The organism is Streptomyces bikiniensis (genome assembly GCF_000716625.1).
Taxonomy (GTDB): Bacteria; Actinomycetota; Actinomycetes; order Streptomycetales; family Streptomycetaceae; genus Streptomyces; species Streptomyces bikiniensis.
Map to the genome: position 1 here is coordinate 1 of NZ_JNXJ01000043.1, position 51159 is coordinate 51159.

Consider the following 51159-nt stretch of genomic DNA (forward strand, 5'->3'; position numbering starts at 1 on the left):
GTCCGCCAGGTCGTGGAACTCGGTCGCACCCCGTTCCGCGGCCGCTTCGACGCGCTCACCGAGCGCGACCGGCGGATCGTCGACGAGGCGCTCGAACGGACTGAGATCACCGACAAGCAGCACCGGAGCTGGCACACGCTCTCCGGCGGGGAGAAGCAGCGCACCCAGCTCGCCCGCGCCCTCGCCCAGGAGCCCCGGGAGATCCTGCTCGACGAGCCCACCAACCACCTCGACATCCGTCACCAGCTCGAACTCCTCGACCTGCTGACCTCACTGGACGTCACCTGCGTCGTCGCCCTGCACGACCTGAACCTCGCGGCGCGGTACTGCGACCACCTCGTCCTCCTCGACCACGGGAAGGTGGCCGCGGCCGGCGCCCCGGAGGACGTGCTGACCCCGGACCAGATCAAACGGGTCTACGGCGTGGAGGTGCTCGTCGACCGCGAACCGGCCACCGGCACCCTCCGCGTCACCTACCTGGCCACTGCCACGCGAACGGCCACCGTGCCGGCGCCGCGCTCCGGTTCCCGGTAGGACCTGCCGGCTGCCGTCGGCACCGACACGGGTGCGGCCACCGAATCGGTGGCCGCACCCGTGTCGTATTGGGGGGAAGCCTTGCTGAGGGGTGCCGTGGCCACGATCGCCGGCCGACGTCATAGGGCGAGGCTCATCAGGTTCTCGTCCCGGTCGTCGCCCGGTGCCACCCGGAGTGCGCTCCTGGGCGGTCTGCTGGGCCTGCCTCATGAGGACACCCCCGAGTCCGCGACCGCGGAATCGGGGGCGGCCTGTACGTGGACGGCCGGACCGACGTCGCAGGTGCTCACCGGCGGCAGCGGGAAGCCGGCGGCGATCACGGCACCGCCGGTGTTGGTCACCGTCTCCCAGCACGCGATCAGTTCCGTCGGCAGCTCGGGGGTGACCTGATCGTGGCGAGTCAGGTGGAGGAATCGGGGAGCTTCGTGCGCGTTCGTGTCCGCCGGCTTCCCAGAGGTGTCGCCGTTGAGGCCGGCGCCCGCGGCGTGACGTCCTATCGGGCGCTGCTGTAGGGGAGGAGGGCCATCTCGCGGGCGTTCTTGATGGCGGCGGCGAGCTGTCGCTGCTGCTGGGCGGTGACGCGGGTGACGCGGCGGCTGCGGATCTTGCCGCGGTCGGAGATGAACTTCCGTAGCAGGTCGGTGTCCTTGTAGTCGATGTAGGTGATCCCTGCCGCGTCGAGCGGGTTGGGGCGGGACTTCAGCGGCTTGTGGGGGTTCTGTCGGCGTGCCATGGGCGGGTGTCCTCGGGGTCGGGGCCGGTGGGTCAGGAAACGGGGTCGAGAAGGGGGTCGAACGCGGCGGGAAGGGACTTCCATGCCTCGGGGCCCGCGGCGTACTCGGCGTCGGTGAGCAGGCAGGACTCCAGGAGCTGCTCCAGGCCGTGGCGGTCGAGGCCGGGGGAGGTGAAGACGAGGTGCTGGCAGCAGTCGCCGTGCTCGGGGTGCCAGTCCAGAGCGGCGGCGGCGCGGCGCATCGGCGGGACCATCTCCCAGGCGGCGTCGGGCAGCGAGGCGAGCCAGGGGCCGGCGTTCTCCACGCACAGGGCGCCGCCCGCGGCGTCCCAGGCCAGCAGGGTGTCGGGGCGGTCGGCGAGCCAGAACCGTCCCCGGCTGCGGGCCGCCGCACAGCACAGGTCCTCCAGCGCCTCGTACAGGCGCTCGGGGTGGAAGGGGCGGCGGCGGTGCCAGACCAACGTGGTGACGCCCGCTTCGTCCGCCTCCTGCGGCAGCAGGGCGCAGGCCGGGTGCTGGGCGGCGGCCGCGGCCTCCACGTCGAAGCCGGCGAAGGCCAGCGCGGCCAGCTCGCCGGATCCGGCATCCACCCGTCGAGCGGTCGGGTGGAGCTGGGCGAGCAGGGCGCGGTCCTCGTCGTCGGCCTCCCCGCTGTCGACGAGGGCGAGTACGGGCGCGTACTCCAGCTGGCGTGCCCAGGTGTCGCCGACCGTGCGCTGGTCAGAGGCGGCCGCCGCGAGGCCGACCTCCGCCAGGTCGTCGCCGTTGACGAGGTAGGGCAGGACGAGGGCCGGGTCCACCGCGGTGATCACGCCGGTGAGGTCGAGCGCGTCGGCTCCGTGCTGGGCGATGGCCTCGGCCATCGCCTTGGGTTCGACGGAGTCCCACAGTTCGACGACGGCCAGCCGGGTCAGACTGCCGTCGGCCAGCCGCTCCAGCTCGGGCACCAGGTCCTCGCGGAGCGCGCAGCAGGCGCAGTCGTTGACGAGGGGAGCCTCACCACGGGACAGCTCACCGGTGGCATCGCGTACGACGCGCTGGACGGTGCCGTCGGCCGCAGTGGACAGGTCGTGGTGGAGGGCGACGCTGCCGGGGACGGCGTGCAGCAGTCGGTCCACGACCTCGCGGCGGGCGTCGGAGTGGAGCCCGGCGACGAGGGCGACGGGCAGGGTCACTTGCGGCCTCCGTAGCGGCGTTCGAAGCGCTCGACGCGTCCGGCGGTGTCCAGGACGCGGGCGGTGCCGGTGTAGAAGGGGTGGCTGACGCTGGAGATCTCGACGTCGACGACGGGGTAGGTGTTGCCGTCCTCCCATTCGACGGTCTTGTCGCTGGTCATGGTGGAGCTGGTGAGGAAGGCGTGGTTCGCGGCCTTGTCGCGGAAGACGACGGGGCCGTAGGCGGGGTGGATTCCGGGCTTCATGGGGTGTCCTTCGGGTGGGAGGGGCTGGGTCAGCGCTCTTCGCGGAAGTCGACGTGGCGCCGGACGAGGGGGTCGTACTTGCGCAGGACCATGCGGTCGGGGTCGTTGCGGCGGTTCTTGCGGGTGACGTAGGTGTAGCCGGTTCCGGCGGTGGAGCGGAGCTTGATGATCGGGCGTACCTCGTTGCGTGCCATGCCGCTACTATAAGGGAATGGAAATCGTTTCCAATAGCCGTCTCCGTCCAGAGAGCAGGTAGCACCTTGTCCGCCCACTGCCAGCTGACCGGCGCCAAGCCGGGCTTCGGCAACACCATCTCCCACTCGCACCGGCGGACCTCCCGCCGCTTCGACCCCAACATCCAGCGCAAGCGCTACTGGCTGCCCAGCGAGGGCCGGTACGTCCGGCTGACGCTGAGCACGAAGGCGATCAAGACGGTCGACAGCATCGGCATCGAGGCCGCGGTGGCCCGTATCCGCGCCCGGGGAGTGAAGGTCTGATGGCCAAGAAGAGCAAGATCGCGCAGAACGAGAAGCGCAAGGCGATCGTCGAGCGTTACGCGGCCCGCCGGGCCGAGCTGAAGGAGATCATCCGCAGGCCGTCCTCGTCGGAGGAGCAGCGAGCCGAGGCCCTGGCGGAGCTGCGCAGGCAGCCTCGTAACGCGAGCGCCACCCGGGTGCGCAACCGCGACAGCGTCGACGGTCGTCCCCGCGGCCACCTGCGGAAGTTCGGGCTCTCGCGCGTCCGGATGCGGGAGCAGGCGCACGCCGGATTCCTCCCCGGAGTCACCAAGTCCTCCTGGTAGCGGTCACGGCGGATCCGACTGGGCCCACACCTCCGGCGGGGTGTGGGCCCGCTCGTTCCCGTGCGGTTCCGGCCGACGCGCACGGGATTCCGGTGCGCCCGCCTCGGCAGGGGGCTCATGCGTTCCCGAGCAGGGGGTCGTGCCAGCGGCTCCAGCTCTCACGTCCGAGGGCCACCTCGGTCTCGTCGAGCAGCGCGCCGTCCAGCGCGCCGGTGATGCGGTCGGCGTCCAGACCTGTGCCCGTGAAGGCGATCTCGTTGCGCCGCTCGCCGTACCGGTCGTCCCAGAACCAGCAGGCCAGGGTGCGGCGCTGTGGAGAGGCGGCCTCCCAGGCCGGTGAGGCGTGGGCCTCCAGCCACCGGTCCGCCTCGATGATCTCCAGGTGGCCGCCTGCCGAGCGCCAGGTGACGACCGCGTCGGGCCGGCTGGCGAGCCAGAGATGGCCGCGGCTGCGCAGTACGCCGAGCATGACCTCGCCCAGCGCGTCGGCGAGGCGCCCCGGATGAAGCGGCCTGCGGGCCCGCCAGACGACCGTGGAGACGTTCGGGCCGGGTTCCGGGGCCGCGTAGGGAGAGCCCGTCGGGTCCAGCCGGGCCTCCCACTGGGCACGCATGGGCGCGTGCGCCTGTGCGCGGGCGAGGACCCGGCCGGACGCCGGCTGCCGGGCGATGACCCGGTCGAGGGTGACCATGCCGGCGCGGGGGTTGAGGTGACGGAGGAGCGTGGCGGCCTCCTGGGTCTCCGCTCCGCTCTCCGTCGGGGCGCCCGCGAGGACGACCGCGTCGGCCGCCTCCACCTGGCGGGCGGCGATCTCGGCCGGGGTGAGCGGTTCGCTGTGTCCGCCACCGCTCCAGACGCGAACCGCCCGGTGCACGCACCCGATGTCCGCCAGCAGGGTGCCCGCCGTGACGCCCGCGAGGACGAGAGCGGGGTCGTAGTGGTCCTCCAGGTTGTCGGCCCCCACGCGGGAGCGCCAGAGGTCCAGCAGGAAGGGCAGGGGGTCGAGGTGTTCGGGCAGGGCCAGGATGACGTGAACGGACTTCCGCGCCCGCCGGAGCGAGACCAGGTCCTGCCGGAGGATGATCGCCGGGTCGCCGGTCGCGCCCATGGTCGCCGTGGCGGTCGGGCGCCCGTCGGCCGTGGTCATCATGCGCTGGACCACGGGGTAGTGGCCGGAGGTGCTCTCCTGTACGGACACGGAGAGGGCGAGCGACTCCGGATGGGTCCGCTGGAGCTGGGCGACGAGCTCGCCGCGTATCCCGGGCGTATTGCCGACCACGACGCTCAACACCCCCTTGGGGCTGTCGGCCGGCATCACAGGCCCCGAGCGCGCCCGGGGCGCGTGGTGGTGTGCCGGCCCGGCCGGCATGCGGCACGCGGCATGCGACGGGCGGCCTTGTCTGTCCGTTCGCCGCGCGCGGCGCGGCTGCTGCGGGTGGAGGGGCGGGAGCGTCCGCGGCCCGCCGTGTCGTGTTCGGTATCGTGCATCGATGCCCCTAATGAAAATGGTTCCCATTTTTATACCATGGCGCCCCGGAGACGGGACCGAGAAGCGCGGGGTGTTGCCCGCGGCGCCAACCCGTGGCGCGGGATGAGTAGTTGCTTTCCGCCTTATCGGGCTCTCCGGCCTTGGCGGCACCTGGACCCGGGGCACGACTGCGGGGGAGCGGGCATCGTGAAGCCGGGGCGGCGACCGGTGGGCCAGCGGGCTTGGTGGACGCGGAGCCGCTGTACCCGCGGCCGCGGGTGGCTGCGGAACTCGCCTCGCTCCTTCGGGACGGGCCGTTCCTGCACGCGCTGGGATCGCCGCTGAACGTGCTGCTGCCGGAGGTCGTCGCGGAGAACGCCGACCGCTTCCGGTCCGTCTGCCGGCGTCACCACCTTTCCGGCCGGGTGCACTTCGCGCACAGGGCGAACCGGTCCAGCGCTCTGGTGCGGCGGCCGGCCGCCTGCGATGCCGGCGCGCCGTGGGGATCGACGTGGCCTCTCTGGAGGAGCTGCGGCATGCGTTGAGCTGCGGGTTCACGGGTGATCGGGTGATGGCGACCGGTGCGCGGTGGTGTCCAGGTCGTACGCCAGTCCGGTCGGCTCGACGGCGTCGCGGTGCCGCTCCAGCGCCTCCCGCACCTCTGGAGGAGAAGGCCAGGGCGCCGGAACGCTGTGTGCTGCAGAGGGACGAGTGCCGGGCGAGAGGTCTCAGCCGTACGCCATCGACGTCAGCGGCGGGTTCGGCCTGGGCAGCGTCGCCGATGCCGGCGCGTGGGAGCGGTGGGCGACGAGGAGGCCATCGACGGCATGGTGACGCTCATCCGGCGCTGCGGGTTGCTGTCCGGGTCGACCGGTGGCGCCGCGTACCGGGGAGCCGTCCGCCATCTGGCGTCCGCCGACGCCGAGTTGGAGGGTGGTGACCGCCGGACCCTCTTCAGTCACGGCTTCATGGTCCGTGCCGACGACCTGTGCCGGAGGGAACCGGCGGGAAGGACGGTTCGTACGCGTCGGCCTGCACGCGTGCAGCGCCGACGAGGAGATCGGCCGACTGCTGACGGTCCTCGCTTCATCGGGGTGATGCCGGCGACTCCACCGGGCATAAGGCTACTGATAACCGTTTCCATCTGTACGCTGAGCGTGATGAGTGGCAGGTGACCGGACGGGAGAGGTGGCATGACCGCATGGGCGTGAGCACGGCAGCGGCCAGAACGTGGGTGGAGCGCTGGGAGCGGCAGCAGCAGCGGTACGCGGTGGAGCGCGAGGAGCGGTTCACCGTGATCTCCGATGTCGTGGAGCACGTCTGCGCCGGCCGCAGCCGGCCGCTCCTGCTCGACCTGGGCTGCGGACCCGGCTCCCTGTCCGCCCGGCTGGCCCGCCGCCTGCCGGACGCGGAGATCGTCGCGGTCGACATGGATCCCGTGCTGCTGGAACTGGGGCGCGCCCACCACGGGGGCGCCGCCCGCTTCGTGGAGGCGGTGATCGGAGAGGAGGGCTGGACCGACTCCCTCCGGCTGCGCCGCGGTCCTGACGTCGCCGTTTCGACGACCGCCCTGCACTGTCTGCCCGCCCCCGTCCTGCTGGAGACCTACCGCAGTCTCGCGGCCCTCCTCGGTCCCGGCGGGGCGCTGGTGAACGGGGACCACTTCCCTCCGGACCTCGGGCCCTGCTCCCATCTGACCGCCCATGTGGGGCGCTGCCGGGCGGAGCGGGCGGGCGGCCACCGTGACGAGGACTGGGAGTCCTGGTGGCTGGCGGCCGCGGCCGACCCCGAACTGGCGGACTTCTTCGAACGCCGGGGGCGGGGCCGTCCCCTGGCCGGTGCCGATGCCGCCAACCATCATCTGCCGGTCCACCGGCACGCGGAACTGCTGAGCGAGGCGGGATTCCGTCATGTCGCGCCGGTGTGGCAGGTGGGGGACAGCTGCGTGCTCGTGGCCATGAAGGACTGACCGGCTCGGCCCGTCCTCAGGCGGGCCGCCAGGCACGTGCGAGGACGTCGTCGGTGAGTACGTCCCCGGGGGCTCCCCGGCCGACCAGTCGCCCCTCGGCGAGGAGGAGACAGGTATCGGCCGCGCGGGCTGCCTCCAGGTCGTGCGTGGCCTGGACGACGGTGGTGCCGTCGGCGACCAGTCCCGCCAGCAGGGTCGCGATCCGCTCGCGGGACGCGGGGTCGAGTCCTGTCGTCGGCTCGTCGAGGAGCAGGAGGCCGGACTGCTGGGCGAGGCCCTGGGCGATCAGGACGCGCTGGCGCTGACCGCCCGACAGCTCGCCGAGCTGGCGGGTGGCGAGGTCGCCCACGGCCGTGCGGTCCATGGCGGAGTCGACCACCGCCCGGTCCTGGCGACTCTGCCCGTGCCACAGACCTCGCTGGCCCCAGCGTCCCATCTCCACGGTGCCTCGCACCGTCAGCGGCAGGGAGTCCCCGACAGCGGTGCGCTGGGGTACGAACGCGGGCGGGCGCCCTTCGGAGCGCCAGACCTGTCCCGATGTGGCCGGTATCACACCGGCGAGGACGCCGAGCAGGGTGGACTTCCCGCTCCCGTTCGGTCCGACGAGCGCGGTCATGGTCAACGCCGTTATATCCAGGGTGACTTGGTGCAGCACGGGTCTGCCCGGGTAGCCGGCTTCGAGGTCGGTGAGCCGGATGCAGGGGTTCCGCTTCGCGTGAGCCTGGCCGTCGGCATGGATTTTGTTGAACATGATTGTCATTATAGTTTCTTCGTATGGAGTGGTTGACGGCGCCGTTCGAGGTGACCTTCGTGCAGCGGGCCCTGTGGGCCGGGATCCTGGTCTCGGCCATCTGCGCCCTCGCGGGGACGTGGGTGGTGCTGCGGGGAATGGCCTTCCTCGGCGACGCCATGTCCCACGGTCTCCTGCCCGGAGTCGCGGTCGCCGCGCTGCTCGGAGGCAACCTGCTGCTGGGAGCGCTGGTGAGCGCGGCTGTCATGACGGCAGGCGTCACCGCACTCGGCCGCGCTCCGCGGCTGTCCCAGGACACCGGGATCGGCCTGCTCTTCGTCGGCATGCTCTCCCTCGGCGTCATCATCGTGTCGCGGTCCCAGTCGTTCGCGGTCGATCTGACCGGGTTCCTCTTCGGTGACGTACTCGCGGTGCGCGAGGGCGACCTGGTGCTTCTGGCGGCGGCGCTGCTGCTCGCGCTGGGCATCGCGACGTTCGGCCACCGGGCCTTCCTGGCCCTGGCGTTCGACGAGCGCAAGGCCCAGACGCTCGGGCTGCGTCCCCGGCTCGCACACACCGTGCTCCTCGGACTGCTGGCCCTGGCCATCGTCGCCTCCTTCCACATCGTGGGGACCCTGCTGGTCCTCGGCCTGCTGATCGCCCCGCCGGCGGCGGCCCTGCCCTGGGCGCGCGGCGTGCGAGGCGTGATGCTCCTCGCGGCAGCCCTCGGTTCCCTCGCCACCTTCGGAGGACTGCTGATCTCCTGGCATGCGCGCACCGCCGCGGGCGCGACGGTCTCGGCCCTCGCCGTCAGCCTCTTCTTCCTGTCCCGCCTGGCATCCGCAGTCCACCGCCGACGCCGTGCGCACCGCGTGGAACTCCCCACGCCTCCTTCCGCAAGCACCACGAACGCCCCCGCGACCCGACCGAACGAAGCCTGAGGCGAACACCCATGCACGTCCGAACACACGTCACCGCCACGGCGTCGGCCCTGCTGGCCATGGCCCTGCTGACCGCGGGCTGCGCAGGCGCCGACGACTCAGGGCAGCCGGCGGGATCCCCTCCCGCCGCCGCTCCGCACGGCCATGTCGAGGGAGCCACCGAGTCGGCCGAGCAGCAGTCGCGGCTCGTCCTCGTCGACACCGGCAGTGGCGACACCGGCGTACTGGACCTGGTCACCGGCGAGTTCCAGGACCTCGCGCACCGTGCGGGTGTCACCGCACTCACCACGGACGGCCGCTTCGGGTACCTCCACGGCCCGAACGGCACCCACGTCCTCGACAGCGGCGCCTGGATGGTCGACCACGGAGACCATGTGCACTACTACCGCGCGAAGATCCGGGAACTGGGCGAACTCCCGGGCGGCACCGTGGCCGGCATCCGCAGTGACGCCGGTGTGACCGTGGTGACGGACGCGGACGGAAAGTCGGCCGTCCACCCCCGCGCCGTGTTGGAGAAGGGCGTGATCGGCGCCCCCGACGAGCTTCCCGGCACCTACGCGGGGCCGGTGGTGCCGTACGCGGAACACCTGATCGCTCTCACGCGGGACGGGGGCGGCCCGGCGAAGGTCTCCGTGCTCGACCGCTCGGGCAAGCGGGTCGCCGTACCGGCGGCCGCATGCGAGAGCCCGCGCGGCGACGCGGTCACCCGCCGCGGCGTCGTCCTCGGGTGCGCCGACGGAGCGCTGCTGGTGTACGAGGACGACGGCGCCTTCACCGCCGAGAAGATCCCGTACGGCAAGGACGTACCGAAGGCGGAGCGGGCAGCGGACTTCCGGTACCGCCCGGGCGGCACGACGCTCACCGCACCCGCGGGCAAGGACGCCGTCTGGGTCCTGGACGTCACCAAGCGCGACTGGACCCGGGTGGAGACCGGTCCCGTGGTCGCCGCCAACACCGCCGGCGAAGGCTCCCCACTGATCGTCCTGGAGACCGACGGAGCCCTGCACGGCTACGACATGGCCGACGGCGAGGAGACCACGGTCACCGATCCTCTGCTGGAGGGGGCCCCCGAACCCGCGACCGACGGGGCCACGGCACCGGTGATCGAGGTCGACAGGAGCCGGGCCTACCTCAACGACCCCGGAGGCAAGCGCGTGTACGAGATCGACTACAACGACGGCCTCCGCGTCGCCCGCACCTTCGACCTGGACATCCGGCCGTCGCTGATGGCGGAGACGGGACGATGAACGTGCGCGTACAGACGGCCCGGATCCGCGCCCTGCTGCTGACCCTGGTCAGCTTCTGCGTCGTCGGCGCGACGGCGTCCGGGTGCTCCGGCGGCGACGACCGGCCCCGGATCGTGGTGACGACCAACATCCTCGGTGACATCACCCGCGAGATCGTGGGGGAGGAGGCGGACGTCAGTGTCCTGATGAAGCCCAACGCCGACCCGCACTCCTTCGGCCTGTCGGCCGTGCAGGCCGCCGAGCTGGAGAACGCCGACCTGGTCGTCTACAACGGGCTGGGCCTGGAGGAGAACGTGCTGCGGCACGTGGAGGCCGCCCGCGGGTCCGGCGTGGCCACCTTCGCTGCCGGAGAGGCGGCGGACCCGCTCACCTTCCACACCGGAGACGAGGGCGGCTCCGCGGAGGAGGCCGGAGAGCCCGACCCGCACTTCTGGACCGACCCCGATCGCGTACGCAAGGCCGCCGGCCTGATCGCCCGCCAGGTGGTCGAGCACGTCGACGGCGTGAGCGAGAAGACGGTCCGGGCCAACGCCGAGCACTACGACGGCCAACTCGCCGACCTCACCGCCTGGATGGAGAAGTCCTTCGCCGCCGTACCCGCGGACCGGCGAGCCCTCGTGACCAACCACCACGTCTTCGGATACCTGGCGGACCGCTTCGGCTTCCGTGTGATCGGCGCGGTGATCCCCAGCGGCACCACCCTCGCCTCACCCAGCTCCGCCGACCTGCGCTCCCTGACCCGGGCCATGGAGAAGGCCGGCGTACGCACCGTGTTCGCCGACTCCTCCCAGCCCACCCGGCTCGCCGAGGTGCTCCGCGAGGAGACGGGCGGCGACGTGGACGTGGTCCCGCTGTACTCCGAGTCGCTCACCGAGAAGGGCGAGGGCGCCGGTACCTACCTGGAGATGATGCGGGCCAACACCGCGGCCATGGCCGGGAGCCTCACCCGCGACTGACCGGACGAACCACCCCCGCGGTCCCGTGTGCCGCACGCCGACCGCCCCATCACCCCAGAACCCCGCCCCGTACGGGCAGGAGAAGGAAACACACACGATGAACAAGCCCATACGCACCACAACGCTCACCGGTACGGCCCTCGTGCTGGCGGCTTCCCTGGCCCTGACCGCCTGCGGCCAGTCCAAGGCGCCGTCCGGCGGGGTCAAGCCGGAACAGGCGACGGCCAGTCAGGCGGCAGCGGTCAAGAACCCGCTGGTCGCCACCTTCGACGGAGGGCTCTACGTCCTCGACGGCGAGAGCCTGCAGCCGGCCAGGACGGTCGAACTCCCCGGCTTCAACCGGGTCAACGCGGCCGGAGACAACCGGCACGTGATCGTCTCCACGGATGCCGGCTTCCGCGTGTTCGACGCCACCCGGGGCGCCTTCACCGGCGCCGAGTACCCGGGCGCCAAGCCCGGTCACGTCGTACGGCACGCCGGCCGGACGGTCCTGTTCACCGACGGCACGGGGCAGGTGAACGTCTTCGACCCCACCGGTCTCGCCGGCGGCAAGAAGCCCCGGAGCCGCACCTACACCTCTGCCGCGCCCCACCACGGAGTCGCCATCGAGCTGGCCGGCGGACAGCTCGTCAGCACCCTGGGCACCGAGGAGAAGCGCACCGGCGCCCTCGTCCTCGACAAGGACAACAAGGAGATCAAGCGCGCCGAGAACTGCCCCGGCGTCCACGGAGAGGCCGCCGCGAAGGACGAAGTGGTGGCCTTCGGCTGCGAGGACGGCGTACTGCTCTACAAGAACGGCGACTTCGTCAAGGTCGACAGCCCCGACACGCACGGAGCGGTCGGCACCCAGGTGGGCAGCGACCTCTCGCCCGTCCTCCTCGGTGACTACAAGACCGACCCGAAGGCCGAACTGGAACGGACCACCCGCGTGTCGCTGATCGACACCGCCAAGGCGACCATGAAGGTGATCGACCTCGGCACCAGCTACTCCTTCCGTTCGCTCGCCCGCGGCCCCCACGGCGAGGCGCTCGTGCTCGGCACCGACGGCGTCCTCCACGTCATCGACCCGGAGACGGGCACGGTGGAGAAGAAGATCGAGGCCGTGGGCGACTGGCAGGAGCCGCTGGACTGGCAGCAGGCCAGGCCCACTCTCTTCGTCCGTGACCACACGGCGTACGTGTCGGAGCCGGCGAAGCGTCAACTGCACGCCTACGACCTGGAGTCGGGCAAGAAGCTCCGCAGCGTCACCCTGCCGAAGGGCACCAACGAGCTGTCCGGCGTCACCGCCGGCCACTGAGCGGCCACGTATCGCCAGGTCTCCCCGGGGCTCGCCCGTCCAGTACGGACGGGCGAGCCCCGCGCAGAAGGTTTCCACCGGGTGGAGTGTCTAACCGGCCGAGTCCCGCGCGGCCGGGCCGACGCGGCAGTCGCCGCAGACGCCCGTCAGCTCCACGGTGTGCTCCACCTCGGCGAATCCCGTGGCCTCGGCCACGTTCTCGGCCCAGCGTTCCACCGCGTCCGCCTCCACCACCTTGCTGAGGCCGCAGGCACGGCAGACGAGGTAGTGGCGGTGCCCGTCCTCGGGCCGTGGCCGGTAGAGCCGTTCCCCTGTCTTCTCGCGAATGACGTCCACCCGTCCCGTGCGGTTCAGGACGTGCAGCGCCCGGTACACCGTGGTCAGGCCGATGGCGACCCCGTCGGCTTCGAGCGCCTCGTGGAGGTCTCGCGCGGAGGTGAAGGCGCCACGCGCATGCAGGGCGCTCAGAACGGCCTGCCGCTGCCGGGTGCTGCGCGGAGGTACGGATCGTTTCGGTGTCATCGCGTCGTGCAGGACGCCCACCTCCCAGGGAACGGGGGCCGGTTGGAACGGGTTCGGCGGCCGACACGTAGTGGTCCGGCGCGAGACCCCAAGGTATCGCAAACGATAATCATTATCGTAAGGTCTCGGGCCGCGGCTCGCGAAGTCGTCCGCCCTGTGTCCGCGCGTCCGGGCGCCCGGGGCCTCGTCGCGGTCGTACCGGCCGGCGATGGATGCGGTACGAGATCGCCGACGAGCCGGCGGTCACGCCGTGGGGGCGACGTGCGCTCCGCGGTGCAGGAGGTGGGGGCGAGCCGCTCATGCGAGCCGCTCATGCGGGCAGGTCGTCGGCTGCTGTCGTTCGCGCCCCGCCCCTGGGGCGGTAACGACCCTGGGTGGTCCGGCTCCGGGGGTCGAGGTGTCCGCGCGTGGCACTGCCGGTCCCCCTCGCGGGCCCGGGGTGTGCCACACGCGGACGGTCAGACCGTAAGCGCCAATGGCATCCATTTTCAATACTGTCGACCTGGATTTCCCACCCGTCCGCTGGAGAGCCTGGGCGCATGGGGCGACAATCGAAGTGATTGCCATTTCGCTTCCCGCGACCAGGGAGGACCCATGAGTGGCGTGTCGATCAGCCCACCGCACGTACTTCTCGGAGCATCCGTGGCCCTGCTCTGCGCGTGGATGCCCGCTCCCGTGGCCGCGGCGCCCACCCCGATCCCCGTGGTCGCCTCCACGAACGTCTACGGAGACGTGGTGGAGCGGATCGGCGGCGATCGGGTCGCCGTCGTCTCGATCATCAACGATCCTGCCCAGGACCCGCACTCCTACGAGGCGAACACCCGTACCCAGCTGGATCTCTCCCGGGCCAGGGTGGTCGTCGAGAACGGCGGCGGCTACGACGACTTCGTCGGCACGATGCTGCGCGGCACGGACAACACCTCGGCGGAGGTGATCAACGCCGTGCAGGTCTCGGGCAAGTCGCCCGGCGCCGACGGAGAGCTCAACGAACACGTCTGGTACGACCTGCCCACCATGGGCCGTCTCGCCGACCGGATCGCCCAGACCCTCGCCACGATCGCGCCCGCCGACGCCGGCGTCTTCGAGAAGAACGCCGAGGACTTCAAGGACGGGCTCGCCGGACTCGAACAGCGGACCAACCGGATCGAGGCCGACCACACCGGCACTCCGGTGGCGGTCACCGAACCCGTCCCGCTCTACCTGACCGAGGCGTGCGGCCTGGTCAACAAGACCCCCGCCGCCTTCAGTGAGGCCGTGGAGGAGGGCGACGACGTGCCGCCCCGCGTGCTCGGCGAGACGCTGGCACTGTTCACCGACCGCAGCGTGCGGGCACTGGTCTACAACGAGCAGACCACCGGCGCGCAGACGGAGAGGGTGAAGGCGGCCGCCGAGGACAACGGGATACCCGTGGTACCCGTGACCGAGACGCTTCCTCCGGGCGAGGACTACCTCGGCTGGATGGGCGCCAGCATCACGGCCATCGACCGCGCCCTGGACCGCTGATGCGGCGCACCGACGTCCCCGGGCCGCAGCCCCGGCCGCTTCGGACGGAGCGGGTCGCCCACACCGCCGGCGAGGGCGACGCGCCGGCGGTGAGCCTCCGGGGCGCCGCGCTCTCCTACGGCGAGCGCGTCCTGTGGAGCGGCCTCGACGTCGATGTGCGACCGGGCGAGTTCCTCGCCGTGCTGGGCCCCAACGGCTCGGGCAAGACGAGCCTGCTGCGCGTCCTCCTCGGCAGACTGCCTCTCACCGCGGGGTCCGTCGCGGTCCTCGGCCGGCCGCCGCACCGCAGCGGCGGGCTCATCGGCTACGTCCCCCAGCAGAAGGCGCCGCTCGCCCACACCCCGCTGCGCGCACGAGACCTCGTACGGCTCGGCCTCGACGGGCACCGCTGGGGCCTTCCGCTCGCCCGGTCGGCGGTCCACCGAAGGGTGGAGGAGCTGCTCGACTCCGTCGGAGCGCTGCCTTACGCCGACGTCCCCGTCGGCCGGCTCTCCGGCGGTGAACAGCAACGGGTCCGCATCGCACAAGCGTTGGCCACGGACCCCCGGGTCCTGCTGTGCGACGAGCCGCTGCTCTCCCTCGACCTCCAGCACCAGCGCACCGTCACCGACCTCGTCGACCGGCGGCGCCGGACCGCCGGCACCGCGGTCGTCTTCGTGACCCACGAGATCAATCCGGTCCTCGGACCGGCCGACCGGGTGCTCTACCTGGCCGGCGGCGGCTTCCGCACCGGCCCACCGGAAGAGGTGCTGACCAGCGCCGTTCTGTCCCGGCTGTACGGGACCCAGGTGGACGTCCTGCGGGTCCGGGGCCGCATCGTGGTCGTGGGCGCGCCGGACGCGGCCTCCCCGCACCACGCCGCCCGGCCGAACGGGGCCGCACCGCCATGAGCGCCCCGACCGGCCCGCCGCCCACCGCCAACGGCACCGACCCGGGCGTTTGGCAGCGGATCTTCGACTTCACGGACTACGGAGAGCTGCTGGCCCTGGTGCACAACTCGCTGCTGGCCGGAGCCCTGCTCGGCCTCGTGGGCGGCCTCGTCGGCGTCTTCGTGGTCATGAGGGACCTGCCCTTCGCGGTGCACGGCATCAGCGAGCTGTCGTTCGCGGGTGCGGCGGCCGCCCTGCTGGCCGGGGTCAACATCGTCGCCGGGTCGATCGTCGGCTCGCTGCTCGCGGCCGCCGCGATCGGCCTGCTCGGGGTCCGCGCCCGCGACCGCAATTCGGTGATCGGCATCATCATGCCGTTCGGGCTGGGACTCGGCGTGCTGTTCCTCTCGCTGTACCAGGGCCGGGCTGCCAACAAGTTCGGCATCCTGACCGGGCAGATCGTGGCCGTCGACACCCCGCAGACGGCCTGGCTGGTGGGCACGTCGGTCGTCGTGCTGGCCGCCCTCGCCGTGCTCTGGCGGCCCCTGACCTTCGCCAGCGCCGACCCCGACGTGGCCGAGGCCCGAGGAGTGCCCGTCCGGGCCCTGTCGCTGGCGTTCATGCTCGTCCTCGGTCTGGCGGTGGCGCTGTGCGTGCAGATGGTGGGGGCGCTGCTGGTGCTGTCCCTGCTCGTCACCCCCGCGGCCGCCGCGGCCAGGGTCACCACCTCCCCGGTGCTGCTGCCCGTGCTGAGCGTCCTGTTCGCGCTGGTCTCCATGGAGGGCGGCATCCTGCTCTCCCTGGGCAGCTCCATCCCCATCAGTCCGTACGTGACGACCCTCGCGTTCCTGCTCTACCTGGCCTGCCGCCTCGTGGGCTCGCGCAGGGCCGCCGGCACCGCCCGAGCCGTCCCTGTCGCCGAGCGCCCGGGAGTTCCCCGCGCCTGAGAGGGCCCATTCGACTGTGACTGCCGGGGGAGCCAGACTGGAAGGGGAAGCCTGTCGCACCCCCGGGGCGCGCTGAAGGAGGCTGTCATGCATCCCCTCGCCGTCGTCGGCGCCACCGCCGGCAAGCTGGCCCACTACGCGGTGTCCGGTGTCGTGGGCGTACTGATCGTGCAGAAGCTCCCCGATGCGAAACCGGCCGCCCGCAAGGCGCTGGTGGGCGGGCTCGCGGGAGGCATCGTGGCGGGCCGGTGGCTGTCCTCGGCCGCGGAGGAGGCCCGGCTGAAGGCCGGGGACATGCTCGCGGAGGCCCGTACCTCGCTCGGTGAGGAAGCTCCGCCGCCCTCGGCCGTCCAGGTCGACCACCACGACCACGGTCACGAGCACTGATCATGTCGACGGTGCTCGTCCGCTCGGTCGCAACGGGGCGGGCGAGGCTGACCGTCCCCTGGCTCAGGGACCGTCCCGGCTGCGCCGGGCTCGTGGACGACCGGCTCACCGGACTGTCCGGGTTCCGCGCGCTGCGCGTCTTCCCCCGTACCGGCAGTGTCGTCATCTGGATGGACCCCGCCGATCTCGACGTGGACGCTCTTGCCGCCGCCCTCGAACCGGCCCCGCCGCCGTCCGCACCGGCCAAGGCCACCCGGTCCGCACCCGACTCCTCCACCGGCGAGGTCGCCCGGCTCGTGATCGGCGGAGCCGTGCTGGCCGTCGTCGCCCTGCGCAGGCTGCTCGCGCGCCCCAGGATCGGCATCGGCTCCTCCGGCGTCCTCGGCGCGATCACCGTCTTCACCGGCCTGCCGTTCTTCCGCGGGGCCCTGCGAACCCTGCGCGGCCGGAGCAGCCCCGGTACGGACACGCTCGTCACCGCCGCCACGGTCATCTCCCTGATCCTGCGGGAGAACGTCGTCGCCCTGACCGTCCTGTGGCTGCTCAACATCGGGGAGTTCCTCCAGACCCTCACCCTGCGCCGCACCCGCCGGGCCATCGAGGACCTGCTCACCATCGGCGACGAGCGCGTCTGGCTGGTCCGGGAGGAAGGCGTGGAGATCGAGGTCCCGCTGGAGCAGCTGGAACCCGGCGACACGGTCGCCGTGTACGAGCACCACCGCATCCCCGTCGACGGGCACGTGGCCGGCGGCGAGGCACTGGTCGACCAGGCCGCCGTCACCGGCGAGGCGCTGCCCGTGTACGCACGCGCCGGCGCCCACGTCTACGCCGGCACCATCGTCACCTCCGGCTCGCTCACCGTCCGCGCCGACGCCGTCGGCCGTGACACCACGGTCGGCCGGATCATCACCCGCGTCGAGGAGGCGCAGAGCGACCGGGCCCCCATCCAGACCGTCGCCGCCCGCTTCACCCAGCGCTTCGTCCCCGTCTCCTTCGCCCTGGCCGCCCTCACGTACGCCGTGACCCGTGACCCGCGCCGGGCGATGACGATGCTGCTCATCGCCTGTCCCTGCGCCGCGGGCCTGGCGACCCCCACCGCGATCAGCGCCGCCATCGGCAACGGCGCCCGGCGCGGCACCCTCATCAAGGGCGGCACCCACCTCGAAGGCGTCGGCCGGGTGACGGCCGTGGTCTTCGACAAGACCGGCACCCTGACCTTCGGCAGGCCCCTGGTCACCAGTGTGGTCACGCTCAGCGAACGGTTCGGCGCCGACGAGGTGCTGAGCCTGGCCGCATCCGGAGAGCTCCACGCCCGCCACCCTCTGGCCCAGGCCATCGTCGCCCATACCGAGGAACAGCACCTGCACGTCCCCCTCCACCAGGCGTGCGAGGTCGTCCTCGGTATGGGGATGCGTGCCGAACTCGACGGCACCCGCCTCCTGGTGGGCAGTCCCGCGCTGCTGCGCCGGCACGGCATCCACCTCACCGACGCCGCCCAGGGGTGGACCGACCGGCTGCGCCGCGGCGGGGAGACCGTCATCTGCCTGGCTCACGACGCCGACCTCATCGGCCTGCTCGGTGTCTCCGACGCCGTACGCGCGGGCGCGGACACCGTCGTACGGCAGTTGCGCGAACTCGGCGTCTCACGGCTGGTCCTGCTCACCGGCGACGCCCCGGAGACGGCCCAGGTCGTGGCGGACGCGCTCGGCATCACGGAGGTCCACGCGCACGCGCTGCCCGAGGCGAAACTCCAGCTGATCCGCGACCTCCAGGCCGAGGGCCACGTCGTCGCGATGGTCGGCGACGGCACCAACGACGCCCCGGCCCTCGCCCTCGCGGACGTCGGCATCACCATGGGCGAACACTCCTCGCACGTGGCCCTGGAGACCGCCGACATCGCCCTCGCCGGCAACGACCTGCGCCAGGTGCCCGCGGTCGTCGAACTCAGCCGCCACACCCTGCGCGTCGTACGCCAGAACTACGGCCTCGCCATCGGCGTGAACCTGCTCGGTCTCGTCGCGGGCGCCGGCGGCTCCATGAACCCGGTCCTCGCCGCGCTGCTCCACAACACCAGCAGCATCGCCGTCGTCGGCAACTCCGCCCGCCTGGTCAACCACACCCCCCACCTTCCGCACGTGAGCGAAGAGATCCTGCACGCGGCCCCCCTGGAGGAACGCCGCGTGCGCTGACTCACGGAAGGCACGGGCGCCGCGTCGCGAAAGTGAACGTGCGCACTGGAAACCGTTATCGAGTTCACGACACGTCATAAGACGATGACCTTTTGCAGGTGCGTATCCCGTATGTCACTCTGCCACGGGGGAGGGAAAGGACATTCGGCATAGTCGCCGCCATGCGGAATCCGGCGGCCCGAACCAGAGGAGTTGATCAGCGTGGCCACAGCAGTGGAACACCGGCCGCACCCCGGGCACGACCACACGCACGGCGAGGACTGCGGTCACGTGGCCGTTCCGCACGGCGACCACGTCGACTACGTGCACGACGGGCATCTGCACCGGAGCCACCAGGACCACGTGGACGAGTGCGAGACCGGCGAGCACCGGGAGCACTCTCGTCATGATCACGCGCACGGCGAAGGCTGCGGACATGTGGCCGTCCCGCACGGTGACCACGTGGACTACGTCCACGACGGCCACCGGCACGCGGCACACGACGGCCACTGGGACGACCACTAGCCAGTCGGTTCCGGGTGAGTGAACGAGTGCGCCCCGCGACGGCGGGGCGCACTCGTTCGCACGTCACCGTGACGTCGTGTGGGGGCTGTCCGGCAGGCGCAGCAGGCTGAGACGGTATTCCTCGACCTGGGGCAGACGCTGTACGGCGAGCTCGGTGAGCATGTTCCGGTAGGCGACGGGCAGCGCGTCGAACATCGGCCGCGGCAGTCCGCTCAGGGTGTGGGAGGCGAGCACCTGGGCGCCCGGCTGCCACTCCGCGAGGACGGCCGGGCCGGGGCAGGACCACCGCATGCGGGCTACGACCTTGCTCAGGGCGTCGTGGGTGTCCTGCGCGGTGATGAAGCCGGGGCCGGCGGTGTCCAGCGCGAGCAGGGAGCCGGGGAAGCGGCCGGCGATCAGGCCGATGACGTGCCGTACCTCCGCCTCGTCCAGGAACGGCAGGACGGCCTCGGCGCTGAAGAAGTAGGGACCCCCGGCCTCGGTCACCGTCCGGGTCCAGGATTCCTCGGTCACGGACGCGTCGATCATGGTGCGGCGCGGAGTGTCGGTGAAGAAGGCCCGGCGCAGCTCGATGGCGTCCGGAAGGTCCAGGTCGAACCAGTGGGCCCGGCCGTTGTCGACGCGCTCGAACCGGGTGTTGAGGCCCGTACCGATCTCCACGACCGTCCCGGTCGGGTGCGCGGTGAGGAACTCGGCCACCCAGCGGTCGAACAGGCTGGTGCGCAGCACGGTCCCGACGAGGCTGGGGAGTTCGTCGAAGGGGGAGAAGTCGTAGTCGATCGCCCGGACGAGTTCTTCGGCGCGCGGATCGCGCAGCGCCGGGTCGGGCTTCCGGTTCTCCACCGCCCGGCCGTACAGCGGGATCAGCAGTGTCTCCTGGACCGCTCCGAGGTGCACGCCGTGCTTGGCCATGGTCTCCTCCTGCGCGTCTGTCGCCGTGACGGATCCGGTGGATGGTGTGCTGCGACGAGCCCTCCGTTCCTGGGGGAGGGCGCGGGCAGGTGTACCGGGTCGGGCGGTGCCGTGGCTGCGACCACCGCCCGACCCGGAGTTCTCAGCTCTGCGCCGCGAGCAGGGGAGGGGCGTGCTCGTGTTCGCAGCTGTCGTCGCCGAATCCGTACGCGTCCCATTCGGGGAACGGGTCGGCGGCGGGCGGTGTCTCTCCCTCGGCCAGGAGGCACTCGGTGAGCGCGGTCTGCAGGGCCTCGGGGCGCAGCCCGGTGCCGATGAAGACGAGTTCCTGGCCCTGCGGCGCGCCCGGGTCCTGGGCGCCGGCGGGTTCGAACCGGGCGACGGAACCGGCCTGCGACCACAGGCCGGTCACCAGCGGTCGGGTCGCGAGCCGGAAGAAGCCCTTGGAGCGCAGTACCTGACCGTATGCGCCGCTGTCGAGTCCTTCGGTGACGAAGGTCCACAGGCGGCCCGGGTGGAAGGGGGCGGCCGAGCGGAAGACGGTGCTGGAGATCCCGTACTCCTCGGTCTCCGGCACGTGGTCGCCGTTGAGTTCCATGACCCAGCCGGGTGCCTGCTGGGCGCGTTCGAGGTCGAAGAGGCCGGTGCCCAGGATCCGCGTGGGGTCCACCCGGCCATGACGGGCCGGGACGATCCGGGCGACCGGGTTGAGGCGTGTCAGGGCGGCGCGCAGCCGCGTGCCCTGCTCCTCGTCGACGAGGTCCAGCTTGTTCAGGACGATGACGTCCGCGAACTCGATCTGGTCCATGAGCAGGTCGCTGACGGTGCGCTCGTCGTCCTCGTACTGGTCGAGCCCGCGTTCGGCGAGCCCGTCGCCGCCCTCCAGCTCGGGCAGGAAGTTGGCGGCGTCGACGACCGTGACCATGGTGTCGAGGCGGGCGAGATCGCCCAGGGTGGCGCCGTCGTCGCGGGGGAAGGCGAAGGTGGCGGCCACCGGCATGGGCTCGGAGATGCCGCTGGACTCGATCAGCAGGTAGTCGAAGCGGCCCTCGCGGGCGAGGCGGTCGACCTCCTCCAGGAGGTCGTCGCGCAGGGTGCAGCAGATGCAGCCGTTGGTCATCTCGACGAGGCGTTCCTCGGTCCGCGACAGTGCGGCGTCGCCGCCGCGGACGAGCGCGGCGTCGATGTTGATCTCGCTCATGTCGTTGACGATGACGGCGACGCGCAGCCCCTCGCGGTTGCTCAGCACGTGGTTGAGCAGGGTGGTCTTGCCCGCCCCGAGGAAGCCCGACAGGACGGTGACCGGCAGTCGTTCGGTCATGCCCTTCAGCCCTCGGGGCGCAGCAGGCCGCGCTGGTACGCCTTGGCGAGCCGCTGCGGTACGGAGTAGGTCACTCCGTCGACCGTGACCGGCACGAGCTGCGGCGTGGTGGCCTTCCACTGCGCGCGGCGGTGGCGGGTGTTGCTGCGGGACATCTTCCGCTTGGGCACGGCCATGGTGTTCTCCTGCTCACGTGGGTACGTCCCCACGCTACATGCAAATGGATCCCGTTTTCAAAGCGCCCCCGACCGCCTGCTCTCGGTGACGCAGCGCCGGCGTCCGGATGGCGAGACGAGTCGGAAGCGCCTATTGAAACTGATAATCATTTTCTATACGTTCCTCGGTGAGGCGTCCGGATGGCCGCCGGGAAAGGACTCACAGGCATGCTCAGAACGCGCAGACGCGGCCAAGCGGTCGTGCTGGCCCTCGGTGTCGCCCTCCTCGCCGGGGGGTGCGCCGGATCCGACGGCGAGCAGGACGCGAAGGCGCCGCGGACACCCGCCGTGCGCGGCGCGCAGGACATCAACGCGCAGCCGGTCGCGGCACTGCGGGACGGCGGCGACCTGAGGGTGCCGGTGGACGCCCTGCCGACGAACTACAACCCCATCCAGCTCAACGGGGCGCGCGTGGTGACCTGGCAGCTGGCGGAAGCGATCCTGCCGGGAGCGTTCAGCGACGCACCCGACGGTACGCAGAAGGTGAACAAGGCGTTCTTCGACTCGGTGGAGTTGACCTCCACCTCACCCCAGGTCCTCACGTACCGGATCGCGAAGGACGCGGTCTGGAGCAACGGCCGCCCGATCAACTGGAGCGACCTCCACGGCCAGTGGCAGGCCCTGAACGGCAAGAACAAGGCGTACGAGGGCTACAGCAACGTCGGCTACGCCGACATGTCCTCGGTGCGGAAGGGCGCCTCCGACAAGGAGGCCGTCGTCACGTTCGGCAAGCCGTTCGCCGAGTGGCAGGGCCTCTTCACCCCGCTGCTGCCCAAGGAAGTGACCGGCTCACCGCAGGACTTCAACAAGGGCTGGCTCGAGTCACCCGCGATCACCTCCGGCCCGTTCGCCGTGGAGAAGATCGACAAGACCGGCAAGACCATCGACCTCAAGCGGAACCCCTCCTGGTGGGCGCAGAAGCCGCCGCTGAAGCGGGTCATCCTCCGCGCACTCGACCCGGCGGCCCGCGCCGACGAACTCGCCAACCGGGGCATCGACCTGTACCCCATCGGCGCGGACCTCGACCTCTTCAGCCGGGCCAAGAGCATGCCGGGCGTCGAGATCCGGCAGGCGCCCGAACGGCTCGCCGGGCAGCTCACCTTCAACGGCGCGCCCGGGGCCCCGCTGGCGGACGAGAAGCTGCGCCGCGCCGTCGCCCAGGCCATCGACCCGAAGGCCATCACCACCGCGCTCATCGGCCGGATCGTGCCGGACGCCAAGCCGGTCGGCAACCACATCCTGCCGCCCGGCGACCCCGGCTACCGGGACAACTCCGCCACCCTGCCGTTCGACCCCGCTGCCGCGGGCAAGCAGCTGGACGCCCTCGGCTGGAAGAAGTCCGGTGAGAGCCGCGAGAAGGGCGGCAAGAAGCTCACGCTCCGACTCGTCGGACAGGCCACGCCCGTCGGCAAGTCGGTGTGCGGCCTGATCGCCGACCAGCTGCGGGCGGCCGGCATCGAGGCCCGGATCACCTCCGTGCCCCTGGACAAGTTCTACGACAGCTACCTGATCCCCGGGAACTTCGACCTGATCGCCTTCGAATGGACCAAGTCCGCCTCGCCGTTCGCCCACGACCGTCCGGTGTTCCAGAAGCCGCAGGGTGACGACGCCGGCAGCAACTTCGGCCGCGTCTACATCCCCGAGATCGACACGCTGTACGACCGGGGCCTGGCCGAACTGGACCCGGCCAAGCGGCGCGACATCGCCAACGAGATCGATGTGCTGGCCTGGCGCCACGCCCACCACCTGCCGCTGTACGCGGGCTCCGGCGCCTACGCGGTCCGCGAGGAAGTCGCCAACTACGGTGCGCGCGGGCTCGGGGCGTACGGGTTCGGGAATGCGGGATTCCTGAAGTGACCTCCCTCTCGCCGCCCCGCGCAGCCGGTGTCCGCGCGGTGGCCGCACCGAGCGGCCCACCGGCTGGGGCGGCGGGACGCCTGCTGCGCCGCCTGGCATGGCGGCTCGGCCTGTGCCTGGCCGCCACCTTCACCGCGTACGTCCTGGCGTCGATCAGCTTCGATCCGCTCGCGGAGCTGCGCGGGCAGCAACCGCCGCCGCCCCAGGCGGTGATCGACGCGCAGGCGCAGCGCCTCGGCCTGGACGACCCGGTGCCCCAGCGCTTCCTGGGATGGCTGGCCGGTGTCCCCCACGGCGACTTCGGCGAGACGGTCACCGGCCAGGAGATCGGGGACGAGTTGTGGCGGCGTTGCGGCACCAGCGTGCGTCTCTTCCTGGCCGGCAGCCTGCTCGCGATCGTCCTCGGCGTGGCGATCGGGCTGTGGAACGCGCTGCGCGACGGACGGCCGTCGGACCGGATGTCACTGTTCGCGTCGTTGATCATCCTCGCCGTGCCGGTGTTCGTCCTGGGCACGGTCCTCAAGATGCTCTGGCTGCCCCTGAACGAGGCGGCCGGCACCCAACTGCTGTACTTCTCGGCCGAGACCACGCCCGGAGCCGACCACACGGGGTGGGCGGCGATCGGCGACCGGCTGCGCCACCTCGCGCTGCCGACCCTCGCGATCGCCCTTCCGCAGGCCGCTTTCTACAGCCGCTACCAACGGGCGGCCATGCTCGACGTCCTGGGCAGCGACTTCCTGCGCGCGGCCCGCGCCAAGGGGCTGCGCCACCGTCAGGCGGTACTCCGGCACGGCGTACGGATCGCACTCATCCCGATGGTGACGCTGTTCGCGTTCACCTTCGGACTGCACCTGACGGGCGGGGTGTTCACCGAGCGGGTCTTCGGCTGGAACGGCATGGGCGACTGGCTGCTCCGAGGGATCCAGGACGAGGACGCGAACATCGTGGCCTCGGTGACGCTGTTCATCGCGGTCCTCGTGGTCCTGGCCGGAATGCTGGCCGACGGCGTGCTGGCCCTGCTCGACCCGCGGATCCGGAGGGCCGGCCCGTGAACACCCTGACCGAGGAGAGGACCTCGGCCCAAGGCCGCGGGCGGTTCCGGTCGGCCGCCCGGCGCACGCCCGGCCGCCCGTCGATCGTGTGCGGGGCGGCGCTGCTGCTCGCCCTCGCCGGCGCGGCCGTACTGGGTCCGTTGCTGTGGCCGTACGACCACGTCGCCCAGGACCGGACCGCGATGCTGGTGCCCCCGGGCGGCGAGCACTGGCTGGGCACGTCCCGCCTGGGAGAGGACCTGCTCGCCCAGTGCCTGCAAGGGCTCCGGAAGTCACTGGTCATCGGACTCCTCGTCGCCGTGCTCTCCACCACCCTGTCCGCCGCGGTGGGACTGGCCGCCGGCTACCTGGGCCGCTGGGTGGACCGCTGCCTGATGTGGGGGGTCGACATGTTGCTGATCCTGCCGCCCTTCCTGGTCGCGGCCGTGCTCTCCCCCCTCCTGCGGGAGCGGTCCTGGCTGTACATGGTCCTCGTCCTGGCCCTGTTCCAGTGGATGCTCACCGCCCGGGTCGTCCGCGCGCGGACCGTCGCCCTGCGGCAGCGGGAGTTCGTCACCGCCGCGCACCACATGGGCGCCCCGACTCTGTGGATCATGCGGCGCCATCTGCTTCCGCACCTGGTGCCCCTGCTGGTGATCGACTGCACGCTTCATGTGGGCGCCGCGATCCTCGGCGAAGCGGGTCTGAGCTACTTCGGCTTCGGCATCCAGCCTCCCGACGTGTCGCTGGGCACCCTCGTGGCGACCGGGAGCGGATCGGCACTGACATACCCGTGGGCGTTTCTCGCCCCCGTCGGGTTCCTGGTCGTGACGGTGAGCGCCGTCGGGCTGCTGGGCGAGGGGCTGCGTCGCGCCCTGGAGGAAGGCAGAGGGGGATCGAATGAAGACTGAACACACGCCACACGGCTCGGAACCGCCGCCGACGGCACAGCTGCTGGAGGTGTCCGGGCTCTCGGTCACCTTCCGGAACGGCGTACGGTCCGGCGGCGGCCCGCGCCGGGCCGTACGAGGAGTCGACCTGCGCCTCGCAGCGGGGCAGGCCATGGCCGTCGTCGGTCCCTCCGGCTCGGGCAAGTCCGTGACGGCATCCGCCCTGATCGGGCTCGTTCCGGGGCCCGCCGTGGTCGAGGGATCGGTGCGCTTCGACGGGCGGGAACTGCTCCACCTGTCCGACCGGGAACTCTCCCGGATCCGCGGGCGGCGGATCGGCATGGTGTTCCAGGACCCGCTGACGGCCCTGAACCCGGTGATCCCCGTGGGCCGGCAGATCGCCGAGGCGGTACGGCTCCACCGGACGACGACGCGGAAGGAGGCACGGGAGGAGGCGGTACGCCTGCTCGACCGGGTGGGCATCCCCTCGGCGGCGCGGCGGGCCGGCGCCTTCCCCCACGAGTTCTCCGGGGGCATGCGCCAACGGGCCGCGATCGCCATGGCCATCGCCGGAGGGCCGGAACTGCTGATCGCCGACGAGCCGACCAGCGCGCTCGACACCACCGTGCAGGCACAGATCCTCCACCTGCTGGACTCGCTGCGCGCGGACACGGGATGCGCCCTGCTGATGATCACCCACGACCTGGGGGTGGTGGCCCGCTCCTGTGACCGGATCGCCGTGATGCGCGACGGCGCCCTGGTCCAGCAGGGCGAGGTCGCACGGCTGCTCGCCGCCGAGTCCGCACCCGACGGCGAACTCGGGGAACTGCTCACGGCCACACGGCAGCTGGCCCGCCCCCGTCCCACCGGCCCGCGCCCCCTGGTGTCCGCGCCGGACGTGCTGCGCGTCGAGGCCCTGAGACGGGACTACCCGGCACGCGGCCTTCCGGGCGCCGGGCGGCGGGACGGCGTCCGGGCGGTCGACGGGGTGAGCTTCACTGTTGCCGAGGGCCGGGCCCTGGCCCTGCTCGGAGAGTCCGGGTCCGGCAAGACCACGGTGCTGCGCGAGATCATGGGGCTGCGACCGCCCCAGGCGGGCCGGGTGGAGGTCCTGGGGCACGACCTGGCCACCCTGGACCGTGCGGACCGGTACGCGCTGCGGCGCCGGATGCAGCTGGTGTTCCAGGACCCGTCCTCCTCGCTCGACCCGCTCATGACGGTGGCCGACCTCATCGGGGAGCCGCTCGCCCTCGAAGGGGAACCGGCCGAGGCGCGCGGCCGGCGGGTGGCCGAGCTTCTGGACCTGGTGGAGCTGGAGCAGGCGGTGGCCCGCGCCCGGCCCGGCCGCCTGTCCGGCGGCCAGCGTCAGCGCGTGGCGATAGCCCGGGCCCTGGCCACCCGGCCTCGGCTGCTGCTGCTCGACGAACCCGTCTCCGCGCTGGACGCCCCGCTGCGCGCCGGTGTCATGGACCTGCTCGACCGGTTGCGCGGCGAGCTGGGTCTGGCCTATGTCCTGGTCTCCCACGACGTCCACCTCGTACGACGCTGCGCCGACGACGTGGCCGTGCTCTACCGGGGGCGCCTGGTCGAGCACGGCCCGACGGCCGCCGCCCTGAACCGGCCGCGGCACCCCTACACCCGGGCACTGGTCGACGCCGCTCTCAGCACCGATCCGCACACCGAACGCCACCGCCGGCGGGTGCTGCTGCCCGAGGACAGCACCACTCCCACCACCGGCGGCACCGGCTGTGCCTTCCGGCCCCGCTGCCCGCTCTTCACCGACCTGGACCCCGGCTCCCGCCGCCTGTGCGCGGAGCGGGACCCCTCCCCGTCACGGGGGCTCCATCCGTCACGGGATCCCTCCCCGTCACGGGAGCCCCACCCGCCACGGCCGGACGCCACCGCGTGGACGGCCGCCTGCCACCACACGGCCCACTCGGCGGTGGTCCCCGCCGCCACCGCGCCCACGCTCCGCCCCTGACCACTCCCTACGCGAAGCACGTCCGTTGACGACGACACCCCGCAAGAGGCTGCCCGTATGACCACACCGCTGTACCTCACCCCCAGACTGGAAGACCGGCTGGCGTCCCTGCTGGACGACCCGGACTTCCTGCACCGGCTCACGCACGCGCTCGGCTCACCGCTGAACATCGTGCTGCCCGACCAGATCGCCGAGAACGTGGAACGGTTCCGCGCCGTCCACGACCGCCACCGCCTGAGCGGCACCGTCTACTACGCCCACAAGGCCAACCGCTCCAGCGCGCTGGTCCGCCGGCTGGCCGACACACCCGCGCACATCGACATCGCCTCCCTGGGCGAACTCCAGCACGCGCTGGGCAGCGGATTCTCCCCCGACCGGATCATGGCGACCGGCCCCAAGAACCCCGAACTGCTGTGGCTGGCCGCCCGCACCGGGGTGAGCGTCAACCTGGACTCCGTCGACGAACTGCACCTCCTCGCCGACCTGGTGACGCGCCACCGCCTCCCCAAGGCGCGCGTGCTGATCCGGCTGTCCGACTTCGAGAGCAGCGGCACCACCGTCCTCACCAAGCGCAGCCGCTTCGGCACTCCGGTCGGCCGGATCGGTATGTTCCTCGACGCACTGGAGAAGCACCGCGACAGCACCGAGCTGACCGGCGTCGCCTACCACCTCGACACCATCGGCCTCGCCGAGAAGGCCACCGCCCTCGAAGGCTGCGTCCGGGTCATGCGCGAATGCGCCGCCCGGGGCTTCCGCCCCCGCGCGGTGGACATCGGCGGCGGCTTCGGCGTGGACTACCTCGCCGACGGCGCCCAGTGGGAGGCGTACACCTCCGAACTCACCAACGCCGTCCTGGGCAAGCGGCCCCCGCTGACCTGGCAGGGCCACGGCTACGGACTGCGCAGCGAGGCGGGCACCCTGCGCGGGGCGCTCGGCCTCTACCCCGCCCACCGGCCCGTGTCCGGCCCCCGCTACCTCGACGAGCTGCTCAGCCAGTCCTCGGCCTCGCTCGGCCGGCCGCTGGCCACCCTGCTGCTGGAGAACCTGCACGACCTGCACGTCGAGCCGGGCCGCGCGCTGGTCGACCAGTGCGGTGCCGTCCTGGCGAGGGTCCTGGAGGTGCGGGACACCCCGGAGGGGGAGTGTGTCGTACGCCTGGAGATGAACGCCTCCGACGTCAGCCTGGAGGAGCACGGCGTCCTGATGGACCCCGTCCTCGTCCGCCGGCCGGGCGCCCCGAGCACTGCCGGGACGAACCCGACCGGGGCGTACCTGATCGGCAACCTCTGCCTGGAAGCGGACTTCATCACCCGCCGCATGGTCTTCCTGCCCCACCGGCCCGAGGTCGGCGACCTCCTCGCCTTCGCCAACACCGCGGGCTACTTCATGGACTTCAGCGCCGACCACGCCCTGCACCAGCCCATCGCCCGCAAGGTCGCCGCCTACCGGACCGCCGGCACCTGGGACTGGTGCCTGGACGAGAACTACTGGCCCATCTCCCGCACGGAGGAATCCCGTTGAAGTACGACTCCATCACCGAGGTCATCGGTGACACCCCGCTGGTGCGCATAGCGCCCGAGATACACGGCCTCGACAACATCGACCTTTACGCCAAGCTGGAGATGCTCAACCCCTTCGGCTCCGTCAAGGACCGCGCGGCCTGGAACATGCTCCAGCCCCACCTGGAGCGGGGCGGCGCCGACCGTACGGTCGTGGAACTGTCCAGCGGCAACACGGCCAAGGCCCTCGCCGTCCTGGCCGCCATGCACGGCCTGCCGTTCAAGAGCGTCACCAACCGCATGAAGGTGCCCGAGATCAAGGACCTGCTCCTGCTCCTGGGCGCGGAGATCGAGGAGCTCCCCGGACAGGCCGAGTGTCTCGACCCCACGAACACCGAGGACCCCCTCACCAAGATCCACCAGCTGCTGTCGGCGGACACCGCCTCCTACGTACACACCGACCAGTACTACAACGAGCGCAACATCGAGGCGCACCGCAACTCCACGGGTCCCGAGATCATCAAGGACCTGGGGGGCCATGCGCCCGACTACTTCATCGCCGCCGTCGGCACCGCGGGCTCCTCCACGGGCTGCGCCCGCGCCCTGCGCGCCCACGACCCGGACACCTCGGTGGTCGGTCTGGTGGCGCACAAGTCGGACTTCATCCCCGGAATCCGGAACATCGACGAGGTCCACGAGGTCGGTCTCTTCGACCCCGGCACCTACGACACCATCGAGTCCGTCTCCGCCGACGAGGCCATCGACGGCATGCTCACCCTGGTACGCCGCTGCGGGATGCTCGCCGGCCCGACCGGCGGCGCCGCCTACTTCGGCGCCGTCCGGCACCTGCGGGCCGTCGACGCGCAGCTGACCGACCGGAGGACGGCCGTGTTCATCGTCTGCGACCGCGTCGAGAGCTACATGAGCTACGTCCACAAGCGGCGCCCGGAACTGCTGCGCAGGCCCGCCCGGCCGAACTCCCTGGCCTCCCTGACCGACACCGACCTCGCGGCGGCCGTGTCCATCGACACCCCGGCGGCCCAGCGGTGGATCGAGGAGACCCGGCCCCTCGTCGTCGACCTGCGCGGCTCCTTCGCCTTCGACGCCCTGCACATCCCCGGTTCCGTGAACATCGTCGACGAGGTGTTCGCCGAACTCCTCCACGGCGGCATGCCGTTCGGGCGCAACCAGCCCGTCCTGCTGGCCTGCCCGGTCGGCGAACAGTCGGCGAAGTACGCCGCCCTGCTCACCCGGATGGGACACGGCGACGTCCGCAGCCTCACCGGCGGCGTCGTCGCGTGGCGGGACGCCGGCGCTCCCCTGGTGCGTGACTGACATGACCACCTCTCTCACCTCCGTCACCTCCGCGCACCAGTCGGCCGGCCTCGACGCGTGGCAGCGGGCGCTGCGCGCCCAGTTCCCGATCATCACCGGCCACCCCGACGTGCGGTACCTGGACAGCTGCGCCACCTCACAGAAGCCCCAGGCCGTCCTCGACGCCGTCGCGCACTACCTGACCACCTCCAACGCCAACGCCGGCCGCGGTACCTACCCCTGGGCCAACCGCACCACCGCCCTCATCGAGCAGGCCGCCGACCGCGTGCGGACCTTCCTGCACGACCCCGACCCCGCCTCCTCCCGCGTCCACTTCACCAGCGGTACTACGGAGGGTCTGCGGACCGTCGCCCGGGACTGGCTCGTCACCCACCTGCGCGACGGTGACGAGATCATCGTCCCCTTCGCCGACCACCAGGCCAACGCGCAGCCCTGGCTGGAGGCCGCGAGGCTCCTCGCCGAACGCGGCACGAGGATCACCGTCCGGGAGATGCCGTACGAGAGCGACTCCCACGACTACGACCAGCAGGCCCTCGCGGCCCTGGTGAACGAACGCACCCGCTTCGTGGCCGCCACCCACGTCCACCACGTCTACGGCGCCGACATGAACGTGCACCGCATCCGCGAGACCGTCGGCCCCGAGCCCGTCATCTGCCTGGACGCCGCTCAGAGCATCGGCCACAAGGACGTCGACCTGAGCACCCTCGACGTCGACTTCGCGGTCTTCTCCGGCCACAAGGCCATGGCCCTGCCCGGCATCGGCGCCGTGTGGGCGCGCGGCGCACGCGGGCCGGCCTTCGAACCCGGCGGGTGGAGCGGAAGCCCCAACACCACCGGCATCGTCAGTCTGCACGCCGCGCTGGACTGGCTGGAGGAGGCCGGCCTCGACGCCATCGAACGCTGGACCGTCGGCCTCGGCGTCCGTCTCACCGACGGCCTGACCCGGCTCCCCTCCTACGAGGTACTGGGCTGTCAGATGAGCCTCACCGCCGAGTCCACGGTGCAGCGCCGCCAGGGCATCGTGACCTTCCGGCACCGGGACATCGGCTCGAACGACCTCGGCTTCATCCTCGCCAGCCACGGCCTCATGGTGCGCGCCGACAGCCACTGCCAGGGCAGCGCCGGTGAGAGCGACTCCTCCGTCCGCGTCAGCCTGCACCTCTACAACACCGCCGACGACATCGACCACCTCCTCGAAGTCCTGGCCGGCCTCGACCGAGAAAGCTGAGAGAGCCATGCACGAGAACAACGCGCCCGTCGTCATGGTCGACGTGTACGCGCCGACCATGCGGCTGGCCCGCGCCTTCCAGGAGGAGGGCCACCCGGTGGTCCGCGTCCAGAGCACACCGCAGATACCGCCGGTCTACCGTCCCTTCCGCACCGACGAGTTCAGCGCCGACATCATTCACGAAGGCGACTTCGAGACCACCCTCGAAGCCGTCGCCGCCCACGACCCCGTCGCCGTACTGACCGGGGGTGAACTCGGGGTCGAACTCGCCGACCGGCTCAGCCAGGCCCTCGGCCTGGCCACCAACGGCACCCGCATGAGCGCCGCCCGCCGTCACAAGTACACCCAGACCGAGATGATCAAGGCAGCCGGTCTGCCCGGCACCCGCCAGCACCTGCCGGCCTCCGCCGAGGACGCCGCCGCCTGGCACCGGGAGCTGGGCGGCCGGGCGGTGGTCAAGCCGGTACGCAGTGCGGGCAACGACCACGTCACCTTCAGCGAGAGCCCGGACGAGACAGCCGCCGCCTACGACAAAATCATGTCCGCGCGGAACATCTTCGCCGTCCGCAACGAGGGCGTTGTCGTCCAGGAGCATCTCGACGGCACCGAGTACGTCGTCAACACCGTCAGCTGCCAGGGCCGCCACCGGGTCACGGACGTCTGGCGGTACATGAAGATCTCCGCGAACGGCGTCAGCGACCGGATCAGTGCCGCCGTCTCCGTACCGCTCGGCAGTCCCGAGCGCGCCCGCCTGTCCGCCTACGCCCTCGACGTGCTCGACGCGCTGGAGGTCCGGTACGGGCCCGCCCACCTGGAGATCATGCTCACCGACGCCGGTCCCCGACTGGTCGAAGCCGGGATCCGGCTGTGCGGCGCGGACGCCGCCTACTTCGCCCGGCTCGCCGCCGGCGAGTCCCAGATCGAGCGGACCGTCGACGCGTACCTGCGCCCGGACAGTTTCCTGGCCACGCTCTCGGCCGCCCAGTCGACGAAGCAGCACGTGGCCATGGCCTACCTCACCTCCCCGGTGTCGGGCACGCTCGCCTCCTACCCGCTGCTGCCCCAGGTCGAGGCGCTGGACAGCTTCCACAACCTGCACATCGCCGTGCCCGAGGGCGGCCGGCTGCCGCTGACGGTCGACGACACCACCGAGCCCATGATGGTCGGCCTCGCCCACTCCTCCGAACACGTCCTGCACCGGGACCTCAACACCATCCACTACCTGGACGGAGCAGGCTTCTACGTGCTCCGCGAGGACGAGGAGCCGGCGTGAGGGACGTCCGACCCCACATCGTCGTCCTGCACCGCTGGCGCGCCGCCTACGCCGCGTACGAGCGGTACGTCGACCACGGGACCCACGCCGTCACCTACGTCACCACGGACGTCGGCGCCGAGGCCGTGCCGGAGTCGGCCGCGGAGGTCGTCGTCGTCCCCGCCACGGACGATCTCGCCCGGGTGCGCAAAGAGGTCGACGGCCTCGCCCAGCGGCACGGCCCGCCGCGATCCGTCATCGCGCTGAAGGAGGACGACCTGCTCGTCGCCTCCCATCTCGCCGAGGAGTGGGACTGCCGCGCCCGCCGCCCGGACCAGGTCGCCCTCTTCCGGGACAAGTCCCTGATGGTGGACGCCGTCGCCCGGGCCGGCCTCGCCGTACCGGCGACGGCCCCTGCTCCGGACGCCGAAGCGGTGCGCGCCTTCGCGCGCGACCACGGCCTGCCTCTGATCGTCAAACCGACCAGTGGCAGCAGCAGCGAGGGCGTCACACTGCTGCGCTCGGCCGAGGACCTGGACCGGCTCTCCTTCCCCGAAGGCGCCCGGTTCCTCGTACAGGCCCACATCCCCGACGCCATGTACCACGTCGACGGCGTCTTCGACGGCCGCGACCTGCTCTGCTGGAAGAGCTCGCGCTACCTCAACGACTGCCTCGGCTTCCGCGCGGGCAATCCCGTGGGCTCGGTGGAGGAGGACCAGCCCCATATCGCCGACGCCACGGCCTGCTTCGCCACCCGGGTCCTGCGGGCACTGACCCGCGACCCCGTCCCCTTCCACCTGGAACTCTTCGTGAAGGAGCGGGGAACGGCGGCACCCGAGTGCGTCTTCCTGGAGGTCGGCGCGCGGGTCGGAGGCGCCGAGATCCCGATCGTCTGGCGCGACGTACACGGCTACGACCTGATGGAGGCCGCCTTCCGCATCGCCCTGGGCGAGCCGCCACCGCCTTATGCGCCGCCCGCCGAACGGGAACGGGGCGGTTTCCTCCTGGTACCCGCGCCCGCGGCCAGGCCCTGCGTCATCACCGCCATCACACCCATGACCGGCCGCACGCCCGGCCCGTACGCGGAGGACCTCCTGGACGTCGGCGACGTGCTGCCCGACGCGGACGCGTACTACGAGCACGTGGGCGGCCGGTTCCGGTTCCGTGGACGCACGAGCGCCGAGGTCAGGCGTGCCATCACCGAAACCGCCCGCGCGTTCCGCGTGAGCGGACGCAGCCAAGGAGGTGCCCGATGAGCGGCCTGGCGCAGTACACCCACCTGTGGAAGGTCCCCGGCGCCCCCCTCCTGCTGGTCGGGGGAGTGGTCGCGCGCCTCGGGCAGGGCGTCACCGTACTGGCGTGGCTGCTGCTCGTGGAGGCGGCCAGGGGAGGGTTCGGCGAGGCCGGCCTGGTGGTCGCCTGCGTCTCCCTGGCCACCGCCGCCACCGCCCCGGTGGCCGGCCGCCTCGCCGACCGGTACGGACCCGGCCGCGTGCTCCCGCTGTACGCCACGGCCTACGCGGTCCTCCAACTGCTCCTGCTGGCCGCGGTCCTGGCCGGTATGCCGCTGATCCTGCTGTGCGCGCTGGGGGCTCTGTCCGGCGCCGCCTTCCCCGCGATCAGCCCCGCCCTGCGGGCCGCCTGGACTACGCTGACCAACGCCGGCAGCGGCCGGTCCGGGATGCGACAGGTCGCCATGGCCGCGGAATCCACCCTCTTCGAGCTGGTCTTCGTCGTCGGTCCGCTGATCTTCTCCGCCTTCGTCCTGCTCGGCACGCCCCTTGGCGACGCGTTGAGCATGGGCTCCTCCACGGCAGGTCCGGCCGCGGCCCTGGTCTTCGCCTCCCTGTGCACCGGGCTGGGCACCCTCGTGGTGGCCAGGGGACGCGCCATGCGGGGACTGCACTACGACGCACCGCCCACCCGGGGCATCGGCCCGCTGCGGGTACCGGCGCTGCGGACGGTACTCCTCTGCGCGGCGGGCATCGCCTTCTCCTTCGGCGGGGCTCCCGTCGCCATCGCCGCCTACACGAAGGCCCACGACGGAACCTCCGCCGACGGGGTGACGGGCGTCCTCATCGCCGTGTGGAGCATCGGCAGCGCGGCCGCGGGGCTGTGGTACGGCAGCCGCACGTTCCGGGGCTCCCTCGGCCGACGGTTCCTGGCCCTGCTCGCGGTCCTGGCGGTGGGGTACGCGGCATGGGCCCTGATGCCCAACTCCTACGCGCTGGGGGCGCTCCTGTTCGTCTCCGGCGCCGTCATAGCCCCCGCGCTGACCGTGGAGGCGGAACTCGTCTCCCAGGCCGTTCCCGAGCCCATGCTCAACGAGGCATACACCTGGCTCACCACCGTCAACCTGGCGATGGCAGCCCTCGGTTCGGCCGTCACGGGCGCCCTGGCCGACCGCCCCGACGGGCATATCTGGGGCTTTCTCGCCGCTGCCGGTGCCACGGCGCTCGCCGCCGTGGCGGCCGCCACGGGAACGCTCGAACCAGCCACTCCCGATCCGGAGGTCCTGGACGAGACATCACACGTCGATCACCGTGAGGAAGCGCCATGGAACACCGGTTGAACGCGCGGACGGCCGCCCGCTGGATCAGCCGCTGGGACGCCCAGCAGCAGGTGTACGCGACGGCCCGCGAGGAGCGCTTCGAGGTCATCACCGACGTCGTCCGCCACGCCGTGCGCGACGCCGACCGCCCCCTCGTCGCCGACCTGGGCTGCGGGCCGGGCTCGCTCGCCGCCCGGATCGCGACCGCCCTGCCCCACGCCCGGGTCCTGGCCGTCGACCATGACCCGCTGCTCCTGGCCCTGGGCGACGCCTGCCACGGGGACGCGGTCACCTTCGTCGACGCGCGGATCGGCACCGGGGCCTGGGACGAACGGCTGGCCGCGCAGGGGCCGCTGGACGCCGTCGTCTCCACCACCGCACTGCACTACCTCCCACCGGACGTGCTGTCCTCGGTGTACGAGCGCGTCCACGACCTGCTGCGCGACGGCGGCGTGCTCGTCAACGCGGACCACCTCTACCAGGACGACGGTCCGGTCAGGGAGCTGGCTGCGGCGGTCGCCCGCGGACACGGGCGACGCTCCGGCGGGACCGCGGCCGGGGAAGACTGGTACGGCTGGTGGGCCGCCGTCGAGGCATGCGCGGACTTCGGCGAACTGCCGGCCGAGCGGCGGCGTCGTGGCCTCGACCTGGGGAGCGACAACGGCCTCAGCGCCCGGGAGCACATGGAGCTGATGCGCAAGGCGGGCTTCCCGTCCGTGGGCACGGTGTGGCAGTACGGCCACAGCTGCGTCCTGGCAGCCGTACGAGACTGACGGCGCACGAGCCGTCGCGGCCGGGCAGTCCGTCGTGGCCCGGCCGCGACGGCCCGGAAACTCCTCGCCGACGATCACTCGCGGTCACTATGCTCACTTCATGCCGGAGGCCGACAGCAAGGGCTCGGCGTGCATGGATGGCAGGGCTGAAGAGATGGGTGGCCTGGGAAAGTGCTGAAAGAGGTCGTCGCGACCCGCTACGTCACGCCCCTGCGGGAGGGCGGCTCGCTTCCCGGGATCGTCGAGGCCGACGATCTCGGCACGTACGTCATGAAGTTCACCGGCGCGGGGCAGGGCCGCAAGACCCTGGTCGCCGAGGTGATCTGCGGGCAGCTCGCCCGCCGCCTCGGGCTGAGGGTGCCCGAGCTCGTCACCATCCAGCTCGACCCGGTCATCGGGCTCTCCGAACCCGACCAGGAGGTGCAGGAGCTGCTCAAGGCGAGCGGCGGGCTCAACCTGGGCATGGACTTCCTGCCGGGGTCGCTGGGCTTCGACCCGCTGGCATATGAGGTGGACCCGGCCGAGGCGGGAAGGGTCGTCTGGTTCGACGCGGTGATCAACAACGTCGACCGGTCCTGGCGGAACCCGAACATGCTCGTCTGGCACGGCGACCTGTGGCTCATCGACCACGGCGCCACCATGATCTGGCACCACAACTGGCCGGGCGCGCAGGCGTCCGCCGCCAAGCCGTACGACGCCTCCGACCACGCGCTCGCCCCCTTCGGCCCCGACATCGCCGCCGCGGCCGCCGAGCTCGCCCCGCTCGTCACCCGCGAACTCCTCGACGAGGTCGCCGCCGACGTGCCCGACGAGTGGCTCGTCGACGAGCCCGGCTTCACGAGCGCCGACGAGGTGCGCGCCGCCTACGTCGAGGCGCTGCTGCCCCGCGCCGCCACCATCCACGAGCGGATCACCCTCGGCCCGCGCACCGAGGGCCGGCCCCAGCAGCCGCCCGGCTGGCTCGCCGAGCGCCTCGCGCCCCGCCCGCGCCCCGCCGGCGAGAACACCGAGAAGAGCACCGACAAGGACGGCACCACGTGAGCGACCGCGACGTCTTCGAGTACGCGCTGCTGCGCGTGGTGCCGCGGGTCGAGCGCGGCGAGTGCTTCAACGCGGGCGTGGTCGTCTACTGCCGCGCCCGCTCCTTCGTGGCCGCCCGCACCCACCTGGACGAGGCCAAGCTGACGGTCCTCGACCCGGCGGCCGACGTGACCGGCGTACGGGCGGCCCTGCGTGCCGTCGAGGGGGTCTGCCTCGGCGGGGACGCGGCCGGGCAGGCCGCGCGCGACGACGCGGGGCGCCGCTTCCGCTGGCTGATCGCGCCGCGCTCCACGGTCGTCCAGCCGGGCCCCGTGCACACCGGCCTCACCGCCGACCCCGAGGCCGAGGTGGAACGCCTGCTCGATCTCCTCGTGCGCTGAGCGCCCGCCCCCCGGACGGAGGGTGACCAGGTGCACCCGGTGGGCCGTTGACACCGGGTGCCAGGGCTTCTAGCGTCTCGTCTGCGGACGATACTAAGCGGTCGCTCATGTGCGGGACGCAGGAGCGGACGCCGGTCCGGCCGCCACCAGGGACGATCCAAGGGCGAGGAGAACCAAGCATGTCCACCACCGAGCAGCGCGTAGCCGTCGTCACGGGTGCCGCACGGGGCATCGGCGCGGCCACCGCGCTCCGCCTCGCGGCCGAGGGCCGCGCCGTCGCCGTACTCGACCTCGACGAGGCGGCCTGCAAGGACACCGTCGAGAAGATCACCGCCGCGGGCGGCACCGCCCTCGCGGTCGGCTGCGACGTCTCCGACGGCGCCCAGGTGGAGGCCGCCGTCGCGCGCGTCGCCGCCGAGCTCGGCGCCCCGACGATCCTCGTCAACAACGCGGGCGTGCTCCGCGACAACCTGCTCTTCAAGATGTCCGAGTCGGACTGGGACCTCGTCATGAACGTGCACCTCAAGGGTGCCTTCCTGATGGCGAAGGCCTGTCAGAAGCACATGGTGGACGCGGGCTTCGGCCGGATCGTCTCCCTCTCCTCCTCCTCGGCGCTCGGCAACCGCGGCCAGGCCAACTACTCCGCCGTCAAGGCCGGTCTCCAGGGCTTCACCAAGACCCTCGCCAAGGAGCTCGGCAAGTTCGGCGTCACCGCCAACGCCGTCGCCCCCGGCTTCATCGTCACCGAGATGACCGCGCAGACCGCCGAGCGCGTCGGCATGGGCTTCGAGGAGTTCCAGGCCGCCGCCGCCTCCATGATCCCGGTGCAGCGGGTCGGCCGCCCCGAGGACGTCGCCAACGCGATCGCGTTCTTCACGGGCGACGACGCCGGATTCGTCTCCGGCCAGGTCATGTACGTGGCCGGCGGCCCGCTCAACTGACGGCCGGCGGCGACGGGAACGAGGAGGAGACGAGCATGAGCACGCAGCAGCCGCCGGAACCGTCCGGCAAGGTCGCCCTGGTCACCGGCGCGAGCCGGGGCATCGGCTACGGCATCGCCGAGGCGCTGGTCGCCCGCGGAGACCGGGTCGTCATCACCGGACGCGGCGAGGAGGCCCTCAAGGAGGCCGTGGAACGCCTCGGCGCCGACCGGGTGATCGGCGTCCCCGGCAAGGCCCACGACGAGGCCCACCAGGCCGCCGCCGTCGAGGCGGCGATGGACGCCTTCGGCCGGGTGGACTTCCTGATCAACAACGCCGGTACGAATCCGGTCTTCGGCCCCATCGCGGACCTGGACCTCAATGTGGCGCGCAAGGTCTTCGAGACGAACGTGATCTCCGCGCTCGGCTTCGCCCAGCGGACCTGGCACGCCTGGCAGAAGCAGAACGGCGGGGCGATCGTGAACATCGCCTCGATCGCCGGCGTGTCCGCCTCGCCTTTCATCGGGGCGTACGGAATGAGCAAGGCCGCGATGGTCAATCTGACCCTCCAGCTGGCGCACGAATTCGCGCCGGTCGTGCGGGTCAACGCAATCGCCCCGGCCGTTGTCAAGACGAAATTCGCGCAGGCGCTCTACGAGGGCCGCGAGGCGGAGGCCGCCGCCTCCTATCCGCTCGGCCGGCTCGGCGTGCCGGCGGACATCGGTGGTGCGGCCGCCTTCCTCACCTCCTCCCAGTCGGAGTGGATCACCGGTCAGACGCTCGTCGTCGACGGCGGCATTTTCCTGAACGCCGGAGTCGGGTGACCGATAACCGGACACTTTCCGGAATTCATGTCCGGATTGACACCGGTTCTGCATCGAATGCCTCAAGTGCCCCGTCGGGCTCGAACATTGACCTGACGGGGTGCTGCGGTATCGTCGGCCGACCCATGGCTGAACGAGGAGCGTGCACGTGTTCAACCGGACCAGTCTGCAGGCGGCTGCAGCCCTTGTGTCCATATCCCTGGTGACCGGATGCGGTGTCTTTTCGGACAGTGAATCCACCGGGGATCAGAGACTCGTGATCGGCACGACGAGTTCTCCCTCCACGCTTGATCCAGCCGCGTCCTGGGACAATGCCTGGGAGCTCTTCCGGAACGTCTTCCAGACTCTGGTGAGTTTCCCGACCGGCAGCACGACGCCGCAGTCGGACGCCGCCGACTGCAAGTTCACGGACACCGCCAGCCGGGTCTTCGAGTGCAAGCTCATCGACGGCCTCACGTTCTCCAACGGGCACAAGCTGGACGCCAAGGCCGTGCAGTACTCGATCGAGCGCATCCGCACGATCAACCACAAGGGCGGCCCCAACGGCATGCTCGGGTCCCTCGACAAGATCGAGACCGTCGGCGACCGCACGGTCGTCTTTCGCCTCAACAAGCCGGACGCGACCTTCCCCTTCATCCTCGCCACCCCCGCCATGTCCATCGTGGACCCGGCCGAGTACCCGGCCGACCGGCTCCGTTCGCAGGACGGCAAGGTCGCCGGCTCGGGGCCCTACACCCTCGACGCGTACGCCGAGGGCGAGTCGGCCGAGCTGACGAAGAACCCCACGTACAAGGGGTTCGCCAACCTCAAGAACGGGGGGGTGACCATCAAGTACTTCAAGGAGTCCGAGGCGATGGTCACGGCGCTCCGGAAGAAGGAGATCGACGCCACCTACCGCGGCCTCACCGCCGAGGAGGTCGTCTCCCTCCAGGACGACAGGCCCGAGAACCAGGACCTCCAGCTCGTCGAGTCCACCGGCACCGACATCCGCTACCTGGTCTTCAACGCCCAGGACCCCTCGGTCGCCAAGCTCCCCGTCCGCAAGGCCATCGCCCAGCTCGTCGACCGCGACGAACTGGTCAACCGGGTCTACCAGGGCACCGCCGAACCCCTGTACTCCATGGTGCCCAAGGGCATCGCGGCCCACACCACCAAGTTCTTCGACCGCTTCGGCTCGCCCAGCGTCGAGAAGGCCACCAAGATCCTTCGCGAGGCCGGCATCGACGAGCCCGTCAAGCTGACCTTCTGGTACACCACGGACCGCTACGGCTCCTCGACGGCCGCCGAGTTCAAGGAGCTCAAGCGGCAGCTGGAGGAGTCCGGGCTCTTCGAGGTCACCCTGCACGGCAAGCCCTGGACGGAGTACCAGGCGGCCTACCAGAAGGGCGAGTACCCGGTCTTCGGCCGCGGCTGGTTCCCCGACTTCCCGGACCCGGACAACTTCGTCGCGCCCTTCGTCGGCAAGGAGAACGTCCTCGGCACGCCCTACGTGAGCCCCCGGATCACCGACGTCCTCATCCCCAAGTCCCGCCGCCAGAGCGACCGCGGGACCGTCACGGACGAGTTCGTGGCGGCCCAGGAGATCATGGTCCAGGACGTCCGCCTGCTGCCCCTGTGGCAGGGCAAGCTCTACATCGCGGCCCGCGAGGACATCGGCGGCGGCGAGCGCGCCCTCGACCCGCAGACGGTCATGCAGCTGTGGGAGCTGCACCGCCGGGCCAGCTGGTAGCCGGACGCCGGCGGAGGGACCGCCGGCGGGGGCGCACCGGTGAAGACCTGCGGGGGCCGCTGTCAGTGGCCCCCGGTAGGTTCGGGGACGTAGGCAGGAACGTCCACCGGAGGTTGTGACCGTGACCGACACCAGCATGCTGCCCGAGTCCTGGCGGGGTGTTCTCGGCGAGGAGCTGCAGAAGCCGTACTTCGAGCAGCTCACCGAGTTCGTCGAGGAGGAGCGCGCCAAGGGACCGGTCTTCCCCCCGAAGGACGAGGTGTTCGCCGCCCTCGACGCCACCCCGTACGACAAGGTGAAGGTCCTGATCCTCGGTCAGGACCCCTACCACGGCGAGGGCCAGGGCCACGGCCTCTGCTTCTCCGTCCGTCCCGGCGTGAAGACCCCGCCCTCCCTGCGGAACATCTACAAGGAGATGAACGCCGAGCTCGGCCTGCCGATCCCGGACAACGGCTACCTGATGCCGTGGGCCGAGCAGGGCGTCCTCCTGCTCAACGCCGTGCTGACGGTCCGCTCCGGCGAGGCGAACTCGCACAAGGGCAAGGGCTGGGAGAAGTTCACCGACGCGGTGATCACCGCGGTCGCCTCGCGCCCCGACCCGGCCGTCTTCGTCCTGTGGGGCAACTACGCCCAGAAGAAGCTGCCGCTCATCGACGAGGAGCGGCACGTGGTGGTCAAGGGCGCCCACCCCTCGCCCCTGTCGGCGAAGAAGTTCTTCGGCTCGCGTCCCTTCACCCGGATCAACGAGGCCGTGGCCGCCCAGGGGCACGAGCCGATCGACTGGCGCATCCCCGACCTCGGCTGAGCCTCGGACCGATCCGGGCCGGGGGCGGCTAGCGTCGGCCCTCCCAGTGGTGATCTTGTGGAGGTCGCGGTGACCGAGCAGCAGCAGGTGTCGGACGACGGGGTCATGACCAGGATCGGGCAGGCCCTGATGCTGCTCCACGGCGGCGACCGCGAGGAGGCCCGCAACCGCTTCGGGCTGCTCTGGCAGCAGATCGGCCCGGACGGGGACCCCCTGCACCGCTGCACCCTCGCGCACTACATGGCGGACGCCCAGGACGACCCCGACACCGAGCTGGCCTGGGACCTGCGGGCCCTGAGCGCGGCCGAGGACCTCACGGACGAGCGGCTCGCCGCGCACGACGCGTCGGCCGCGGTCCGGGCGCTGTACCCCTCGCTCCACCTCAACCTGGCCGCCGACTACGCCGAGCTCCACCGGCCCGACGCCGCGCGCGCCCATCTGGACCGGGCCCGCGCGGCGGCGGACCACCTCGACGACGACGGCTACGGGACCGGGGTACGGGCCGCGATCGAGCGCCTGGAGCTGCGGCTGCGGGGGGAGTGACGGGCCGCCGACCGTCCGCGAGCGGCGCCCTGGGGTCCGTACCCCGGCTCACCGGGCGTACGGACCGGGGCAGAACCCCGACCGGTCGCCGCCGGGGTGCGAGACCCCGTACCGCTCGCCGCCGGGGTCCAGGGCTCCGTACCGCTCGCCCAGGGCGCAGACGTCGGAGCGGGAGAGCGGGGGCCGCGCCGGTGGCTCCGCCGCGCGGGGCGGGCCGGGCGGTGCCGACGGGCCGGGCGGCACGGACGGCCCGGACCGGTCCGGGTGGTCCGGCGGACGCGGGTCTTCGCTCCGGGGCGGTGCGGTGCCGGGGCGCGGTGCCTCCGGGAGCCGCGGGGCCGCCGTCCGCCGCCGCTCGGCCGTGGGGGTCGCGCGGGGCGCGGCGGAGGGCGGGGGAGCGGGGAGCGCCGCTTCGAGGGCCTCGCGGGCCGGGCCGTCCACGAGTTGCGGCGCGGCGCCCTTCCCGGGGCGTGCGGACTCCGCCGCCGGAGCGGGGGCGGGCGCCGCCGGCGGCGCGTCCACCGAGACGCAGCCGGTCAGGGCGGCCATCGCCGCCCCTAACAGGATCTTCGCTGTGGTTCGGGTTCCATGCACCCGCGCCACTCTGCTGCTCCGGCGGCGATCTTCGCGCCCCTACCGGCGGGGAATGCCCCGCACGGGTGAGCCGGGGCGTGCCCGGCCTTGACCCGCCCGGCCGCGACCCGCAGGGGCCCCGGCGGGCCCCCGGCGGCTCAGTCGCCGGTCGCGCCGTCGATCCGCTCCCGGATCAGGTCCGCGTGGCCGTTGTGGCGGGCGTACTCCTCGATCATGTGGAGGTAGATCCAGCGCAGGTTGAACTTCTTCCCGCTGCGCTTCTCCCCGGTGCCCAGGTAGTCCAGGTCACGGGTCGCCGCCAGGGCGCGGGCGTGGGCGATCTCGGCCTGCCAGGTGGCGTACGCCTCCTCGTAGGTGTCCCCCTCCACGGTGTGGATGTCCCGGTCGAGGTCCTCCTCCGTCGAGTAGAGCCAGGGGGCCTCCTCGCCGGCCAGGACCTGGCGGAACCAGCCGCGCTCGACCTCGGCCATGTGCCGGACGAGCCCGAGCAGGTTGAGATCCGACGGCGGGGCGGAGGGGGTGCGCAGCTGGGCGTCGTCGAGCCCCTCGCACTTCCTCGCGAGGGTCGCGCGGTGGAAGTCGAGCCACTGCTCCAGGGCTTCGCGCTCGCCCGAGGTGGTGGACGGGGAGACGCGCGGGACGGTTTCGGTCTGTTCGCTGGTCATGCCGGGCATCGTCCCCCACGCCCGGGGGACGAAGCCAGTGAATTCACGCCCGTGCGGTCCCGGCCCGGTCCCCGAGCATGCCGCGCAGCAACTCGTCGATCCCGGTGCGCAGTTCCGCGAGGCCCGGCACGGACGAGTGGAAGGAGCCCGCCGCGCAGGAGAACATCAGCCCCTCGGACCAGGCGATCAGGGAGAGGGCGTGCCGCTCGGGGGCCGTCGAGCCGGCCGCCGCCATCATCGCGGTCAGCGGTCCGTGGAACACCGCTCCCGCCCGGTCGAAGAAGCTCCGCAGCTCGGGGCGGCGGGTGGCCTCCAGGGCCAGTTCGTAGCGGGAGACGAGCAGGGGGCGGTGGTCGGTGAGGTAGCGGTGGAGGGCGAGGGCGAGCGCGTTCACGAGCGCGTCCCCGCCGCTGTCCGGACCGGGCACCTCGCGCGGAGTGAGGACCCGGGACTCCAGCTCGACCTGGCGCCGTACGGCCGTCTCCAGGAGGGCCTGGCGGGTGCGGGCGTGGTTGGACGTGGATCCCTGCGGCAGCCCGGCCCGCTCGTCCACGGCGCGGTGGGTCAGGCCCCGCATCCCCCGTTCGACGAGCAGGTCGAGGGCGGCGTCGCCGATCCGGTCGGCACGCGGGGCGGAGGGATCCGGCGCTGCGGTCATGGAGGACAACCTACTACCGCCCCCTGCACGTCGGACTACACCTGTAGTACGGTCGGGACGTCGGACTCACTACACCTGTAGTCCCGGGGTCCGGCGGTCGCCCGTCCCGAGGGAGCAGCCATGGAACAGCACCGCGCCGACGCGAACGAACCCGACGCGAACGAACCCGGTGCGAACGGACCCGGGGTGAACGGCTCCGACGCGAACGGTCCCGGCGTGGACGACCCCGGCGCACGCCGCACCGACGTGAACGGCGCCGAGGCCCACCGCTTCGACGCGCGCCGCACCGACACGTACCGAACCGGCGCGCGCCGCGCCGTCGTCGTCGGAGCCGGCATCGGAGGGCTCACCGCCGCCGTCGCCCTGCACCGGCGGGGCTGGCGGGTCACCGTCCTGGAACGGTCCGCCGACCTCGCCCCCGTCGGAGCCGGCATCGCCCTCGCGCCCAACGCCCAGCGGGCCCTGGACGTCGTCGGCCTCGGCGACCGGGTCCGCGACCTCTCCGCCTGGCAGGGGGACGGCGGCGTGCGGACCCCCGCCGGCCGCTGGCTCGTCCGTACCGACGCGGCGGCCGCCGCCGCCCGCTTCGGCGGCCCCCTCGTCCTCCTCCACCGCGCCACCCTCGTGGAGATCCTCACCTCCGCCCTCCCGGACGGGACCGTGCGGACCGGCACGGCCGCCGTGGTGACCGACCCGGGGGACGACCGCCGCCCGGCCCGCGTCACGGCCGTGGCCGGGGGAGCGGAGACGGAGTGGGAGGCCGACCTCGTCCTCGCCGCCGACGGCATCCGCTCCGCGACCCGCCGCGCGCTCTTCCCCGGCCACCCCGGCCCCCGCTACTCCGGCCGCACCACCTGGCGGGTCGTCGTCCCCGCCCCCGGGCGCCCCTTCGCGCCGCACGAGACCTGGGGCGCCGGACGGCTGTGGGGCACCCAGCCGCTCAAGGACGGCCGGGTCTACGCGTACGCCATGGCCACCGCCCCCGAGGGCGCCCGCGCGCCCGACGACGAGAAGGCCGAACTCCTGCGCCTCTTCGGGGACTGGCACCACCCGGTGCCCGAGGTCCTCGCCGCCGTCGACCCCGACCGGGTCCTGCGGCACGACGTGCACCACCTGATCACCCCGCTGCCCGCCTACCACCGGGGCAGGGTGGCCCTCCTCGGGGACGCCGCGCACGCGATGACGCCGTCCCTCGGCCAGGGCGGGAACCAGGCCGTCGAGGACGCCGTCGTCCTCGCCCACCACGCGGGCGCCGACGGCGGGTTCACGCCGAGCCGCGCCCTCGCCGCGTACACGGCGGACCGGCTGCCGCGCACCACCGCCGTCGTCCGCAAGGCCGCCCGCACCGGGGCGCTCACGATGCTCTCCGCGCCCCCGGCCGTCGCCCTGCGCTCGGTCCTCGTCGGCGCGGCCGCCCGCCTCGGCCCCGGATTCCTGCTGAAGGGCTTCGACGGCATCGCCGACTGGCGACCGCCCGGCGGCCCGGCCCGCCCCGATCCGTCCCGCGTAAGCTGACCGGCGCGAACGGCCCGTACGAGCGGGGCCGGCGAACGACGACAAGGGAGACCCCGTGAAGGTTGGCTGCATCGGACTCGGCGACATCGCGCAGAAGGCCTACCTCCCCGTCCTCGCCACCCTCCCCGGGGTCGAACTGCACCTGCAGACCCGCACCCCCGCCACCGTGGAGCGGGTCGCCGACACCCTCCACCTGCCCGCCGACCGGCGCCACACCACCCTCGACGGGCTGCTCTCCGCCGGACTCGACGCGGCCTTCGTGCACGCCTCGACCGCCGCGCACGCCGAGATCGCCGAGCGACTTCTCGACGCCGGCGTCCCCACGTACGTCGACAAGCCCCTCGCGTACGAGTACGCCGACTCCGAGCGGATCGTGGAGCTCGCGGAGAAGCGCGCCGTCTCCCTCGCCGTCGGCTTCAACCGGCGCCTCGCCCCGGGCTACGCCCAGTGCCTGGAGCACCCGCGCGACCTGATCGTGCTCCAGAAGAACCGGATCGGGCTGCCCGAGGACCCCCGCACGCTGGTCCTCGACGACTTCATCCACGTCGTCGACACCCTCCGCTTCCTCCTGCCCGGCGAGGTCGAGCACGTCGACGTGCGGGCCCGGGTCCGCGACGGGCTCATGCACCACGTGGTGCTCCAGCTCTCCGGCGACGGGTTCACCGCCATCGGCATGATGAACCGGATGAACGGCTCGACCGAGGAGATCCTGGAGGTCTCGGGCCGGGACACCAAGCGCCAGGTCCTCAACCTCTCCGACGTGGTCGACCACAAGGGCCAGCCGACCGTCCGCCGACGCGGCGACTGGGTGCCCGTGGCCCGGCAGCGCGGCATCGAGCAGGCGGTGCTCGCCTTCCTCGACGCGGTACGCGAGGGCCGGGTGCTCAGCGCGCGCGACGCCCTGCTGACCCACGAGCTGTGCGAACGCGTCGTACGGGAGTCCCTGGCCCAGGCGTCCTGACGGCCGTCCTGGCGCACGGGCGGCACCGGATCTCCGGCCGTAGCGGACCCGGGGCCACTCGTAGCCGGCGGACAGCGTCCGCCGGAGCCGCGGAAGCACCGCCCCGGCCGGCGGGCCGATCCGGCCGAGGACGTCGGCCGCCTCATGGCTGCGACGGCCGTCGGCAGATCGTGCAGCCGGGGCACGACGTCCCCGGGGTCGCCTTCGATCTCCCACGGCGCGGCCGTGGCGGCCGTGCGGAGGCCGACGTCCCCCGCGCCGGCCGGAGGGCGGACCGCCTCCAGGGCCGATACGGCCGTGGCGCCGAAGGGGCCGAGCGCGTCCAGGGCGGCCGCGGCGATCCGCCGCCGTTCCTCGGTCCCGCCCTCGGCCGGCAGGCGGCCGTCCGGTGTCTCCCTCGTGCGGTCGCCGTCGTCGAGGAACAGGCCGAGGCCCTCGATCGCCGCGCGGCGCACGGACGGCGCCGGGTCCGCCGCGTGGCGGACGAAGACGTCGGCGTTCTCGCGCATCAGCGCCACGCCGTCCGCGTGGGCCGTGGACTCGGTACCGTCCGGCGTGAAGCAGGCGCCGTCGGTGCCGCGGTCCATGGACGCGCGTCCGACGCCGACCAGGAGTTCGACGATCGACGCGCGGTCGGGGATCGCGGGATCCTGCGCCATGGCGAACAGGAACGGCAGGCTCGCCGCGGCCCATCGGGGCACGGACCCGGCAGCCGACGGCCGGGACGTTCGCGCCTGCGGTTCGGTCGAACCGGTGACGCCGGGACCGCGGATCGCGCCGGCGGCGAGGACCGGAGGTCCCGCCATGCGGGGAGTGGGGGACGATCAGCCGGCCGACTCACCCGCGTGCGGGCTCAGGACGTCCGTGCCGACCAGGACGAACAGCAGGATGCCGAGCAGGATCCGGTAGATCACGAAGGGCATGAAGGACTTCGTGGTGATGAACTTCATGAACCAGGCGATGACGGCGTATCCCACCGCGAAGGCGACGATCGTCGCGAAGATCGTCGGGCCCCAGGAGACGTGCCCCTCGCCCGCGTCCTTCAATTCGTACGCGCCCGAGGCGAGGACCGCCGGGATCGCGAGGAGGAAGGAGTAACGGGCCGCCGCCTCGCGGGTGTAGCCCATGAGCAGGCCGCCGGAGATCGTCGCGCCCGAGCGGGAGACGCCGGGGATCAGGGCCATCGCCTGGCAGACGCCGTAGATCAGGCCGTCCCGCACGCCGAGGTCCTTGAGCGTCTTGCGCTCGCGGATCGCCCGGTGGCGGCCGCCGACCTCGTCCCGGGCGGCCAGCCGGTCCGCGACGCCCAGGACGACGCCCATGACGATCAGGGTGGTGGCGATGAGGCGCAGGTCCCGGAAGGGGCCCTCGATCTGGTCCTTGAGCGTGATGCCGAGGACGCCGATCGGGATCGAGCCGACGATCACCAGCCAGCCCATCTGGGCGTCGTGGTCCGACCGCATCGACTTGTCGGTGAGGGAGCGGAACCAGGCCGAGACGATCCGGGCGATGTCCTTGCGGAAGTAGATCAGGACCGCCGTCTCCGTGCCGATCTGGGTGATCGCCGTGAACGCCGCCCCCGGATCGTGCCAGCCGGCGAACGCCGCCGTGAGGCGCAGGTGCGCACTGGAGGAGATGGGGAGGAACTCCGTCAGCCCCTGGACGAGTCCCAGGATGAACGATTCGAACCAACTCATGGGGCCAGGGCCGTCCCGTTATGTACGTGTGTGGTCAGAAGGTCGTGCGCAGCGTACCGTCCCGAGGTGAAGAATCCCCCGACACGGGATGTACGCGAGGTAGCGCCCGCCGTATCTCCCGGGAGGCCTCCGGCAGACCTCAGCGGGCGCCGGCCACCGGTTCCGGTTCCGGCGTGGCGTCCCGCACCGGGGCGGGGGACCGCAGGCCGTGCCGCTTGCGCCAGGCCACCACCGCGGCGCAGAGCCCCGACAGGACGATGAAGCCCGCGGAGAAGAGGAAGGCCGGCGAGCCCGGCGAACCGGCCTGGGCGCCCGCCACCACGTACGCCGCCGTGTTCGGGACCGTGCCGACCCCCGTCGCCAGGAGGAACGGCACGTACTTCATCCGGGAGACCGCCGCGCAGTAGTTGGCCGCCGCGAACGGCACTCCGGGGAACAGCCGGATCGCCAGCATCGAACGGAACCCGTGCCGGCTCAGCTGCCCGTCCGCCGCCGTGAGGAGGCGGCCCCGCAGCAGCGGCCGCAGCGCGTCCTGCCCCAGGTACCGGCCGAGGGTGAACGAGATCCCGGCACCGAGGACCGTCCCCGCGACCGCCCCCGTCAGACCGGCGGCCGAGCCGAAGAGCGCGCCCGCCGCCAGGTTCAGGACCGGGCGCGGTACGAAGGCCGCCGTGCACACCCCGTACGCCAGGGCGAACAGCAGCACCGCGCCCGCGCCGCCCGCCCGCGGCGGCCAGCCCGAGGCCAGCAGGCGCTGCGGCTCGTAGAGCACCACGAGGGAGGCCGCCGTGAGCAGCAGCAGAACGAGCAGTGAGAGCCGCGAGCGGGGGGCGAGGAGGGCCCGGGAGCAGCGGGCGGCGAGGGAGCCCGGCGGCCGGGGGACGGGAGCGAGCATCCGGGGAGAGTAGCGGACACGGGTGTAGGGGCGCCGTAATGTGCGTCATGTCCGTCCGGGGCGGGTTTCCGGGACGCGCCGTGAGCGGAGGCCCCCTCGCGACGACCGGCCTTGCGATCCCGCGCCCGGAGGGGTTGTGTGACGACCGACCCCGCGATCCCGCGCCCGGAGGGGCTTTGTGACGACCGACCCTGCGATCCCTGTGACCACCGGACCCGCGGCCCCGCGCCCGGAGCGGCTCTGCGACCGCCGGCCCCGCGTCCGGAGGGGCCCGACGGCGGTCGATTCCGTCCCCGTGTCCGGAGGAACCCCATGACGACCCGCCCCCTGCCCGGAGAAGTCCCCGACAGCGTCCTCGCCGACGTCGTCCTGGAGCGGCTCACCACCCTCTACCCGGCCGCCGGGAACCCCTTCCGGGCGCAGGAGATGGTCGCGTACATGAAGGGCGTCGCGCCCTTCCTCGGGGTGCGGACGCCCGAGCGCCGGACCTTGTCCCGGGCCGTTCTCGACGGCACCCCGCGCCCCGACGAGGACGACTGCGCCGCGATCGCCCTGCGCTGCTTCGCGCTGCCCGAGCGCGAGTACCACTACTTCGCCGTCGACTACCTCCGCCGCCACGTGCGCCGCTGCTCCTCCGCCTTCCTGCCCGTCGCCCGCCGCCTCGTCACCACCGTCTCCTGGTGGGACACCGTCGACCACCTCGCCGCCCACGTCGTCGGCGGCCTGGTCGCCGCCGACCCCGCCCTCGCCCCCGAGATGGACGCGTGGATCGACGACGAGGACCTGTGGGTCGCGCGCACCGCCCTCCTCCACCAGCTCCGCTTCAAGGGGGACACCGACGCGGACCGCCTCTTCGACCACTGCCTGCGCCGCGCCGGCCACCCCGACTTCTTCATCCGCAAGGCGATCGGCTGGAGCCTGCGCGAGTACGCCAGGACCGCCCCCGCCGAGGTCCGCGCCTTCGTCGCCGCCCACGGCCCCCGGCTCTCGCCCCTCTCCGTCCGCGAGGCCCTCAAGAACCTGGCCCCGCCCGAGGGCCCTCCCAACCGCCGCGCCAGAATGGGCACATGACGCAGCAGACGGAGAAGCGGACGGCACTGGTGCTGGGCGCGGGCGGCATGACCGGGGCCGCCTGGGAGACCGGAGTGCTGCGGGGCCTCCTCGACGCCGGACTCGACGTGACCGGGGCCGACCTCGTCGTGGGCAGCTCCGCCGGCGCGGTCGTCGGGGCGAGGCTCGGCACGGCCGGACCCGACGCGCTGTACGAGCGGGAGCTCGGCGGCGAGGACACGGAGCCCGCCGCGCGGCTCGGGGTCCCCACGCTCCTCCGGTACGCCGTCGCCGTCCTGCGCTCCCGCTCCCCGGAGGAGTACGGACGCAGGATCGGTCGGCTCGCCCTCGGGGCCCGCACGGTGGACGAGGCGGCCCGCCGCGAGACCGTGGTCCGGCGGCTCGGACCGGCCACGGACTGGCCCGGCCGCCCGCTGCTCGTCACCGCCGTCGACGCCGCCACCGGCGAGCTCGTCACCCACGACGCGAACAGCGGCGTCCCGCTGGCCGACGCCGTCACCGCGAGCTGCGCCGTCCCCGGCCTCTGGCCCCCGGCCACCGTCGGCGGGCGCCGGCTGATCGACGGCGGCATCCACTCCACGGCCAACGCCCACCTCGCCGCCGGGTACGAGCGGGTCCTGGTCGTCGCCCCCGACGGACGCGGGAGCAAGGTGGTGCCCTCGCCGGACCGGCAGGGCGCCGAGCTCGCCGCCGCGGGGGCCCGCGTCGAGGTGATCACCCCCGACGCCGACTCCCGCGCGTCCTTCGGACGCGACGTGCTCGACCCCGCCCACCGGGCCGCCGCGGCCCGCGCCGGACGCGTCCAGGCCGCCCGCCACGCGGAGGCCGTCGCCGCCGTCTGGAAGGGCTGACCCCGGCCCTTCCCGCGGGGCCGGCCGGCACCCGGACCGAACGATCCCCCTCCACGAGGCCCGGCCTCTCCCCCGAGCCGGTCCCGCCGACGTGCCCGGCGAGGCCCTCGCCCTCCACGTCCACGTTCGGCAGGACCCGGTCCAGCC

General features: G+C 72.3%; 52 protein-coding genes. 36 read left to right on the forward strand and 16 right to left on the reverse strand.

Features of this window, described 5'->3' with window-relative positions:
- Positions 1–534 (forward strand): ABC transporter ATP-binding protein (locus OO47_RS27145; RefSeq protein ID WP_033210485.1); only part of this gene is annotated, 534 nt, incomplete at its 5' end.
- Positions 535–1027: 493 nt separating this feature from the next.
- Here OO47_RS27145 and rpsR read toward each other — a convergent pair.
- The 4 genes from rpsR to rpmG are packed head-to-tail and all read right to left on the reverse strand — an operon-like array spanning position 1028 to position 2881.
- The gene (gene rpsR / locus OO47_RS27150; protein WP_030214563.1) at positions 1028–1267 is read right to left on the reverse strand and encodes a 30S ribosomal protein S18; all 240 of its coding nucleotides are present in this window, start codon (positions 1265–1267) and stop codon (positions 1028–1030) included.
- 32 nt (positions 1268–1299) lie between these two features.
- Positions 1300–2442, reverse strand: coding sequence for a CobW family GTP-binding protein (locus tag OO47_RS27155; RefSeq protein ID WP_030214561.1), 1143 nt, complete (start codon positions 2440–2442; stop codon positions 1300–1302).
- Entirely contained in the window at positions 2439–2687 is a 249-nt protein-coding gene (locus OO47_RS27160; RefSeq protein WP_030214559.1) for a type B 50S ribosomal protein L31, read from the reverse strand. Before OO47_RS27160 ends, OO47_RS27155 begins: the two co-directional genes overlap by 4 nt.
- Positions 2688–2716: 29 nt before the next feature.
- On the reverse strand, positions 2717–2881 hold the full coding sequence (rpmG, locus tag OO47_RS27165) for a 50S ribosomal protein L33 (protein ID WP_030214552.1): 165 nt from the start codon (positions 2879–2881) through the stop codon (positions 2717–2719).
- Positions 2882–2947: 66 nt separating this feature from the next.
- On the opposite strand from rpmG, the gene rpmB reads away from it, so the two are divergent.
- Both rpmB and rpsN read left to right on the forward strand, forming a co-directional pair.
- Complete coding sequence (gene rpmB, locus OO47_RS27170; protein ID WP_030214549.1) at positions 2948–3184, forward strand: 50S ribosomal protein L28; 237 nt, start codon at positions 2948–2950, stop codon at positions 3182–3184.
- Positions 3184–3489: a 30S ribosomal protein S14 gene (gene rpsN, locus OO47_RS27175; RefSeq protein WP_030214546.1), complete on the forward strand. Its 306-nt coding sequence runs from the start codon at positions 3184–3186 to the stop codon at positions 3487–3489. The genes rpmB and rpsN overlap by 1 nt, the downstream gene beginning before the upstream one ends.
- Before the next feature lie 115 nt (positions 3490–3604).
- On the opposite strand, the gene OO47_RS27180 is transcribed toward rpsN, so the two are convergent.
- Both OO47_RS27180 and OO47_RS38820 read right to left on the reverse strand, forming a co-directional pair.
- Positions 3605–4768, reverse strand: a complete 1164-nt coding sequence (locus OO47_RS27180) for a GTP-binding protein (RefSeq protein WP_078489944.1) — start codon at positions 4766–4768, stop codon at positions 3605–3607.
- 917 nt (positions 4769–5685) lie between these two features.
- Positions 5686–5919, reverse strand: coding sequence for a hypothetical protein (locus OO47_RS38820; RefSeq protein ID WP_199812346.1), 234 nt, complete (start codon positions 5917–5919; stop codon positions 5686–5688).
- Positions 5920–6158: 239 nt separating this feature from the next.
- Here OO47_RS38820 and OO47_RS27190 point away from each other — a divergent pair, with 239 nt between their 5' ends.
- A complete protein-coding gene (locus OO47_RS27190) occupies positions 6159–6926 on the forward strand; it encodes a class I SAM-dependent methyltransferase (protein WP_030214539.1) in 768 nt (255 codons plus the stop codon).
- Between the two features lie 16 nt (positions 6927–6942).
- Here OO47_RS27190 and aztA read toward each other — a convergent pair whose 3' ends face one another.
- Entirely contained in the window at positions 6943–7686 is a 744-nt protein-coding gene (aztA, locus tag OO47_RS27195; protein WP_033210489.1) for a zinc ABC transporter ATP-binding protein AztA, read from the reverse strand.
- 14 nt (positions 7687–7700) lie between these two features.
- Between aztA and aztB the strand changes: the two genes are divergently transcribed.
- From aztB to aztD, 4 genes are all read left to right on the forward strand, one after another.
- Positions 7701–8597: a zinc ABC transporter permease AztB gene (gene aztB, locus OO47_RS27200; RefSeq protein WP_030214535.1), complete on the forward strand. Its 897-nt coding sequence runs from the start codon at positions 7701–7703 to the stop codon at positions 8595–8597.
- Between the two features lie 11 nt (positions 8598–8608).
- Positions 8609–9844 carry a hypothetical protein gene (locus OO47_RS27205; RefSeq protein WP_030214532.1) on the forward strand — a complete coding sequence of 412 codons (1236 nt, stop codon included), beginning with the start codon at positions 8609–8611 and terminating at the stop codon, positions 9842–9844.
- Positions 9841–10800, forward strand: coding sequence for a zinc ABC transporter substrate-binding protein AztC (gene aztC / locus OO47_RS27210; RefSeq protein WP_030214529.1), 960 nt, complete (start codon positions 9841–9843; stop codon positions 10798–10800). Before OO47_RS27205 ends, aztC begins: the two co-directional genes overlap by 4 nt.
- 97 nt (positions 10801–10897) lie before the next feature.
- Positions 10898–12097 carry a zinc metallochaperone AztD gene (gene aztD / locus OO47_RS27215; RefSeq protein WP_030214527.1) on the forward strand — a complete coding sequence of 400 codons (1200 nt, stop codon included), beginning with the start codon at positions 10898–10900 and terminating at the stop codon, positions 12095–12097.
- Positions 12098–12187: 90 nt separating this feature from the next.
- Here aztD and OO47_RS27220 read toward each other — a convergent pair whose 3' ends face one another.
- Positions 12188–12619 carry a Fur family transcriptional regulator gene (locus OO47_RS27220; RefSeq protein ID WP_033210496.1) on the reverse strand — a complete coding sequence of 144 codons (432 nt, stop codon included), beginning with the start codon at positions 12617–12619 and terminating at the stop codon, positions 12188–12190.
- Positions 12620–13282: 663 nt separating this feature from the next.
- Between OO47_RS27220 and OO47_RS27225 the strand changes: the two genes are divergently transcribed.
- The 6 genes from OO47_RS27225 (at position 13283) to OO47_RS27250 (ending at position 19018) form a co-directional block, all read left to right on the forward strand.
- On the forward strand, positions 13283–14122 hold the full coding sequence (locus OO47_RS27225) for a metal ABC transporter solute-binding protein, Zn/Mn family (RefSeq protein WP_234323312.1): 840 nt from the start codon (positions 13283–13285) through the stop codon (positions 14120–14122).
- Positions 14122–15012 carry a metal ABC transporter ATP-binding protein gene (locus OO47_RS27230; protein ID WP_030214518.1) on the forward strand — a complete coding sequence of 297 codons (891 nt, stop codon included), beginning with the start codon at positions 14122–14124 and terminating at the stop codon, positions 15010–15012. Before OO47_RS27225 ends, OO47_RS27230 begins: the two co-directional genes overlap by 1 nt.
- Positions 15009–15938, forward strand: a complete 930-nt coding sequence (locus OO47_RS27235) for a metal ABC transporter permease (RefSeq protein ID WP_030214515.1) — start codon at positions 15009–15011, stop codon at positions 15936–15938. The genes OO47_RS27230 and OO47_RS27235 overlap by 4 nt, the downstream gene beginning before the upstream one ends.
- An 87-nt stretch (positions 15939–16025) precedes the next feature.
- Positions 16026–16325: a DUF1490 family protein gene (locus OO47_RS27240; protein WP_030214513.1), complete on the forward strand. Its 300-nt coding sequence runs from the start codon at positions 16026–16028 to the stop codon at positions 16323–16325.
- A 2-nt stretch (positions 16326–16327) separates the two neighbouring features.
- Positions 16328–18514, forward strand: a complete 2187-nt coding sequence (locus tag OO47_RS27245; RefSeq protein ID WP_030214510.1) for a heavy metal translocating P-type ATPase — start codon at positions 16328–16330, stop codon at positions 18512–18514.
- A gap of 201 nt (positions 18515–18715) precedes the next feature.
- Positions 18716–19018, forward strand: coding sequence for a hypothetical protein (locus OO47_RS27250; protein WP_051736410.1), 303 nt, complete (start codon positions 18716–18718; stop codon positions 19016–19018).
- A 63-nt stretch (positions 19019–19081) separates the two neighbouring features.
- On the opposite strand, the gene OO47_RS27255 is transcribed toward OO47_RS27250, so the two are convergent.
- From OO47_RS27255 to rpmF, 3 genes are all read right to left on the reverse strand, one after another.
- Entirely contained in the window at positions 19082–19930 is an 849-nt protein-coding gene (locus tag OO47_RS27255; RefSeq protein WP_030214505.1) for a class I SAM-dependent methyltransferase, read from the reverse strand.
- 142 nt (positions 19931–20072) lie between these two features.
- Complete coding sequence (locus OO47_RS27260; protein ID WP_030214502.1) at positions 20073–21251, reverse strand: GTP-binding protein; 1179 nt, start codon at positions 21249–21251, stop codon at positions 20073–20075.
- A gap of 5 nt (positions 21252–21256) precedes the next feature.
- The gene (rpmF, locus tag OO47_RS27265) at positions 21257–21427 is read right to left on the reverse strand and encodes a 50S ribosomal protein L32 (RefSeq protein WP_030214499.1); all 171 of its coding nucleotides are present in this window, start codon (positions 21425–21427) and stop codon (positions 21257–21259) included.
- A gap of 207 nt (positions 21428–21634) precedes the next feature.
- On the opposite strand from rpmF, the gene OO47_RS27270 reads away from it, so the two are divergent.
- The 18 genes from OO47_RS27270 (at position 21635) to OO47_RS27355 (ending at position 42105) form a co-directional block, all read left to right on the forward strand.
- Positions 21635–23323, forward strand: a complete 1689-nt coding sequence (locus OO47_RS27270) for an ABC transporter family substrate-binding protein (RefSeq protein ID WP_030214498.1) — start codon at positions 21635–21637, stop codon at positions 23321–23323.
- Between the two features lie 38 nt (positions 23324–23361).
- Positions 23362–24375 carry an ABC transporter permease gene (locus tag OO47_RS27275; RefSeq protein ID WP_078489948.1) on the forward strand — a complete coding sequence of 338 codons (1014 nt, stop codon included), beginning with the start codon at positions 23362–23364 and terminating at the stop codon, positions 24373–24375.
- Positions 24372–25265: an ABC transporter permease gene (locus tag OO47_RS27280; RefSeq protein ID WP_030214494.1), complete on the forward strand. Its 894-nt coding sequence runs from the start codon at positions 24372–24374 to the stop codon at positions 25263–25265. The genes OO47_RS27275 and OO47_RS27280 overlap by 4 nt, the downstream gene beginning before the upstream one ends.
- Positions 25255–27225, forward strand: coding sequence for a dipeptide ABC transporter ATP-binding protein (locus OO47_RS27285; RefSeq protein ID WP_063831939.1), 1971 nt, complete (start codon positions 25255–25257; stop codon positions 27223–27225). Before OO47_RS27280 ends, OO47_RS27285 begins: the two co-directional genes overlap by 11 nt.
- 57 nt (positions 27226–27282) lie before the next feature.
- Positions 27283–28746, forward strand: a complete 1464-nt coding sequence (locus OO47_RS27290) for a Y4yA family PLP-dependent enzyme (protein WP_030214488.1) — start codon at positions 27283–27285, stop codon at positions 28744–28746.
- The gene (locus tag OO47_RS27295) at positions 28743–30059 is read left to right on the forward strand and encodes a pyridoxal-phosphate dependent enzyme (protein ID WP_030214484.1); all 1317 of its coding nucleotides are present in this window, start codon (positions 28743–28745) and stop codon (positions 30057–30059) included. Before OO47_RS27290 ends, OO47_RS27295 begins: the two co-directional genes overlap by 4 nt.
- A gap of 1 nt (position 30060) precedes the next feature.
- Positions 30061–31287, forward strand: coding sequence for an aminotransferase class V-fold PLP-dependent enzyme (locus OO47_RS27300; protein ID WP_030214480.1), 1227 nt, complete (start codon positions 30061–30063; stop codon positions 31285–31287).
- 7 nt (positions 31288–31294) lie between these two features.
- Positions 31295–32560, forward strand: a complete 1266-nt coding sequence (locus OO47_RS27305) for an ATP-grasp domain-containing protein (protein ID WP_030214478.1) — start codon at positions 31295–31297, stop codon at positions 32558–32560.
- Positions 32557–33795, forward strand: coding sequence for an ATP-grasp domain-containing protein (locus OO47_RS27310; RefSeq protein ID WP_030214474.1), 1239 nt, complete (start codon positions 32557–32559; stop codon positions 33793–33795). The genes OO47_RS27305 and OO47_RS27310 overlap by 4 nt, the downstream gene beginning before the upstream one ends.
- Positions 33792–35111, forward strand: a complete 1320-nt coding sequence (locus OO47_RS27315) for an MFS transporter (protein WP_030214468.1) — start codon at positions 33792–33794, stop codon at positions 35109–35111. Before OO47_RS27310 ends, OO47_RS27315 begins: the two co-directional genes overlap by 4 nt.
- A complete protein-coding gene (locus tag OO47_RS27320) occupies positions 35096–35863 on the forward strand; it encodes a class I SAM-dependent methyltransferase (RefSeq protein ID WP_030214466.1) in 768 nt (255 codons plus the stop codon). Before OO47_RS27315 ends, OO47_RS27320 begins: the two co-directional genes overlap by 16 nt.
- A gap of 171 nt (positions 35864–36034) precedes the next feature.
- Positions 36035–36904 (forward strand): HipA family kinase, encoded by an 870-nt coding sequence (locus OO47_RS27325; protein ID WP_030214462.1) that lies wholly within the window; start codon positions 36035–36037, stop codon positions 36902–36904.
- Positions 36901–37284 (forward strand): DUF3037 domain-containing protein, encoded by a 384-nt coding sequence (locus tag OO47_RS27330; protein ID WP_030214460.1) that lies wholly within the window; start codon positions 36901–36903, stop codon positions 37282–37284. The genes OO47_RS27325 and OO47_RS27330 overlap by 4 nt, the downstream gene beginning before the upstream one ends.
- Positions 37285–37463: 179 nt before the next feature.
- Positions 37464–38225 carry a 3-oxoacyl-ACP reductase FabG gene (gene fabG, locus OO47_RS27335; RefSeq protein WP_030214457.1) on the forward strand — a complete coding sequence of 254 codons (762 nt, stop codon included), beginning with the start codon at positions 37464–37466 and terminating at the stop codon, positions 38223–38225.
- 35 nt (positions 38226–38260) lie between these two features.
- Entirely contained in the window at positions 38261–39028 is a 768-nt protein-coding gene (locus tag OO47_RS27340) for an SDR family oxidoreductase (RefSeq protein WP_030214455.1), read from the forward strand.
- 148 nt (positions 39029–39176) lie between these two features.
- A complete protein-coding gene (locus OO47_RS27345) occupies positions 39177–40757 on the forward strand; it encodes an ABC transporter substrate-binding protein (protein WP_030214454.1) in 1581 nt (526 codons plus the stop codon).
- 121 nt (positions 40758–40878) lie between these two features.
- On the forward strand, positions 40879–41562 hold the full coding sequence (locus tag OO47_RS27350) for a uracil-DNA glycosylase (RefSeq protein WP_030214453.1): 684 nt from the start codon (positions 40879–40881) through the stop codon (positions 41560–41562).
- Between the two features lie 69 nt (positions 41563–41631).
- Positions 41632–42105, forward strand: a complete 474-nt coding sequence (locus OO47_RS27355) for a hypothetical protein (protein ID WP_030214452.1) — start codon at positions 41632–41634, stop codon at positions 42103–42105.
- A 48-nt stretch (positions 42106–42153) separates the two neighbouring features.
- Here OO47_RS27355 and OO47_RS27360 read toward each other — a convergent pair whose 3' ends face one another.
- The 3 genes from OO47_RS27360 to OO47_RS27370 form a co-directional block, all read right to left on the reverse strand.
- Positions 42154–42654, reverse strand: coding sequence for a hypothetical protein (locus tag OO47_RS27360; protein WP_063831940.1), 501 nt, complete (start codon positions 42652–42654; stop codon positions 42154–42156).
- Positions 42655–42836: 182 nt separating this feature from the next.
- On the reverse strand, positions 42837–43373 hold the full coding sequence (locus OO47_RS27365; RefSeq protein WP_199812348.1) for a DinB family protein: 537 nt from the start codon (positions 43371–43373) through the stop codon (positions 42837–42839).
- Between the two features lie 34 nt (positions 43374–43407).
- Entirely contained in the window at positions 43408–44022 is a 615-nt protein-coding gene (locus OO47_RS27370; RefSeq protein WP_030214445.1) for a TetR/AcrR family transcriptional regulator, read from the reverse strand.
- Positions 44023–44142: 120 nt separating this feature from the next.
- On the opposite strand from OO47_RS27370, the gene OO47_RS27375 reads away from it, so the two are divergent.
- On the forward strand, positions 44143–45537 hold the full coding sequence (locus OO47_RS27375) for an FAD-dependent monooxygenase (protein ID WP_234323311.1): 1395 nt from the start codon (positions 44143–44145) through the stop codon (positions 45535–45537).
- Positions 45538–45592: 55 nt separating this feature from the next.
- Positions 45593–46498 carry a Gfo/Idh/MocA family protein gene (locus OO47_RS27380; RefSeq protein WP_030214441.1) on the forward strand — a complete coding sequence of 302 codons (906 nt, stop codon included), beginning with the start codon at positions 45593–45595 and terminating at the stop codon, positions 46496–46498.
- A gap of 824 nt (positions 46499–47322) precedes the next feature.
- Here the strand turns inward: OO47_RS27380 and OO47_RS27385 are convergent.
- Entirely contained in the window at positions 47323–48195 is an 873-nt protein-coding gene (locus OO47_RS27385) for an undecaprenyl-diphosphate phosphatase (protein WP_030214438.1), read from the reverse strand.
- A gap of 139 nt (positions 48196–48334) precedes the next feature.
- Entirely contained in the window at positions 48335–49090 is a 756-nt protein-coding gene (locus OO47_RS27390; RefSeq protein ID WP_030214436.1) for a TVP38/TMEM64 family protein, read from the reverse strand.
- A gap of 312 nt (positions 49091–49402) precedes the next feature.
- On the opposite strand from OO47_RS27390, the gene OO47_RS27395 reads away from it, so the two are divergent.
- Both OO47_RS27395 and OO47_RS27400 read left to right on the forward strand, forming a co-directional pair.
- Positions 49403–50161: a DNA alkylation repair protein gene (locus OO47_RS27395; protein WP_051716043.1), complete on the forward strand. Its 759-nt coding sequence runs from the start codon at positions 49403–49405 to the stop codon at positions 50159–50161.
- On the forward strand, positions 50158–51012 hold the full coding sequence (locus OO47_RS27400; protein ID WP_033210494.1) for a patatin-like phospholipase family protein: 855 nt from the start codon (positions 50158–50160) through the stop codon (positions 51010–51012). Before OO47_RS27395 ends, OO47_RS27400 begins: the two co-directional genes overlap by 4 nt.
- Positions 51013–51159: the final 147 nt, after the last annotated feature.

Excerpts from the sequence above, each read along its gene's own strand:
- rpsR (WP_030214563.1), bottom strand. The coding sequence starts at position 1,267 with ATGGCACGCCGACAGAACCCCCACAAGCCGCTGAAGTCCCGCCCCAAC.
- OO47_RS27160 (WP_030214559.1), bottom strand. The coding sequence starts at position 2,687 with ATGAAGCCCGGAATCCACCCCGCCTACGGCCCCGTCGTCTTCCGCGAC.
- rpmG (WP_030214552.1), bottom strand. The coding sequence starts at position 2,881 with ATGGCACGCAACGAGGTACGCCCGATCATCAAGCTCCGCTCCACCGCC.
- rpsN (WP_030214546.1), top strand. The coding sequence starts at position 3,184 with ATGGCCAAGAAGAGCAAGATCGCGCAGAACGAGAAGCGCAAGGCGATC.
- OO47_RS27190 (WP_030214539.1), top strand. The coding sequence starts at position 6,159 with ATGGGCGTGAGCACGGCAGCGGCCAGAACGTGGGTGGAGCGCTGGGAG.
- aztA (WP_033210489.1), bottom strand. The coding sequence starts at position 7,686 with ATGACAATCATGTTCAACAAAATCCATGCCGACGGCCAGGCTCACGCG.
- aztB (WP_030214535.1), top strand. The coding sequence starts at position 7,701 with ATGGAGTGGTTGACGGCGCCGTTCGAGGTGACCTTCGTGCAGCGGGCC.
- OO47_RS27205 (WP_030214532.1), top strand. The coding sequence starts at position 8,609 with ATGCACGTCCGAACACACGTCACCGCCACGGCGTCGGCCCTGCTGGCC.
- aztC (WP_030214529.1), top strand. The coding sequence starts at position 9,841 with ATGAACGTGCGCGTACAGACGGCCCGGATCCGCGCCCTGCTGCTGACC.
- aztD (WP_030214527.1), top strand. The coding sequence starts at position 10,898 with ATGAACAAGCCCATACGCACCACAACGCTCACCGGTACGGCCCTCGTG.
- OO47_RS27220 (WP_033210496.1), bottom strand. The coding sequence starts at position 12,619 with ATGACACCGAAACGATCCGTACCTCCGCGCAGCACCCGGCAGCGGCAG.
- OO47_RS27225 (WP_234323312.1), top strand. The coding sequence starts at position 13,283 with ATGCCCGCTCCCGTGGCCGCGGCGCCCACCCCGATCCCCGTGGTCGCC.
- OO47_RS27230 (WP_030214518.1), top strand. The coding sequence starts at position 14,122 with ATGCGGCGCACCGACGTCCCCGGGCCGCAGCCCCGGCCGCTTCGGACG.
- OO47_RS27235 (WP_030214515.1), top strand. The coding sequence starts at position 15,009 with ATGAGCGCCCCGACCGGCCCGCCGCCCACCGCCAACGGCACCGACCCG.
- OO47_RS27240 (WP_030214513.1), top strand. The coding sequence starts at position 16,026 with ATGCATCCCCTCGCCGTCGTCGGCGCCACCGCCGGCAAGCTGGCCCAC.
- OO47_RS27245 (WP_030214510.1), top strand. The coding sequence starts at position 16,328 with ATGTCGACGGTGCTCGTCCGCTCGGTCGCAACGGGGCGGGCGAGGCTG.
- OO47_RS27255 (WP_030214505.1), bottom strand. The coding sequence starts at position 19,930 with ATGGCCAAGCACGGCGTGCACCTCGGAGCGGTCCAGGAGACACTGCTG.
- OO47_RS27260 (WP_030214502.1), bottom strand. The coding sequence starts at position 21,251 with ATGACCGAACGACTGCCGGTCACCGTCCTGTCGGGCTTCCTCGGGGCG.
- rpmF (WP_030214499.1), bottom strand. The coding sequence starts at position 21,427 with ATGGCCGTGCCCAAGCGGAAGATGTCCCGCAGCAACACCCGCCACCGC.
- OO47_RS27270 (WP_030214498.1), top strand. The coding sequence starts at position 21,635 with ATGCTCAGAACGCGCAGACGCGGCCAAGCGGTCGTGCTGGCCCTCGGT.
- OO47_RS27285 (WP_063831939.1), top strand. The coding sequence starts at position 25,255 with ATGAAGACTGAACACACGCCACACGGCTCGGAACCGCCGCCGACGGCA.
- OO47_RS27290 (WP_030214488.1), top strand. The coding sequence starts at position 27,283 with ATGACCACACCGCTGTACCTCACCCCCAGACTGGAAGACCGGCTGGCG.
- OO47_RS27300 (WP_030214480.1), top strand. The coding sequence starts at position 30,061 with ATGACCACCTCTCTCACCTCCGTCACCTCCGCGCACCAGTCGGCCGGC.
- OO47_RS27305 (WP_030214478.1), top strand. The coding sequence starts at position 31,295 with ATGCACGAGAACAACGCGCCCGTCGTCATGGTCGACGTGTACGCGCCG.
- OO47_RS27315 (WP_030214468.1), top strand. The coding sequence starts at position 33,792 with ATGAGCGGCCTGGCGCAGTACACCCACCTGTGGAAGGTCCCCGGCGCC.
- OO47_RS27320 (WP_030214466.1), top strand. The coding sequence starts at position 35,096 with ATGGAACACCGGTTGAACGCGCGGACGGCCGCCCGCTGGATCAGCCGC.
- fabG (WP_030214457.1), top strand. The coding sequence starts at position 37,464 with ATGTCCACCACCGAGCAGCGCGTAGCCGTCGTCACGGGTGCCGCACGG.
- OO47_RS27340 (WP_030214455.1), top strand. The coding sequence starts at position 38,261 with ATGAGCACGCAGCAGCCGCCGGAACCGTCCGGCAAGGTCGCCCTGGTC.
- OO47_RS27360 (WP_063831940.1), bottom strand. The coding sequence starts at position 42,654 with ATGGCCGCCCTGACCGGCTGCGTCTCGGTGGACGCGCCGCCGGCGGCG.
- OO47_RS27365 (WP_199812348.1), bottom strand. The coding sequence starts at position 43,373 with ATGCCCGGCATGACCAGCGAACAGACCGAAACCGTCCCGCGCGTCTCC.
- OO47_RS27370 (WP_030214445.1), bottom strand. The coding sequence starts at position 44,022 with ATGACCGCAGCGCCGGATCCCTCCGCCCCGCGTGCCGACCGGATCGGC.
- OO47_RS27375 (WP_234323311.1), top strand. The coding sequence starts at position 44,143 with ATGGAACAGCACCGCGCCGACGCGAACGAACCCGACGCGAACGAACCC.
- OO47_RS27385 (WP_030214438.1), bottom strand. The coding sequence starts at position 48,195 with ATGAGTTGGTTCGAATCGTTCATCCTGGGACTCGTCCAGGGGCTGACG.
- OO47_RS27390 (WP_030214436.1), bottom strand. The coding sequence starts at position 49,090 with ATGCTCGCTCCCGTCCCCCGGCCGCCGGGCTCCCTCGCCGCCCGCTGC.
- OO47_RS27395 (WP_051716043.1), top strand. The coding sequence starts at position 49,403 with ATGACGACCCGCCCCCTGCCCGGAGAAGTCCCCGACAGCGTCCTCGCC.
- OO47_RS27400 (WP_033210494.1), top strand. The coding sequence starts at position 50,158 with ATGACGCAGCAGACGGAGAAGCGGACGGCACTGGTGCTGGGCGCGGGC.